This is a genomic window from Streptomyces sp. NPDC012794 (assembly GCF_042901085.1).
In the GTDB taxonomy this organism is placed as follows: domain Bacteria; phylum Actinomycetota; class Actinomycetes; order Streptomycetales; family Streptomycetaceae; genus Streptomyces.
The window spans coordinates 97,690-150,660 of sequence record NZ_JBIBCI010000012.1; the positions used below are offsets into that span (position 1 = coordinate 97,690).

Below are 52,971 nucleotides of genomic sequence, written 5' to 3' on the forward strand. Positions count from 1 at the left end.
CCTCCCGGCGGGGGCGCCCCCGCTGTCGCCCCCACCCCCCCCCCCCCCCGACCACCCCCCGGGGGGGGGGGGGCGGGGGGGGGCGGGGGCCCCCCCGGGGGGGGGCCCCCCCCCCCGACTCACGGAACGCGGGTCAGCCTGCCGACCGGGCACGGGAACGGGCGGCCCGCCGCTTCGCGGCCCGGCGTTCGTCCTCGCTCATGCCGCCGCACACACCGACGTCCTGGCCTGCTTCGAGGGCCCACTGGAGGCACTCCTCCATGACGGGGCAACGGCGGCACACCGCTTTGGCCTCCTCGATCTGGAGTAGGGCAGGACCGCTGGACCCCACGGGGAAGAACAGCTCGGGGTCTTCCCAACGGCAGGCAGCCTCGTCGCGCCAGTTCATCGTGCTTCCTCCATCCTCTCGACCCAATCCCTATCCCCACGCACCTGGCCGGTATCGGCCCGTCCATGCGGGGCCGGGGCGAGTACTTGCCGCTTCGGCATGGCCGCGCCGCCTGATGCGCCGGGACCGAGGGGTTCGAAACCCGATACCGGGGCATTCCCCAACAGGACCCGCCTTTTCCGGCTGATGGGAGCAGCAGTGACCACTTACGTCATCACCGTGCCCGGCACGTTCCTGAAGGACGTCGACGATGCGGCCCGCTCGGCGCTGGCGAGGAGCCTGGCCTCCCACCACACCGACTTGAGCGAGACCGAAGACGTGGAGCTGCTGACGGTCCACGAGGACGGGACCTTCTCCGTCCGCCTCGAAATCGAGGCCCCGGACCGGGCGGCGGCCGAGGAAGGGGCCGTCCGCCTGGCCGGCGGCGCCCTCCGGGAACTGGGCTACTCGGAGAAGGACGCCCCCCTGGGGCCGCCGGCCGTGACCGGCATCGAGGGTGAGCTCTGAGACGACCCGGTCATTCCGCTCCGGTCGTTCCGCTCTTGGGCCGGGCCGGCGCTACCGATCGTCGGGGGCGCCGCCCGGCTCTTCCGGCTCGACGACGTGGACGGCGGCTTCCTCGGCGCTCGCCGCGCCACCGTCGATGCCCACGTCCTCGGCGGTGAGCTCCGCGACGGTGTCAGGATGGGCGCCGTCGTCCGGCGCCACCATCCGGCCGGCGCGCCCGGTGCCGACCTCGCGGTCGAGCGCTTCGCCCTCACCGCCCGGCAGGTCGCCGATCCCGTCGCCTTCGGCCTCCCCCACGTCGGGCACCTCCTGGGCGAGCCTCTGATCGAGGCTTTCACCCTCCCGCTGCTCCGCGGCCGTGATGCCCGGCTTGGTGACCCCCAGCGGCCGTTCCGGGGGCGAGTAGCCCTCGTCCAGCATCGCGTCGTACGTGCGCTCGTCCACGGCGTTCTGGAGGTCCAGCGGCGCCGCGTCCTCCTGCTCCTCGTTGGTGCCGGTCGGCTGGTAGACGTCGTCGGCCTGCGGTGTCTCACTCATCGGGACCTCCTCGCGTCGACATGGCCTCTCTACGCGCTGCTGTCCCTCCTACCCCACCTAAAACATGCCATGCCGGGATGGATCCGACAAGGAGGACCAGCGCCACGGGCCTGGCCGCCGCGGGCGCCGCTAGGCTCGCCCCGTGGGTGACATCGTGGTGGTGCGCGACGGCTCCGGGCCGGAGGTCCTGACGGTGCACGGCGGAGCCGGCCCGCGGACGACGTGGGGCGCTCTGGCCGCGCTGGCGGACCGGTGGACGCTGGCGCATGTCCACCGCCGCGGATATCCGCCGAGTCCGCCACCGCGGGGGCGTCAGGACTTCGAGACGGACGCGCTGGACCTGGCGCCGCTGCTCGCCGGCCGCCCGCACGTCGTCGCCCACTCCTACGGCGTCCTCGGGACGTTGCTCGCGGCCGCTGCCGCGCCGGGCGGCGTGCGCTCGCTCACCCTGATCGAGCCGCCGCTCACCTACCTCGTCGCCGACGACCCCGACGTGGCGCGGCTCGGGCGCATCGGCGACGCGGTCCTCGACCACGGTATGGACGCGGACCCGGCCGAGCTGCGGGAGTTCCTGCGTCTCGCGGGCGCGTCCGTCGGCGACGGCCCGCTCCCCGCGGGCGTGGTCGCCGGCGTCCGGCGGGCGCACGGCAGCCGGCCGACGAGCGAGGCGCGGCCACGGCTCGACGTGGTCCGGGACGCGGGTATCCCGGTGCTCGTCGCGTCCGGAGCGCACGCGGCCGCGCACGAGCGGATCTGCGACGCCCTCGCGGATGCGCTCGGCGGCGAGCGCAGCGTCCATCCGGGCGCCGGTCACTTCGTCGCCGCGGCGCCGGGCTTCACCGAACGGCTCGAGGCCTTCCTGCGCGAGAACGGCACGTGACGAGCTCACCGCAGCGGTGTGGGCGATCCCGACGGCGAGACCTCCCTGGCGCCGCTCGCCGGCCTGTCGGGAGGCTTCGCCGTCCTGCTGGGCCTTTCGCTCCTGGTACGCCATCTGATGACCCGGGCCGGGCGGCGCGGCGCGGCGCGGAGGCGGGAACGGGCCGGAGCTCACCGGGTGCGTGACAGGCCGATCGCGAGGAGGCCCACGGCGGTGGCGCTGCCGAGGAGGGCGGTGGCGAGCACGCGGCGGCGCAGGGCGTGGTAGCGGCGGGCGTATTCGTCCCTCAGTTCCTGGCTGCGGCTGGTGACCTCGTGCAGGACCTGGCGCGTGCGGGCGAGGTGACGGGCGGCGTAGAGGCGGATGACGTCCTCCCGTTCCGCGCCTCCGAGCCAGGGCAGGCAGTCGGCGAAGGCTTCCGCTTCGCGGGCGGCACGGTGGTGGGCCGCGCGGCTCATCAGGTACCCCTCCAGCTCGGCCAGGCCGGCGCTCACGTCGTCCCCGTGCATGTCGCTCACCCCTTCAGCCCGTGGAAGGGCCTTGGCCCGTTCCCGGGGACTCGCGGTTCCGGGGGTCGTCGAGGACGTCGCGCTGGGCGCGGTCGTTGGCCTCGTCGAGGGCGGCGATCTCGGGATGGTTCAGGTCGAAGGCGGGGGATTCCGACCGGATGCGGGGCAGGGTCACGAAGTTGTGGCGCGGGGGCGGGCAGGAGGTGGCCCATTCCAGGGAGCGGGCGAAGCCCCAGGGGTCGTCGACGGTGACGCGGGGGGCGTAGTGGGCGGTCTTCCACACGTTGTAGAGGAACGGCAGGGTGGAGAGGCCGAGGAGGAAGGCGCCGATGGAGGAGAGGGTGTTGAGCCCGGTGAAGCCGTCGGCGGCGAGGTAATCGGCGTACCTGCGGGGCATGCCCTCGGCGCCCAGCCAGTGCTGGACGAGGAAGGTGGTGTGGAAGCCGATGAACAACGTCCAGAAGTGGATCTTGCCGAGGCGTTCGTCGAGCATCGTGCCGGTCATCTTCGGCCACCAGAAGTAGAAGCCGGCGAACATGGCGAAGACGACCGTGCCGAAGACCACGTAGTGGAAGTGGGCGACGACGAAGTAGGTGTCGGTGACGTGGAAATCCATCGGAGGCGAGGCCAGGATGACGCCGGTGAGGCCTCCGAACACGAAGGTGACGAGGAAGCCGATCGACCACAGCATCGGTGTCTCGAAGGAGAGGGAACCCTTCCACATGGTGCCGATCCAGTTGAAGAACTTCACCCCGGTCGGCACCGCGATCAGGAACGTCAGGAAGGAGAAGAACGGCAGCAGGACGGCTCCGGTGGCGAACATGTGGTGGGCCCACACCGTGAGGGAGAGTCCTGAGATGGCGATCGTCGCGCCGATCAGGCCCAGGTAGCCGAAGAGGGGCTTGCGGGAGAAGACGGGGACGATCTCTGTGACGATCCCGAAGAACGGCAGCGCGATGATGTAGACCTCGGGGTGCCCGAAGAACCAGAACAGGTGCTGCCACAGCAGCGCGCCGCCGTTGGCCGGGTCGAAGACGTGCGCGTTGAAGCGCCGGTCCGCCTCCAGCGCCAGCAGCGCGGCCGCCAGCACGGGGAACGCGAACAGTACGAGGACCGACGTGAGGAGGATGTTCCAGGTGAAGACCGGCATCCGGAACATCGTCATCCCCGGCGCGCGCAGGCAGATGATCGTGGTCGCGAAGTTGACGGACCCCAGGATGGTGCCGAAACCGGACAGGGCCAGCCCCATGATCCACATGTCGCCCCCGATGTAGGGGGTGCGTTCGCCGCCGCTGAGCGGCGTGTAGGCGGTCCAGCCGAAGTCCGCGGTCCCCTGGGGGGTGAACAGGCCGGCCACGACGATGATGCCGCCGAACAGGAACAGCCAGAAGGACAGCATGTTCAGCCGCGGGAACGCGACGTCCGGGGCGCCGATCTGCAGGGGCATGATGGCGTTGGCGAACCCGGCGAAGGTCGGCGTCGCGAAGAACAGCAGCATGATCGTGCCGTGCAGGGTGAAGGTCTGGTTGTACTGCTCGCTCGAGATGATCTGCATCCCGGGCCGGGCCAGCTCGGCGCGCAGGAGCAGGGCCAGGAGGCCGCCGATCAGGAAGAACCCGAAGGACGCGATCAGGTAGAGGTGCCCGATCTTCTTGTGATCGGTCGTCGTCAGCCACGACACGATCACCTGGCCCGGTGTCCGGCCGGGCGTGGGAACGGGAGCGATCGGCTCGGTCATCGTCACCATGACAAGCCCTTACGGCAGAGGGGTTCGGCGAGCGCGCCGGGGCCCTTCCGGCGTCCGGCACCCCACGCGCTCCCGATCTGTCTACCGTGAACCGTGGATCCCGCGGCACTGCCACGCGGGCGCGTCCAGGTGATGGGAAGGGCCCTTCCCCTTGCCGGCACCGCATGGGCAGGTCAGTGACCTCGACGGCCGCCGCCCCCCACGGCTCGGCCGGCCCTGCGCAGCAGGCCGCGCAAGCGCCGGAGAGGATGCGGCGACGGGCTTCGCCAGGCCGGGGGCTTCTCCGGGAGCAGCGGTACGCGCGGCATGAGGTAGCGCACCCCGTCGAGCTCCATCTCGCACAGGTACGCGCCGCCCGTCTCCGCCAGCGTGACGCTCAGCGGGCGCGGCGGGGGTCCGGGGAGTTCGGCGCGCCACACGGTGCGGTCCTCCCGGGGTGCGGGGCCCTGGGCGACGACCTTCCCGTCGACCAGCACCTCGACCGGGCGGGAAGCTCCGGCCATCTGCACGGTGACCGAGTGGCCGTCCCGGTCCAGGTGGAAGCGGGGGTGATCAGCCATACCTCCAGCGTACGGCCGCGCTGTCGGCGCCACAGGCCCACGCCGTGCGCCGGGGCCGTCGCGGGCCGTCGCGTCGGCGCGGTATTCGACTGCGCCGGTGAGAACCGGGAAGGATGTGCCCATGCCGTGGTTCCCCTCGACTCCGCCGAGACCCGCAGGGGCATATCCGCCGCATGGATGTTCGGTTAGGCTTGCCTTGCCTGGTGTGCGTACCCGGGCGGACAGTTCGGGTTCCGGGCCGCGGGTGAACCGCGGGGCGGAACGGGCAGGAGCGGGGTGCAGGTGAGAGACGGTGATCGGGTGCGTGTGCGTCCGGCGCCCGCTCGGGCGGGACGCCGATGCAGGTGACCGCGGGCGCGGCCGCCGGCCCGGTGCCGGGGACGGGGCGTCGTGAATAAGATCGCGCTGACGGCCGGAGTCCTGTACCTCATCGTGCTGCTCCGCGCCGGAGGGACGTTCGCCCTCGGGTGGCTCGCCGGCGCCGGTGCCCGGCGCAGCAGGTTCGGCGAGCGGATCACCTCGGCGAAGTTCCAGCGCGCCGAGCGGGCGATCCAGCGGTGGGGGGCGCCGGTGGTGGCCGTGTCGTTCCTGACCGTCGGGTTCCAGACCGCCGTCAACTTCCTCGCGGGCAGCATGCGCATGCCGCTCACCCGCTATCTCCCCGCCCTGTTCGTGGGCGGAGCGGTCTGGGCGCTGATCTACGCGACCGCGGGGCTCGGCGTGCTCGAAGTGCTGGGGAGGCTCTTCGCCGAGCAGACGGCCCTCGGGGTGTCCGCCGTGGCCGTCCTCCTCCTCGTGGTGTGCGCGGTGGTGGTGTACCGCAGGAGGAGGCCGGCTCCGTCCGGCCGTGACGCCACGACCGACGGATCGTGAGCCCGTCACGGCGGCGTGGTCACGCGGCGCCCGCCGCCGCCAGGAACGCGACCGGCAGGAGCAGGATCCACTGCGGCAGGCGGAGCAGTGGTCCGGGCCAGCCGACGGACAGTGTGACGACCAGGAAGGCTGCCGCGTACGCGACGAAGTGCGCGGCCACGAACCACGCCACCAGGCCGGTACCGGGCGTACCGTTCGCCACGGCGAGGTAGAGCAGGCCGAGGCCTGACAGCAGCAGGTCGACGCTCACCATGTGCCACACGGCGTGCAGCACACGCTTGGGTTCGTCCGCGAGTCCGCAGGACAGCAGCGGGCTCACCACGTCGCGGTGCCCGGCGACGACGTGCACCGCGGCCACGGCGAGAGCGGTGATCCCCGCCGCGAGGAGCCAGCCGTTCACCGGACCTCGATTCCCTGGGCCACGACAGCGGCCAATCGTGCGGGCAGTTGGGGATCGGGGTGTTCCCCGACCAGCCCGATGTGGAAGAACACGGCTCCTGCCAGCGTGTCCAGCACCAGGTCCACGGGTGTCTCGGGGGCGATCTCGCCGCGCAGCGCGGCGCGTTCGAAGACGACCAGCAGCCGCTGCTTCGCCGGGGCCAGGAAGTCGCCGCGGATGCGCGCCTTCAGCTCCGGGTCGGCGGCGAAGTCGGCCAGCAGTCCCGGGAGGGCCGCAGCGGCCGCGGGTGCGCGGAACTCGTCGACCAGGCCCTGCACCAGCAGGGTCAGGTCCCCGGCCAGCGTTCCGGTGTCCGGGGGCGGAGCATCGTCCGTGGTCGCGAAGACTGCTTCGAAGACCAACTCCGGTTTGCCGGGCCACCGCCGGTAGATCGTGTCCTTGCCCACGCCGGCCCGCGCGGCCACCGCGCCGATCGACGTCGCGGCGTAGCCGGCCTCGGCCACCAGCTCTGCCGTCGCGCCGATGATCGCCGTGTGCGATCGGGGATCCCTGGGGCGCCCCCGGGAGGGCGGAGAGGAGTTCATGAGGTTTACCTTACGGGTCGACCCGTAAGATAAACAAGGGGTCGGCCGACCGGTACGCCGGTCAGAGCGAGAGAAGGTCGGGGTCCGTGCCGGTCAAGCAGCGTCCCGCCGTCGTAGGCGGACGGTCGCCACGGCGGCGTCCCGCACCCGCCCCGGCAGTGCGTGCGTCAGTTCCCCGGCGTCCTTGCGCAGTTGCTCCTCCCATGCGGCGGCCCGCTCCCGCAGCCGGGGCAGGCCGGGCGGGCCGGGGACGGCCAGGCGGCGATTGAGCCGCCCGGCGACCGCCACCACCTCGTCGCCGTCCTCGACCTCCGCCAGGGTCGACGGCTGGACCCGCTCCAGCAGCATCGCGAACCGCTCGTCGTCGCGCTCGTGCAGCAAGACTGCGCCGCGCCCGCCCCACGCGACGAACGCGTCCGGCTCATGGACGTTGCCCGGGTGCGGGAAGGACACCTTCAGCACGGCGCTCTCCTCGCCCCGCCGCCGTACCGGAACGATGATGCCGACGCCACCGTGCATGACCTCGCCGTCCGGCACGCACTCCCAGCGCCCCAGCAATTCCTCCACGACGCCCGGCAGATCGGCGAGCCAGGCCGTCCCGGCCTCCCCCTCGCGGTCGACGGTGCTCTGCGCGAACTCTTCCGGCAGCAGGATCATCCCGGCACCCTACGCGCCGGCCCGGTCCGGGGCCGTGTGATGATGCGCCCGCTCAGCGGCACCAGTACGAGGGCCGCGGCCGCGAGGGCTCCGTACCCCGTGGGGATCTGGTCCTGAGCCACCGTGAGGACCCGTAGCAGATAGGTTCCGGTCCCCCGGTCACCCGCGTCCGCGGACGCCGAGAAGGTGAGTGCCACGTCGGTGGGGTGGATCACGTAGGACAGGCCCAGCCCGAATCCGAGCGGTACGAGGGCGCAGCACATCACGGTGGCCACGAGGAGTTCCCGGACTCTGCCCGCCGAGGTGAGGGGAGCCCAGGCCCGCGCCGTGTACCCGAGCCACTGCACGAAGGCGTAGCTGCCGACGGCGAGGAGGAGGAGCCAGGCGGCCAGTTCGCCCGGGTGGGCGGAGGGTCCCATCCGCGGCGTGCCGAGGTTGGTCGGCCTGAGAGCCGTGCCGGTCAGGAAGCCCAGTCCTGTGGCGACGGCCGCACGGTGGACGCTGCTCACCGCCCGCCCGAAGTGGAGGGCCGCCAGCTCCGTACGCCAGAGTGCGTACGCCGTCCCGCCGGCCAGGGGCAGGGCAGCGGGCAGCGCCGCCAGCGGGTGACTCGGAGGGAGTCCGAACAGTCCACTGGTGAAGGCGGTGACCGGCCCCTGGGCGAGGGCGCAGACCAGGCCCAGGGCGAAGCCTTCCCAGGCGACGAAGGTGAAGAGCGGAGCGGGATCACGCAGTGCGTCCAGCCGACGGGCCGCCAGAGGGTGCGGACGCAGGAACTCCACGGGCGGGACCTCTGCTTCGGCGTCGATCCGGCGTTGCGCGGCGAGTACGGCCGCCAGTCCGGTACCGCCGTTCTCCCAGGCGGCGGCGCGGGCATCCGCGTGGAACTCGCGGCTGCGCAGTACCGCGTTACGGGTCAGCGACACCGTCAGCCCGACGAGGAGCGTTCCCGCGGCGGTACCGAGGTAGAAGGACGCCGGACCCGCGGACGGATCGAGGACGCCGAGCGGAAAGGCGATGGTGACGGGGATCGCCACCAGGCGGGTGAAGAGCCGGGAGGAGATCAGGGTGAGGTACGCGATGTCGACGTCGCGGTTGTGCAGGTGTGCCAGCTCGTGCAGCACGATCGCCCGGAACCGTCCGGGATCGGTGTCGTGCAGGGCGATCAGGCCGCGGCTGAGCAGGACGTACCGTGTGCCGGCCCTTCCGAAGGCGAGGGCGTTCACCCTGCCGTCGAGGAGGTCCACCAGCGGGTTGATCCGCCGCCGGTCCGCGCCGACCGACCGCATCAGCCCGTCGAGCTCTTCGTGGACGGCCGGAAAGGAACGTGCGGCGAGGGGGACGTATCCCCTCCGGCGTATGCGCCGGCCGGGGAGGAACCAGTACACGGCGGCGACCAGCACCCAGAAGCAGCCCAGGACGGCGAGCTGGATCCACAGGAGGTGGCGGTCGGACAGGTCACCGCACAGGGCGAGTTGACGTACGGCGTCCGCGGCGCCCGAGGCGGCGCCCGGGGCGTACTTCTCGACGCACGCTCGGGTCGCCTCCAGGCCGGGCGCGCGGTCCCCGAGGAACGGCCGGACCCAGAAGAGGCCAACGGAGAAGACCGTTCCGGAGACGGCGACGATGAGCAGAGCGAAACGGAACGTCGTGCCGGAGGGGAGCGAGAACGCGGAGAGGGGAGCCGGCGCCGGCCGTGCGCCGGCCGCCGCGGGACTCATTCTCCCGTACCGGGATCCGCGGCCCCTCCGGGCAGGGCGCCGCGCCCGTCAGCGCGTTCCGCAGCACTTTCCTGGGCGTTTCGCGCCAGTCCGCCGACCAGGGCGTCCGCGAGCAGTTCCGCGCGGTCCGGGGTGAGCCCCAGCTCGACGCCTCGTTTCCGGGCGAGCTCGCGCAGCCGGCCCACGTGGGCGTCGGACAGCGGTTCCGGGTCCGGAGCGGACGGGGCCGCTTGCCGCCTCCTGCCGAACCGGAACCTGTTCCTGGTCCGGTCCGCCGCTTGTACGGCAACGTGCTGGAGAACGGAGGTGGTCACTGCCAGCGCTACGCCCGACAACACGCCGACCACCGTTTCCAGCCCCATACCGATGGGATCCCGAGCCGTCGCCGCACGGTGGGGAACCGGTTGGGCGAAGAAGGCCCGGGCCGTCTGGTCGAAGAGCTCCAGTTCCTCCGGCGCGATCTCGGCCACCGCCGAACGGGCGAGCCGGGCGGTTTCCTCACGGTCGTGATGATGGCGCAACACCGACACCTCCGCTCCGGGCGGGGCGCCGTCCGCGCCGGCTGCCCTGGGACTCCATCTGGCGCCCCGACAGCGGTAGTTGTCAATGCACTAGGTCGTCTCTTTCGGATCTTGCCGTCAAGCCCGCGGCGTCTGGTGCGGTGCCTCGCAAGGCGGAGGCACAGCGCGCGTACTGGACGTACTCGGCTGTGCCGACAGCGCGGCGAGGTGCCGTACCAGGCGTCGCGGGTCTGGGGGCACCTCCCAGCGGTAGCTGGGGGAGCAAGATCCGGAAGAGACGGCCTAGGTGTGACGTGGTCTCCCTGCGTTCCCGCGCCGTATCCGTCGTCGCGCGGCGCGCGGCGGGTCAGGAGGGGGCGAGGACGGAGTCGTCGAAGGTGTCGGCGCCCGGCAGATGGTGACGGGCGGCTATCAGGGCGGCGTGGATGTCGGTCGTCCCCGTCGCCACGCACAGTGCCTGCGCGACGTCCTCCATCTCGGTCCGCACGTGCGACGCCGCGCCGTCACCTTCCGCCAGAACGGCCAAGGCCCAGTAGCGGTCGACGAGACCGGGGAGCACCGCCGGGTGAGCCATCAGCATGGACGCGTCCTCTCCTCAATGATCATTTCCTGGCTGCCCTCACGTACCCGGTCACCGGCCGTCCATGCGCTCCGTTCGCCGGCAGGGCGGGAGGCGGCAGCACGGGCCTGGCTTGATCCGGCGCCTGTGGCCGGGGGCGGCGGAGCGGGGCTGACAACATCTGCGGATGCTCGGAAAACGAGGTGTTGTCCTCACCGTGGTGGCGGCCGCGTACGGCATGTCCTCCATGGGGGACCAGATGGCGATCGTCTCCCTGACCCTGCGCCTGCACGACCAGGGGCGGTCGGGCGTCGCCATCTCGGTCCTGGTGATCGCGAGCGTGCTGCCGCTGGTCGTGATCGGGCCGCTGGCCGCCCCACTGGTCGACCGGGTCGAGAGCAGTCGGCTGATCGTCGTGGTGACGGTGCTGCAGGCACTGGTCAGCGTGGGTTTGGTCTTCGTGACCGGCCTGGCCGGCACGCTCGTCCTGCTGGTCCTGCTCGGGGCGGGACTGGCCCTGGTGTCCCCGGCCCTGCTGCTGCTGGTCCCCCGGATCGTCGGTCCCGACGACACCGCCCGCGGCTACGCCCGGCTCGACGCCTTCCGGTCCGCCGGAAACGTGGCCGGGCCCGCGCTGGCCGGTGTCCTGATCGCCGTGTTCGACGTTCGGGTCGCTCTGGTGGCGAACGCGGCCAGCTTCGTCGTCATGGCCGTGGTGCTGTCCTGCCTGAAGGTCCGGCGCGAGCCCGAGGCGGGGGCGGGAGGGCGCTGGCTGGTGCAGGTCCGCGAGGGGGTCCGGGTGCTGGGCGGGGACCGCATGCTGCGCACGGCGATCCTCGCGCTGGCGTCGGCGATCGTGTTCACCGCCGTGCTGAGCGTGGCCCGCGTCTTCTTCATTCGGGACGATCTGAACGTGTCGGGCACCGGCTACGGCTTCCTGGTCAGCGGCCATACGGTCGGGATGCTGCTCTCCTCGACGCTGATCGCCCCGCGGGTCCCCTTGACGTGGCAGCCGCGGGTCCTGGTCGGGGCCGGGGTCCTGATGGGGACCGCGCTCGCCGTCGGGGCCGCGGTGCCGGTCTTCGCCGTCACGGCGGTGGCGTTCGTCCTGACCGGCGTCGCCAATTCCCTCCAGGGGCTCGCCATCCGCAACCTCATCCACGCCCGGGTGCCCGCGCAGGTACGGGGCCGGGCCTTCGCCACCTCGGGTGCGACGCTGAACGGGGCCAACCTGGCGGGGACCGCCCTGGGCGGGCCGGCCTCGACGCTGCTCGGCGGCGCCGGGGCCCTGGAGCTGGCGGGTCTGGGGACCCTGGTCGTCACCCTGGCGGGCAGTCCGGTGCTGCTGCGGCACACCGTCGGTGCGGACGATCCGAAGCCGTCCCGGCCTCCGGAGCAGGTGGCCGATCCCACGCAGGAGTAGGTGGCCGATTCCCGCTCCCACGCGTTGACGGGCCGTCGGGCCGTCCCTAGCGTCGAAAGCCGACCGCATACGGTCGAGCGACCGCACGGTCGAGCACATCGTGTCTGATCTCAGAGGGCGCCAGGCAGATCCTGCCGCCCGTCAGAGGGGGAAACCCATGTCCAGCACGATCCTTCCCGGCACCCCCGTAACCCGTGAACTGGTGCTCCTCGGCGACTCCGCGCCCGGACGCCGGGGCGAACGCACCATCGTCGCCCAGTCCCACTGCGAGATCGACCTCGCCTCCGACGAGGCGCTGGAGCGCTGCGTCCAGGCGCTGCGGGCCTCCGACGAGCGTCTCGCCGAGCAGGCGGACGGCCCGTACGACTGGCAGCGGACCTGGGTGGAACGCAACGGCCAGGCCGGCGGCAAGGTCATCTTCGACGTGGCCTGGTACGACGAGGAGTTCTTCCAGGAGAAGAAGGACACCTTCCTCGCTCCCGAACACCTCGCGATGTACGCGCACATCGGCGCCGGGGAGGGAGCGGTGCGGGTCACCCACTGGCAGAAGGTCGACTGACGCGACGCCCGGCACCCCGGGAGGGCCGTCCGCCGCCACCGGCGGGCGGCCGGACCTTCGACTCGGGGGAAGCCGCTCTTTCCGCAGGGGATCGACGTTGAGCAGGGCATGATCCTCTGGCTCTTGGATCACCTGAGTACGTTCTTCCTCGGCGTCGTCATCGTCGGCGGCTTCGTCGCCCTGGCCCTCGGGGGGAGCCTGGCCGCTCGCCGCCGGTTCCCGCACCTCGCGAACGGCGAGCACAACGAGATGGTCGGTGTCACCCTCGGGATGTTCGGCGCGATCTACGGCATCATCCTCGCCTTCGTCGTCGCCCTCTGGACGCAGCTGGAGAACACGCAGAACATCGTCGCCGGCGAAGCCACCGGCCTGGCCCTCGTCGTCCGCAGTGCCGAAGCCTTTCCTCCCGCCGAGCGTGCCCGTGTGGAACGGGCGGTCGGGGACTACGTGCACGCCGTCGTCGAAGTGCAGTGGCCCCTGATGCGCGAGGGGGAAGCCCAGCTTCGAGGCGACCGCCGGGCCGACGCACGCCATGTACACCGCGCTGCAAGCGTACGAGCCGGCCGGCACGCGCAGCGAGACCTTCTACGCGGAGGCCGCCGCCCGCCTCAACGACGTCGCCGGCAGCGCCGGGCGCGGGTCACGATGGCGGAGACCTCACTGCCGGGGCTGCTGCAAGTGCTCGTGTACGGAGGCGCCCTGGTGATCCTCCCGCTCACGTTCCTGTTTGGTCTGCGCGGTCTGAGGATGCAGTTGCTGTTCGTGTCGGCGGTGGCCGGGCTGATCGGCTTCAGCCTGCTGCTGGTGGTGGTGCTGGACCGCCCCTTCGCCGGGGAGCTGAGCGTGAGCCCCGCGCCCTACAACGAGGCGGCCCTGGCCCAGTTCTGGCCGCACCGGTAGCCGGCCCCTAGATCGCGAACGGTGACTGGAAGAGGAACTCCTGCGTGGCCTTGCCCGTCCGGAACATGTTGGGCGTCTGGTAGAAGGGCATCGCCTCGACGACCTGGCGGTGGAGGGTCGCGTACGTTCCCTGGAACGCTCCGTTCCTCCAGGTCTTGAGCAGTGTTTCTGTGAACAGGCCGTTGCTTCCCACGCCGTCGCTGGAGGTCTGGTTGTCCTGGCAGCCGGAGATCAGCAGGACGTCGGCCCCGATGTCCTGCTGGTCCAGCGCGGGCACGGAGCGCTGGATCGCGTCGTACCGCTCCTGGTCGCGCTGGTAGTCGCGGAACTGGACGTCCTGCGGCAGGACACGGATGCGGGCACGGACTGCGGACGGTTCGCTGGTGTCGAAGGTGCGCACCAGTTCCGCGTCGTCGAGGAACAGCGAGACGTCCCGCGCGACGGTGCCGCTGTGACAGCTGTCGGAGAGCAGGAGGACGCGTACGTCTTCGGCGCAGGAGCCGAGGAGGGCGTACAGCTCGTCGTCGATGAACTGCCGGTCGTAGAGCACCCACGTCTCGTCGCGGCGGTCGGGCTCGTCCCCGTTCTTGTCGGGGACCTGGGCTCCGTGGCCGGCGTAGGTGAGCAGCAGGAGGTCGCCGGCGGTGAGCTGGGCGGCGGCCTCCTGCAGTACGGAGGTGACCTTCTCGCTCGTGGCGTCCTTGGTGAGCAGGGTCGCGAGGGGGGTGAAGCCGGTGGCTTCGGCCACGTTCCTCATGGCCAGGGCGTCGTTCTCGCAGTTCTTCAGCTCGCCCTTGGTTCCGTAGCGGGTCTCGTCGATCTCGTTGAGGCCGATGTGGATGGACAGTCCTTTGGGCATGGCCCTTCCTCCGTGACTCTTCGATAGCCCGCTCAGATCAGGGCGTACAGGTGGGTCGTGGATCTCATGCGGGCGTGGCCGCGCGGGACCGGCAGAAGGTACCCGAGCTCCTTGAGGTTACGGAAAGTGACGGGCCGTTGCCATGTCGCCGCGCGAGCGCCACACGAACAGGCGAGCGCGTTCCGGTACGGCGGGAGCGCGCGGTCTGCCCTGCAGCCGTGGCCCTCGGGTCACTCCTGGTGGGGGGCCTGGCGCTTTTGCGACACATCCGCAAGGCGTGTAGGGGGCGCGTCGCGGAGCGTTAGGGAAGTGTTAGTGCGGCTCGTGACCATGGGTCCGCCGGGGCCTTCGGCCGCCGGCGATGCCGGGAACCGGCCGGGTCCACGTCGTGGAACGCGGCATTCGAAAGAGAGAGCGCGATGAAAGCAAGAACCGCCGAAACCGCGATAGCCGTACTGCTCGCCGTCGGTTCCGCTGCTGTGGTCGCCACCGCCTCCGCTTCGGAGCACACCGGCATCGCCGTCTCGGCCGCGAGCGATTCGGAGCAACCGGGCGAGCCCGCCCCCGGGGAAGCCGAGACGTCCCCTTCCGCCCCTCCCCCGGCGCCGGGCGGACCGACGGAACGCCCGACGGAACGCCACGAAGGGACGGCCACGTACTACCGCCCCGCCTACGGCATGGAGGGAGCATGCGGCGAGGCGGTGGGCGACGGCGACTTCGCCGTCGCGCTCGACCCCGGCACGTTCGGTTCGGTACCCGCCGCCGCGCACTGCGGGAGGAAGGTCGTCGTCGCGTACGAGGGAAAGTCCGTGACGGCGACGGTCCTTGACGCGGCCCCCGGCGCGGGCAGGTACGGCCTCGCTCTCACGCGGGCCGCGTTCGCCGCGCTCGCGCCGGTCGGCCAGGGGAGCGTCCACGTCACCTGGTACTTCGCGGAGTAGCCGGGCGGCGGCAGCGCCGCACGGCACGCGCTCCCGCCGGGGAGACGGGAATGCCGGACGTCTCGTCGTCGGTGCTGGACAGCACGGTCCGGCCGGCCACTCCCCCTTACGGCGTCTGCTCGGCGCCGCGTACGAGGGCCAGTTCCCGAGCCGTCAGGGGCGGCCCGGTCAGGGGTGGGCGCAGGGGGCCCCGCAGGGCACCGAGCAGCACTCGCGGTCTGACCAGGCTGGTCAGCGGGGCTTGGAGGGAGGTGACGTCGAAGAAGTCCTTCGTCATCGTGAAGTTGCCGCAGCAGGTGTTCAGCAGGCGGTACGTGTAGCCGGCCACGATCCTGTCCTTGCGGGTCGGGCCGCCTCCCTGGGCTCCCGGGTAGAGCACGTCATGGCCCAGTGCCAGGTCCCAGGCCGCCGCGACGGGTCTGGCCACGGCCCGCTGGACGCGCTTCGCCAGCCGTGGGGCGTCGACGCCGTGGCACGCCACGAGGCGGCGGAGCGTGAGGGCCGCTTGGGCGGCGACCGACATGGCGTGCCCGTAGATGGGGTTGAAGGCCGCCAGGGCGTCTCCCAGCACGACGAACCGCTCCGGCCAGTTCCTGACGTCCTCGAAGTACCTGCGTGTATTGCGCGTGCTGCGGTTGACCGTCACCTCGGTCAGTGGCTCCAGGCCAGAGATGATCTCGCCGATGACGGGGTGGCGCAGGCTGCGGGCGAAGGCCTCGAAGTCCTCGGTCCTCCCTGTGGGCTCGCCCCCTCGGGTGCCGGCCGTCGTGACGATCCACTGGCCGTTCTCGATGGGCAGGATGCTGCCGCTCTTCCCGGGGCGCGCCGTCCGCGGGTCGGACTGCACCACGACGAGGGGGAATCCGGTGGCGCCTTCGGGCGCGCGGAAGACGCGGCTCGCGTACGTCAAGCCGAGGTCCAGAGACCGTTCGGGAGCGGGGACGACCCCCAGCTGCTCCAGGTGGTGGGGAGCCCTGGACCCCCGTCCGCTCGCGTCGACGACGAAGTCGGCCCCGAGGACTTCTTCCCGGCCGTCGGCCCGGCGTACGCGTACGCCGGTGACGCGGGCGGCGCTGCCCGTGAGGGATTCGACCCGGGTGCGCGGCAGGACCCGCACGCTGGTGTCGGAGAGGACGAGGTCGCGGACCACGAAGTCCAGGAGGTCGCGGCTGCACGCGATGAGGAACGACGTCTCCTGGTTCCAGCGCCTGAGCCATCCCTCGGGGGTGAATCCGACCATGCCGGTGGGGATCGGGATGCGGTTGGCCCCGGCCTCCATCCACCGGGCGGTGGCTCCGGGCAGGAGGGCTTCGGCGGCGTTCACCCCGCGTCCCCAGAACATGTGGGCGTGGCTCGCCTGGGGAAGCCCCCGCCGGGGCACCGGGCCGTCCGGCAGTTCGTCGCTGTCGACCACGAGGACTTCCCGCACCAGGCCGCGCAGCGCGGCCGCCGCGAGCATGCCGGCCAGGCCTCCGCCGATGACGATGGCACGCCTGGGTGCCGCTGTGGTCCAGGGGGCGCGGGGCTGGGTCATGTGGCTGCTCTTTCGTGGACCGGGGCAAGTGCGGGGATCGTCAGCGGGACGGAAGCCGGGTGACCGGAGGACCGGCGTGACCGGGCCTCATCGCTCGGCGCGACCGGCGTGCGCCGGGGGGCTGTCGGGGTGCGGTCCGCCGATGACGGCGGTCTGTGGGACGGCCGGCGAACCGGGTGTGTGATCGGACCCGGGGCGGGGAACGGCCAGGACGCGCAGCGCCTCGGAGAGGCGGACGAGCTCGTCGTCGTCACCGGCGAGCATGCTCTCCAGGTGCCCGTCGGCGCCGTCGGGGTGGGTGCCGCTCATGGTCCTCAACGCGGTGGTCACCATCGAGACGTGGCGCGCGGCCTCCGGCCTCACGGCACCCGGACGGGTCGTGTGCCCCTGACTGCCCTGGCGCGCGTCACGGTCGGTACGGGGCGAGAGCAACCGGAGTCCGTCACGGATGTCGCAGGTCCGCCGGAGGTGACGCCTGCCGAGTGAGGACCACCAGGGGATGCGCACCAGTTCGTACGGGGTCACCTCGCGCATCGTCAGCCACAGCGGCCGGAGCCGCCGGTACTGTGACCACCGCCGCCACCAGCCCGTCAGCCCCTGGCCCACGGAGGGCAGGACGAACCCGACGCACTGGCAGAGCGAGGCCACGAAGGACACGTTGGGCGCGAGCGCCGTACTGACGCCGTCCCAGTCGTGGCCGGCCCAGCGGGCGCCGATCGCCAGGAGTTTGCAGGCCACGTATCCCAGACCCAGCACGGCACCGGTCACGATGAGGATCAGGCCGGTGCGCAGCAGCCCCGTGACCTCGCGCGACCAGCGCCAGCACAGGCGGCCCAGCACGCCGATCGCCGCCCCGTAGGCCAGGAGGCTGAGGACGATCATCTCGCGGAGGTAGGGGGTGGTGGCGTAGTAGGTGTCGAAGTCCCTGAGGCGTTCGTCCGGTGCGTCACCCAGGGCGAACAGGGTGAGCTGTCCGGCGCAGACCACCGCGTACGCGCCGACGCACCAGCGCGTGGCGGCCTGCCGGCGGTCTTCCGGTCCCCCGCGCCAGGTGATGGTCAGGTGGATGAGGGCGGCGCTCGCGACGGTGACGATGCAGTAGACCAGCGGTGCCGAGAAGTTGGCGATGCCGGTCAGCGTGTTGACCTGGGCGATGGTCGGCGGAGCGGCGAAGAAGAACACGGCTGCGCCGAGTGGCAGGAGCAAGGACACCGAACGGACGAGAGGGTCACGCCAGTGCCTGAGGAGTCGGGGCACCCTCAGCGCGAAGGCGACGGACAGGACGCCGACGACGAGGTAGAAGAACACGTTGGTCATGGGGTCTCCCCTTCGGTCCGGACACCGCGCGGGGGCGTCATGCCGGCTTCCTCACGGCTGCGGCACCCGGCACGCCCTGGATCCCGGCGGGGACGCGGAGCAGCGAGTGGGAGATCCGTACGAGGTCGCGCCGCTCCCAGGGCCCGTCCTGCAGGACTCGTGAGGAGGTGATCACGCTGTGCGCGGGGTCGGGGCGAAGCGCCTCCGCCGCGGCGGCCCCGGCGGACTCGGCACCCCTGGCGCGCGCTCGGTGAGGGCGCGGGCCCGCAGGGCCGGGTCGTCGGTCGAAGCAGGGGTTGAGCGTCGATGCCGGAGGCCGAGCACGCCATCAGCAGCGAGTAGACGAGGTGGAAGCCCGGATCGGTCACGTCAGCCCCGTACCGCGTCGTGGCCGGGGGCGGCCTCGATCCGGCCGGAGGTCGTGCTCCGGTCCAGTGGGGGCGCGGGCGCGTCGTCCAGGAGGTGCTGGACGGAGCGGGCCGGTTCGAGCCCGTAGCGTTCGGCGGCCCGCTCCTGCCCGGCGTGCTTCTTGGCGGCGGCGCCGTTGTGCTCCGCCGCCCATGTGCTCTGGCGTCCGGCGACCGCGAGGCCTCCGGCCGACTGCCGTATCTCCCGCTGCTTGAACACGAATCTCTCCTCTGCCCTGCTCTGTCCAGGGGCAAGAACGCGTGCGGCCCCGGCAGGATCCACTCCATCGGCGCGCCCGCACGGCCGGCGCTCGACGGCACGGCAGTTCCGCGGGACGCCGCCCCTTCGGATTCCTCGACTCGTGCCGGGGATCAACCCCGGGCAGGCGCTCTCAGGGCGGGTTCCCGGCCGCGTCCGGCTTCTGCTCGGAGGCGTACTCGTCCATGTAGTTGTCCAGCCACTGGAGCAGCTTCGTACGCCCCTGGTCGGGCAGCAGGGCCGCGCGAAGGGCGATGCCGTCGACGCCGTGCCGGGCGTAGAGGCTCGGGCCGCCGGCGCCGTCGGCGGCTGCCGCGGGAACGTTCCGCTCGCTGTACTCGTGGAGCAGCGTCTTCTCGACGGCGGTCAGGGCGCAGTGGAGTGCGTCGGCGTCCTCGGACTGGAGGAAGCCGGCCGGCCTCTGGAAGAACCTCTCCAGCCGGGCGCAGTGGTCCATGGTCGGCCGGCGGTCGCCGCCGAGCAGCGCCTGCACCTGCTGGCGGGAGATCCCGCTCGCCCGGGCGATCTCGCCGTGCGAGTACTTGCGGCCGTTCTCCTTGAGGTACGTCGAGTGCAGCAGGTCCAGCCGCTGGCGGAAGCGCTCGTGGATGTCCGGCTCCCCCGCTTCCCTCCCGGCGAGGAGCTCCCGGACCACGTCGAGGGGCACCCCGGAGGCGTGGCTCAGCGGCCCGGGGTCCAGGACCTCGTCACGGCCGCGGCCGAGCTTGGCTCCCAGTTCCGCGACCCGCTCGATGACGGAGGCCAGTCGTGCGGCGGCCGTGGGTGGCAGGGCAGTGGGTTCTGTCACCGGTTGGTCTCCCCGAAGTCACGCAGGACGAGTCATCCCGGCGCCACCGGGAGGCAGGGCCACGGCGGTGGCGGCCACGACCCCGAGCCTGCCACAACCGTGGCTGTACGACCACGAGTCTCCGGCCAACCTGCCACAGCCGTGGCAGGAAAGCGACGATGACGGGCGGGCTTCAGCGCAGGCCCTGCCCCGCCACCGGCGAGGGGACCGGTTCCTTCGCCACCCCGGAGAGCACGCCCATGACCCGGACCGCGTCGGAGAGGCGTACGAGCCCGTCGTCGCTGTCGATCAGGGTTTCGACGCCGCCGTCGCCGGGCTCGGTCCGCAGGGAGTCGAACGCCGCGATCACCAGCGCCGCGTGCCGGGCCGCCTCCGGCTTCAGCGCGCCGGGGCTCGCCGCGAGGGCCCGCTCGGCGGCCGGACCCGTGCCGTGCTCGAGGTAGGGGGCCAGCAGCCGCAGGCCGTCGCGGATGTCGCAGGTCCGCCGCAGGTGACGCCTGCTCAGCGACGACCACCGGGGCAGGGGCACCAGTTCGTACGGAATCACCGCGCGCATGGTCTCCCACAGCGGAGCGAGCCGCCTGTACCGCGACCGCCGGTGCCACCACTCCAGCAGGCCCTGGCCGGCGGCGGGCAGGGCGAAGCCGACGCACTGGAGCAGCGAGGCGAGGGCGGCCAGGGAGGGAGCCGCCGTCGTACTGGCGGCGTCCCAGTCGTGGCCCGCCCACCGGGCACCGACGGCGAGGAGCTTGAACGCGGCGTAGCCGAGGTTCAGCACCCCTCCGGCGACGATGAGGAGCAGCCCGGCGCGCAGCAGGCCGGCCACCTCGCGCGCCCAGCGCAGGCACAGGGCCGACAGGACGACGGTCGCCACCGCGTGCCCCAGCACGTAGAGGAGGATCATCTCCCGGAGGTAGGGGCTGGTGGCGTAGTACGTGTCGAAGTCCCGCGGGCGTTCGTCGGGCGCGTCCCCGAGCGCGAACAGCGCGAGCAGCAGCACGATGACCACGGCGTAGGCCCCGGCGCACCAGCGGGTCGCCGTCAGGCGCCGGTCCTCCGGCCCTCCCCGCCAGGTCAGCATCAGGTTGATGATGCTGGCGCTCCCGGCGGTGACGACGGCGTGGACGAGCGGGGCCGAGAAGTTGGCGACGCCGGTGAGCCGGTTCACCTCGGAGACCGTCGGCGGAGCGGCTAACAGGAAGACGACGGCGCCCAGGGCGAGTACCGCGGCCACGGAACGGACCAGGGGCTCGCGCCAGTTCCGAACGAGTCCCGGCACCCTCATCGCGAAGGAGACGAGGAAGAGGAGGGCGGGTATGTAGTAGTACATGCTGCTCATCGGGCGTCCCCGTGGGCGTCGAGCGACCGGAGCGGGTCGGCGCGCCCCTGATCGGGCAGCGGGGCCGCGCGGAACGCGATGCCGTCGACGCCGTGGCGCTCGTACGGACTGGGCCGGGCGGCACTCCCGGCCGAGGCCGCCGGCGGTACGGAGGATGCTTCTGTCACGGGTCGGTCTCCCGAGATCACACAGGACGGATGATCCCGGCGCCACCGGGATGCAGGCCACAGCAGCGGCAGCTGCGACCGTCATCCTGCCACAGTCGTGGCAGCGCATCCACGCCCTCCGGCTCAACTGCCACAGTCGTGGCAGCGAGTTGGCGGCGCTCCAGCGGTCACCGGACGCGTACGGATCACCGGACGGGGCCGGATGCCGCCCCGGCGATGACCTTCCGCTCGTCGTGCGTGAGGGGCGGGCCCTGTATGTGCGGCTTCTTGGGGCCGAGGAACATCGGTACCAGCATGTCGCGGGAGAACAGGCGCGTCGCGGGCCTCTCGAGGCTGATGACGTCCAGGAGCGCGCCGAGGGCCCGGGGGCTGCGCGCGCCGGTCTCGACGGCCCGGTCGACGAAACGCGCGAGGAACTTCTCGACGGCCTTGGGCGGCGTGTCGGTGGCGCCGGGATAGAAGGCGTCCTGGCCGACGGCCAGGTCCCAGGCACCGGAAACGGGCCGGGCCGCGGCGCGCTGGATCCGGCGGGCCGTACCGGAGGCGGTGAGCCCGGCGGAGCGCAGGACGCCCCTCAGGGCGAGGGCGCACTGGGCGGCCACCGTGAGGCCGTGCCCGTACACGGGGTTGTAGCCGGCGATGGCGTCGCCGAGGACGGCGAATCCGTCGGGCCAGTGCTTCATCTTCTCGTAGTAGCGGCGCTGGTTGGCGGTGCTGCGGCTGGTCACGACCTCCCCCAGGGGTTCGGCCGCTTCGAGGAGCCGCCCTATGACCGGGTCGCCCAGCCCCAGGGCGAAGCCGGCGAAGGCACTGGGGTCCTTCGCCGGCTCGCCGCCCCGCGTACCGCAGAGGGTGACGATCCACCGGCCGTCCTCGACGGGCAGGATGATGCCGCCCTGGCCGGGCGTCCTGGCCGGGTTGGCCTGGACGTTGACGAGCGGAAAGCCGTCGGCGGCCGCGGCCGGGGCCCGGTAGGAGCGGGTGGCGTAGGCGACGCCGGCGTCGACCCGCCGCTCGGCGACGCGGGGCAGGCCGAGGGCCTCCAGCCACGCGGGGGCGCGCGACCCGCGCCCCGAAGCGTCGATGACGAGGGCGGCGTGGAGGGTCCGGGCGCCGGTGCCGGTCCGCACGCGGATACCGGTGACCCGGCCGGGTCCGCCTTCGAGGCACTCGACGGTGGAGTCCTCGTGGAGGGTGATGCGCGGGTCGCGCAGGACGCGCTCGCGCAGGACGTGGTCGAGGAGGTCGCGCGAGCACACCAGGTTGCGGTGGCGGCCGCCCTCGAAGCGGCGGAACCAGACCTCGTTCGGGGCCCGGGAGACCATGTCGCCCATGATGCGGACCAGTCGGCCGCCCTGTTCGACGACGCTGTCGGTGAACCCCGGGAGGAGCTCGTCGAAGGCCTGCACTCCGCCGCTCCAGACGAGATGGGCGTGGCGGGCCTGCGGAACTCCCTTGCGGCTCTCCGGACCGTCGGGAAGCCTGTCGCGTTCGACGACCACCACATCGGCGAACTCGGCGAGGACGGAGGCGGCGAAGAGTCCGGTGGCACTGGCGCCGATCACCAGTGCGGTGGGCCGGCCCGAGTCGGCTGTCTGCGGCATGTGGCGCTTTCCGTTCTGGTCATGCGGTGGCGGATCCGCGCGGCGGCCCGGGTGCGGCGGACCGCCCGCGCGATCGCGTCGGTGCGGTCGCTGACGTCGGTGCCGATCGGGGCGGGCCTGGCGCTCGACCGGCCGCCCCCGACCGCAAGTTACGTGTAAGTAGCATATTGTCGACCGGTCAAAGGCCCGTGGTCAACGGGTGTTGATGCGCGAAACGATCACCAGACAACGGGGCGCCTCGGCGAGCCTCCGGCGGCGGAACTGGGCGGCGAGATACGTACCGCCCAGGATCAGCGCCGTCACGTACGCGATGCTGATGGCCTCTTCCTCACTCGGGCGGCTCGCACCGAAGCCCATCCTCTACCCAGCGCGCCGTGGAGGTCCCGGCGATTTCGGCTCGCGGACTCCGGCCGGCCGGTGCCCGGGGGCCGGCGTCCGCGCGACGCGGCCTCGGGCGGCTCGGACGTACCCGCGTCGGCCGCCACCGCGGACCGCGCTCGTCCGGCAGCCGCCGGTCAGCCGGTGTACTTCGTGCCCTCGAAGGAGTACGGCAGGTTGGACTCCGCCGCTACGGACACCTCGCCCGCGGCGCCCGCCGACACCTTCAGCACGGTCAGGGCCATGATCCGCTGGGTGAACGAGGCCCAGGGGATGCCCGTCGTGCCGGCCCAGCCGCTGCTGCTGAAGGTCGTCGACCGCCCCGGGCCCAGCTCCGTGAAGACCTTGCTGACGGCGGTGCAGGCCACGAGCGCCCCGCCGTCCGTCGTGCGCCAGACGGGGCCGTGCGGGGTGCGGTTGACGTCGATGCCGAAGTCGGCCTTGGCGCCCTTGCCGAGCGACTTGCGCATGCCCTCCAGCCCTTCGGCGGAGGCCGTCTTCCGCTCGGTGACGTCCTGGCTCCACTTCACGCCACCCGTACCGGCGTCGGTGTGGAGGTAGTCGCCGTACTGCCCGCAGACCTTCGAGGGGTCGGCGCCGAGCCCCGTCGTGTCCCCGCCGGTGACCGCCCGGCCATCGGGCCCGACGGCTATCGGCGGAAGGGCCGTCGGCTCGGGAGCGCGGGCGACGAACGCCGCGAGCCAGGGCGCGCCGGCCCGTTGCTGGTGGAACAGCGACCAGCGCAGCACTGCCTTCTTCCCGGCGTCGCCGACGGTGCGGCCCTGGACCTCGTGGGCGCCCAGGATCCACCGGTCGCCGCCGTCGTCCTTGCCGGTGGTCCACGTGTGCACCGCCGGGTCCGTCTTCGGCTCGTCGGCGGGTTCCGGCTCCCGGTCGGTGCCGTACTTCTTGCCGGTCTCCACGACGGCGAGCTGCTGCTCGAGCAGCGGGCCCTCGGTGACGCCCTTCCAGTACTCGGCGTCGAAGTTGTCGGCCTCGACCTTCGGGGTGAGGTCCTTGACCACGCCCCGTGCCTCCTCCGCCGAGAGCGGGGGCACCTTGACGGGGGCCGGCGGGCTGCTCGTCGCGGGGCCCGCGGCGGGCTTCGCCGGCGCTTCGGCACTCGCCTTCACGGTCTGCGCGCCGCAGCCGGCCGTGGCGGCGAGTGCGAGCAGGGCGGCCAGGGCAGCGGGTACGGGTGCGGAGCGTCTCATCGGAATCCCCCTCGGGAACGGTGCAAAGGCCCCTGATCATGCACGATGCCTCCGACAGCCGCCGCACCGCCCGCCCGTGAGGTCGTCGCCGGCCCCCGGGGGGCCGGCGGCGGTCTGCCTGGACCGCCGCCGGCCCGAACGGCTCACCGCTGACGGTGCTCCGGCGTCGAGGTCATCCGGTAGCGGGCCGGCCCACTGCCGTCCTCGGCACGCCCGGTCTCGTACCGTTCGAAGCCGGCCTTCTCCAGGACGCGGACGGAGGCCGGGTTCGACGGTTCCACGGCGGCAGCCGCCGTGTGGACGCCGGGCGCGGCCAGGGCGTGCGCGGCGAGCGCCCTGGTGGCCTCGGTGGCGTAGCCCCGGCCCCGGCGGGAGGGGACCACGCCGTACCCGAGCTCCAGGACGCCCTCGTCCGGCGGCCAGAACAGGCCGATCGAGCCCACCACGAGGCCGCTGTCCCGTTCGGCGATCAGCCGGTGGCCGTACGTGCCGAGCCAGTCGGGGTGGTCGCCCAGGAGTCCCGCGATGACGCGGTCGCCGTCGGCGGGGAAGTCCTCGGCCCAGTCGGCCGGCCGCGAGCCGGCTTGAGCCTCCGCGCCGGCGGCGGCGGTGAGGACGGCGGTGACGGTCTCGGGCGTCCAGCGGCGGAGCACCAGCCGCTCGGTGGTCAGATCGGTGAGGTCGTTCGAAGGTGCGTGACGCACGGTTGTCTCCAGGTCGTTCGGAACGACCGGACCGCGTCGCGTCAGCGCACGGTCCGGAAGAGGGCATGCCGAGAAAGGCCGTCGACGGCCATATTCATCAACCTCCCTGTTCCCGGTCCGTGGTGGCGCGCGTCCCGCGTGCCGGGGAGACCGTAGCAGTCTCCCGTGCCGGCGCCCCGTGCGCGGCGCTCACGAGCCCGTGTGCGGGCGGGCTCCCGCGGCGAGGAGTGCGTCGACGGTCTCCTGGTACGGTCCCGTCAGCGCCCAGCCGAGTGGGGTACGGCCCGTGCCGTGGTCCTCCCGGAGGTTGGGGTCCGCGCCCTGGGCGAGCAGTTCGCGCACCGTGTCGGTGTGGCCCCAGCACGCGGCCGCGCACAAGGGAGTCCCCTCGGCGCCGCGTCCGCTTTCGGTGTTCGGGGAGGCGCCGGCCGCCAGGAGGTGGCGGACCGTGTCAAGAGAACCGTGAACGGACGCCGCGTACAAAGGAGTAGTGCCCTCCGCGTTGGCCGTCTCCGGGTCGGCGCCGGCCCGCAGGAGTGCCCTGACACGGTCGGTCCGCCCGAACGTCGAAGCTTCGACGAGTCGCCTTGACAGTTTCTTCTGCCGTCTTCGGTTCACAGTGGCCCAGGTTAGTCCGCCCTGCCGGGCTCCGGAGTGGCGCTGCCCGGATCGGGGCGGGCCGCCCTGGTGCCGGCCGTGCGGTGGGCGGGCGCGGTGCTGCCGAGGGCGCGGCGCGGCAGACGTGTCGGGGCGGCGCCGGCGATGAGGGCGGAGGGGCCGGTGGAGGGGAGGAGCCCGTCGGCGAGGTCGAGGAGGAGGCGGGGCTGTTGCTGCCAGTCGTAGGCGAAGAACGCGATTCCGTGGTCGTGGAGGCGGCGGGCGAGCTCCAGGAGGCCGTGCAGGCCCGTGATGTCGAGGAAGTCGAGGCCGCGCATGTCGCAGGCGACGACGGCCGGGGTGTCGTCCTCCAGGCCGGCGACCGTCTCCTGGAGGGCGGGCCAGGTGTCCATGTCGAGCTCGCCCGCCAGGGTCAGGTGCACGGTGGGTCCGTGGCGTCGCACGGTGACCCGGAAGCTGCGGTCCATGGCGCTCACCTCGCCGCCTTCGTGCAGTCGGTGCCGTGTCCGGGAGTACGTGTCCGTCCGCCGCCACCGGGGCCGTACCGGCCGGCCGTTCGTCAGGCCGCCTGGCTGCGCCGGAGTTCGGCTTGGCCGAAGAGGAGGGCCCAGCCCTCCGGCAGGCGATCGGTGAGGCGGTTCAGGAGGGCGGGGCCGGCGAGGCGGGCCACGACGGTCAGGACGGCGCCGGTCTCCCAGCGGGCGACGGCGGGAGTGCGGCCGGTGCGCGTGGCGAGGTCCTTGACGAAGTTCCAGCCCGTGAGCGGGGCGGCCTGCGGGACGTGCGCGCGGAGAGCCAGCGCGGCCTCGAGCGGGAGACACCGCGCGAGGTCGTCGCGTTCCTCCTCGGTGAGCTGCCGGCCGAGGGCGGTCATGACCCGCTGTACCGCTTCCGCGGCGCGTTCCGTGGTGGGGTAGGCGCCGTCGTATCGGACCTGCTCCAGCATCTGCTCGTAGGTCGTGCCGAGCGTCTGTGAGGAGAGTACGGGCTGGTCGAGCACTGTCACGCCTTTCTCGTGTGAGGGTCGGGGTGGGCTGGTGGCCGCGCGGCCCGCGCTCAGGCGGGCTGCGGGCGGCCGAAGAGGGTGTCGTACCCGGCCGGGAGCTGGAACAGGATGCGCCGGGTGAGTTCCTCGCCCGCGGCGTCGGCGACGACGCTGAGGACGGCGGAGACGTCCCAGGTCGCGGTGGCCTGGGAGGCGCCCTCGATCCATGCCGCGGTGGCACGGACGAAGCGTTCCGGGCTGAGGGGCTCCGCCGCGGGGAGCGGGTTGAGCAGGATCAGGGCGTAGGACTCGGGCAGGCGCGCCGCGAGTTCGCTCCGTTCCGCTCCGAGGAGGTGGGCGCCGAGCAGGGCCAGTACGACGCGGGCCGCTCGGTCCGCCTCCTGGCGGGTGTTGTATTCACCGCGTTCCTGGACGTGGTCGAGGAACGCGTCCCATCGCAGGGTCATCGCCTGAGACCTCCACGGAAACGGTCTGCGGGTCCGGGGGTGGAGGGGCGAAGGACGGGTGCCGAGGGGGAGGGAAGAGCGGTCCCGTCCTTCGCCGGCTCCGCGGGGCGGCCGGCTGCCTGCCGGGGGGGCAGGGAGCGTCCCGGGGCGTCAGCCGCTGATCTGCTTGCGGCCGCCGTCCGCCTTGATGCTGATCTTGCGGGGCTTGGCGCGCTCGGCGATCGGGATGCGCAGGGTCAGGACACCCGCGTCGTAGTCGGCGGCGATGTGCTCGGTGTCGAGGGTGTCGGCGAGCACGATCTGCCGGGAGAAGACGCCCAGGGGCCGCTCGGACAGCTCCATCTGCACGTCGTCCGACTTCACGGCGGGCCGGCGCTCGGCCTTCACTGTCAGCATGTTCCGCTCGACGTCGATGTCGATCGCGTCGGGGCTCACGCCGGGGAGGTCGAAGGCGATGACGTACTCCTCGCCTTCGCGGTAGGCGTCCATCGGCATCACGGACGGCTTCGACCACGTCCCGGACGTACCCGACAGCTGCTGGATGATCCGGTCCATCTCGCGGAACGGGTCAGTGCGCATCAACATCGCGAAACACCTCCAGTCGGTTCAGGCAGGAACTGCCAATGCGCTTCCATCTCCCTCTGTTGTAGCATGTCATCGGAACGATGACAACAATGATGTCATCCGATGGACGACAACAGGCTGGAGTGCTCCATGTCCCCTTCTGGTGAAGACGCCCAGGCCAGCCCGCCCGCCTCCCGAAGGCCGGCTCCGGCCTCCTTCTGGGCCGCCGCGAGCGCTCTGGAAGCCATCCGGACGGCGATCCACGAGGTGCACGCCGCCGAGGCCGACGGCGCCCTCGATCCGGCGGACGGCCCCGGGCGCGCCCTGGACTCCCTCCGGCTCCTGCGCGAGACGCGCGAGGAGCTCGCCGGATGGGAAAGCGCGCTGATCGAGACCGCCCGGGCGGCCGGTGCCAGCTGGGCCGACCTCGCCGGCCCGCTGGGCGTGGCCAGCAGGCAGGCGGCCGAACGCCGCTACCTGCGGCTTCGCCCCGGGGCCGCCGACACCACCGGGGACCAGCGCGTCCAAGCCGTCCGCGACCGGCGCGCCGCCGACCGCACCGTCACCACCTGGGCGCGGGAGAACGCGAGCACGCTGCGGCAGCTGGCCGGACAGATCATCGGGCTGACCGACCTTCCCGCCGGCTCGCACGGCAGGATCGACGAGCTCAACAAGGCCCTCGCCCACCATGACGCGGCCCGCCTGGTGGAACCGCTGTCCGCCACCCAGGACGATCTGCACGGCACCCACGGCGATCTCGCCCGGCGCGTCGAAGCCGTCAAGGACCACACCCGCCGGCTGCGCAGCCACAGCGACAGGCAGCGCGGCGCCTGAGCCCCTGACGGCCGGCAGGGCCGGTCGGCCCGTCGGGAAGGGCCGCGGACACGGCCGCCCCACGGACGACGCCAGGCCCCCCGCGCCGTGACGGCCGGGCGCCGCGGCGGCGCCGCACCGGCAGGCGACTGCCCGGGTGACGTCGATGCCGTCGGCGGCCCTGTCCGCGCACTCCCGGTGGGCGTCGGGGCGAGGATGCACGGGCGCACTCCCCCTCACTTCGCCGCTGGAGACTCCCGTGCTCGAACGCAAGCAGGTCAAGGGCCGCACCCAGGTCACCTTCGTCCTCCCCGCCCACACTCCCGACGGGCCGGTCAGCGTGGTCGGCGACTTCAACCACTGGAACCCCGCCGCCCACCCCCTCCAGCCCCGTGGCGACGGCACCCGCGCCGCCACCGTCGCGCTCCCCCGCCACAGCACCCATTCCTTCCGCTACCTCGCCGCCGGCGACTACTGGTTCAACGACGAGACGGCCGACAGCCAGGACGGCCCGAACAGCCGCCTCCACACCTGAATCCCCCCGGCACACCGACGGCCGCGCCGCCCGCGGTGGCCGTGCCCGCGACGGCCGCGCGTGATCTCCCGAACGGCCGTGCGGCGCTCCGGGCGGGCCGCACGGTCCGGAAGGCCCATGGGCAGGCCCAAGGGCCCGTACGCAAGGGCCCCGACCAGCCGGGGGGTGGGCTGGCCGGGGCGGGCCCCGGCCGGCGGGGGGGGATGCCGACCGGGGGCACAGGGGGCAGAGGCCACAAGAGCGGCCGCTTCGCGGCGACCACGTGACCCCAGCTCCTCGATCCTCGCAGGAAACCACCCGCCAGGCCCGCCGGACACGCACGGCCGCCGGCACCGCACCGGCGAACCGCGGCGCCGCGGCGGGCCTCCCGGCCGAGTCCCCCGCCGCGGGCGGTTGGGCGGCGGCGGGCGGGGCAGGCGTCGGCCATGAGCCGTGACCTGCGAGGGCCGGGGCCAGGACCGGGGCCGGAGGCCCTCGCGGCACTGGCGGAATGGGTCGCCGTCGAGTCGGTCTCCTCGGACCCCGACCGCGCGGCCCAGGTAGGCCGTTCCGCCCGCTGGCTGGTGGACGCGCTGCACGGGGCGGGCTGGCCCCGGGCGGAGGTGTGGGAGACCGACGGGTTGCCGGCGGTGTACGGCTGCCGGCCGGCGGCGGATCCCGGCGCCCCGGTGCTGCTGGTGTACAGCCACCATGACGTTCACCCCGCCGATCCGTCCGAGTGGCGGGTGACCGCGCCGTTCACCCCCCGGCTCCGTGCGGGCCGGCTGTACGGGCGCGGCGCCTCCGACGCCAAGGGCCAGATCATGTGCCACCTGTGGGCCCTGCGCGCCCACCTGGCGCAACGGGAGGCGCCTGCCGTGACCGTGAAGTACCTGGTCGAAGGGGAGGAGGAGATCGGCTCCGGGCACCTGGCCCAGCTGCTGTCCGAGCACGCCGGCGAGCTCGCCGCCGACGTGGTCATGGTCTCCGACACCATGCTCTGGTCGCTCGACGAGCCGGCCGTCTGCACCCTGGTCCGCGGCTCCGTCACCGCCACCCTCACCGTCAGGGGCGCCCGGCGGGACCTCCACAGCGGTGCCTTCTCCGGCGCGGCCGCGAACCCGGTCTTCGAACTGTGCAGGCTGCTGGGCCTGCTCCGCGACGGCAGCGGCCGCGTCGGGCTGCCCCGGTTCTACGACGCCGTGTCGGATCCCGGACCGGCCCTGCGCGCCTCCCTGGACACCCTGCCCTTCCGCCTGTCCGACTGGCTCGCCGAGACGGGCACGTTCCGGGCCGACGGCGAAGCCGGATTCGGGGTGCCGCAACGCCTGTGGACGCGGCCCTCGGTGGAGGTCGCCCGCCTCACGGCCGGCGGGGGCGGTGCCCCCTCGCTGGGGCTGATCCCGGCGGAGGCCGCTGCCGACATCCTGCTCCGGCTGGTCCCCGGCCAGCGGGCCGACGAGGTGGCGGGGCAGCTGCGTACCTGGCTGGACGGGAACCGGCAGCCGGACTTCCACTACGGTCTCGACGTCTCCCCGACCATCTCCGACCCCTACGCGACACCTGAGGACCACCCCGCGCTCGGGGCGCTCCTGCGGGCGGTGGGCGGGGCGTACGGCGCTCCGGCGCGGCGGATCGGCAACGGCGGCGCCGCCCCCGCCGCGCAGTTGTCTCGGGCCTGTGACGCTCCGGTGCTCTTCTTCGGGACGGGGCTGCCCGGGGACCACTGGCACGGCCCGGACGAGCGGGCCGAGGTACGGGCGCTGGAGCTGGGGGTCCGGGCGCTGGCCGGGTTCTTCGACGGGCTCGCGGCCTTGCCCCGGCCGTGGTGACGGGCTCCCGGGCCCTGTGGTGACGGGCTCTCCGGCGGGATGTCACCATGCCGCGTGCAGGGCCTCCTCGTACCGGGCCAGCCGGCCGTGGCCTTCGGCGATCACCGCGTACCGCCAGCGGAGGCCGTCCTTCGGCGCGCCCGCGTAGAGCACGACTCCCCCGGCGTGCTCCGGGTCGTAGGCGAGACGGTTGGATCGGAGCCGGTCCAGGGCCTCGGTGAAGCCGTACGGGCGGCTCGCGCGGACGGTGCCCGTCGCCCAGGCCGGTGCTCCGGTCCCGGCCAGGCGGGCGAGGCGGGTCACCATGACGTGCGGGGTGGTGGTGGCGGTACGGCGGACGTTGCTCTCCCCGGCGAAGAGCTCACCGTCGGCGGACACCATGGCGTCCAGGCTGAAGGGGCCCGCGTATCCGTGCCGCGCGAGACGGTCGCCGAGCGCCCGGCCCCATGCCTCCAGCGCGGGCCGTACCGCGGCGGGGACGGAGGCGGGCAGCGGCGAGACGTAGCCCGTGAACGAACCGGCCGCCGTGCGCATCTCGCCACTGAACACCGGGCGTGCCCCGTGCGGGCCCGTCTCCATCTGGATGCTCACCGACCGCGCGACGTCGATCCGCTCCTCGACCACCCACAGCCCCCGCTCGCCGCCGACCGCGGCGAGGTCGGCGGCCGTCCAGGTCCCGGCGGGGGGCGGGAGGAAGAGCAGGCCGTGGCCTCCGGCGGACCGGTCCGGTTTGACGACGACCCGCCCGTGCGTGCGCAGCAGCCCGGCCACGGCCGCGGCCACGCCGTCCCGGCGGCACACCCGGCCGTCCGGCAGCCGCATGCCGAGGTCCTGGGCCGCCCGGCGGAAACCGGCCTTCGTGTTGAGCAGGGCCGTCACCTCCAGCGCGGCCTCGGCCGCCTCGATGCCGGCGTACGGGGCGACGGGCACCCCCAGGGCACGCGCGAGGGTCACCGCCGAGCCGTCCAGCGCGGTGGGAACGACCGCCTCCACCGGCCGCCGGGCGCCGGCCGCCGCGCGCACCGCGGCGGCGTCCTCCGGCCGCGTCCGGGCCTCGGTGAGCACCGTCACCGACCGGCGGGGCACGCCCGTCAGGTCACAGGCGTACCGGAGGAACTCCTCCGCGACCGGTACGGGGGACAGCAGTACGTCACCCTCGCGCAGGGTCCACACCTCGCGCGGCGCCTGCTCCGCCCAGGCGCGCAGCACGTCCCGTTCGGCCGGGTCGACGGCCAGGTCCGACACGAGGTTCGCGTACACGACCAGCGGGCCGGATCCGGTCGTGGCCGCGCCGGCACCGGCGACGTGCGCGCGTTCGGTCATCGTCCCTCCCGGGGCGGTTCGACGGGGACGGCGACGGGGCGCCCCCGTACGCCGGCTGCGCCCCGCCTACCCCCTGTGCGGGGACGCACCCTTGGCGCGGATGGCGGGACCACCGGGGCGGGCCGTCCCGGAGCGGTCCCGCCCGGTCGAACATACGATGGGCTGGAACCGGCGCGTACGGCGGCTCGCCGTGCCGCTTCCCGGAGCACTCGGGGTGGAGACCGTATGGCGCAGCCCGTCGAGACCGCGCGGACCGTCATCCTGACCGTGGACGACGACCCGGGCGTCTCCCGTGCCATCGCGCGTGACCTGCGCCGCCGCTACGGCTCCGGGTACCGGATCGTGCGCGCGGAGTCCGGCGAGTCGGCTCTGGAGGCGCTGCGCGAGCTCAAGCTGCGGGGCGATCCGGTGGCGGTGATCCTCGCCGACTACCGCATGCCCCGTATGAGCGGCATCGAGTTCCTCGAACAGGCGCTGCACGTGTACCCGGGCGCGCGACGCGTGCTGCTGACCGCGTACGCCGACACGAACGCCGCCATCGACGCGATCAACGTGGTCGACCTCGACCACTACCTCCTCAAGCCCTGGGACCCGCCGGAGGAGAAGCTGTACCCGGTCCTGGACGATCTGCTCACGGCCTGGCGCTCCAGCGACTACCGCCCGGTCCCCGCCACCAAGGTGGTCGGGCACCGCTGGTCGGCGCGCTCCTCGCGGGTGCGGGAGTTCCTGGCCCGCAACCAGGTGCCGTACCGCTGGTACGCGTCCGACGAGCCGGAGGGGCTGCGGCTGCTGGCGGCGGCGGGCGCCGACGGGCGGCGGCTCCCCCTGGTGGTCACGCCGGAGGGCACCGCGCTGATCGAACCGGAGGCCGCCGAGCTGGCCGCCCACGTGGGGCTGGCGACGACGCCGGCCGCCGAGTTCTACGACCTCGTGGTCATCGGCGGCGGCCCGGCCGGGCTGGGCGCGGCGGTGTACGGGGCTTCCGAGGGGCTGCGCACCGTGCTGGTCGAGCGGTCGGCGACCGGTGGGCAGGCCGGGCAGAGTTCCCGCATCGAGAACTACCTGGGCTTCCCGGACGGTGTGTCGGGTGCGCAGCTCACGGAACGCGCCCGCCGCCAGGCCGCCCGCTTCGGCGCCGAGCTCCTCACGGCGCGCGAGGTCACGGGCCTGGAGGTCAGCGGTCCGGCGCGGGTGGTCCGCTTCTCCGACGGCTCGGCGGTCGCCGCGCACAGCGTCATCCTGGCGACCGGTGTCACCTACCGGCAGCTGGGCGCGCCGGGCTGCGAGGGCCTGACCGGCTGCGGGGTGTACTACGGGTCCTCGCTGACGGAGGCGTCCTCCTGCCTGGGGCAGGACGTGTACGTGGTCGGCGGTGCCAACTCGGCGGGGCAGGCGGCGGTGTACCTGGCGCGCGGCGCGAAGTCGGTGACCCTGCTGGTACGCGGGGAGTCGCTGACGGCGTCCATGTCGTACTACCTCGTCCAGCAGATCGAGGACACGCCGAACATCACGGTGCGGACCCGGACCGTCGTCGAGGAGGCGCACGGCGACGGGCACCTGGAGCAGCTGACGCTGCGGGACGTGGACAGCGGAGCGAGCGAACGCGTGGACTGTCCGTGGCTGTTCGTCTTCATCGGCGCGGCCCCGCTGACCGACTGGCTGGAGGGGACGGTGCTGCGTGACGAGCACGGCTTCATCCTGGCCGGGCCTGACCTCACACCGGACGGCCGGCCGCCGGCCGAGTGGGCGCTGGACCGCCCGCCCTACCACCTGGAGACCAACGTTCCCGGTGTGTTCGTGGCCGGTGACGCGCGCGCCCGGTCGGCGAAGCGCGTCGCGTCCGCCGTCGGAGAGGGTGCCATGGCCGTGATGCTGGTGCACCGGTATCTGGAGCAGTCGTGAACGGGCAGGGCGGCGGGCTGGTGATGCCCTGCGCGCCGCACGAGATCGCGTCCCTGTTCCTGTTCGAGGAGCTGTCCCCGGAGCAGCTCGGCCGGCTGTGCCGCGAGGGGCGGGTGGAACGGTTCGAAGCCGGCCCGGTGTACACCGAGGGCGAGCCCGCCGCCTGCTTCTACGTGATGATCGAGGGCACCGTCGTCCTGTCGCGGCGGGTCGGCGGTGACGACGTCGAGGTGAGCCGCACCTCGCAGCGCGGGGTGTACGCGGGAGCGATGCAGGCCTATCTGGGTGACCGGGTGCCCCAGACGTACGTCAACTCCATGCGGGTGACGGAGCCGACGCGGTTCTTCGTACTGCCGGCCCAGTCGTTCGCGGACATCATGCGGGAGTGGTTCCCGATGGCGGCGCACCTGCTGGAGGGGCTGTTCTTCGGTTCGAGGAACACCCAGCGGGCCATCGGGCAGCGTGAACGGCTGCTGGCACTCGGTTCGTTGTCCGCCGGGCTCACCCACGAGCTGAACAACCCCGCCGCGGCGGCCGTGCGGGCCACCGCGGCGCTGCGGGAGCGGGTCGGCAAGATGCGGCACAAGCTGGCCCACATCTCCCAGGGGCAGTACGCGCGGGAGGCGATCGCCGACCTCATCGAGATACAGGAGCGGACCGTCGAACGCGTCGCGAAGGCACCGGCGCTGAGCCCGATGGAGGCCTCCGACCGGGAGGAGGAGCTGGCCGACTGGCTGGAGGACCACGGCTTCCCGGACGGGTGGCGGGTGGCACCGGCCTTCGTACAGGCCGGGCTGGACACCGACTGGCTGGAGCAGGTCGCGGCGGCCGTGGCCGGGGAGCTGCTGCCGGCGGCGATCGGCTGGCTCAACTACACGGTCGAGACCGAGCTGCTGATGGACGAGATCGACGACTCCGTGACCCGCATCTCCCACCTCGTGGACGCGGCCAAGCAGTACGCGCAGCTCGACCGGGCCCCGCACCGGGTGGTCGACGTCCACGAACTCCTCGACAGCACCCTGCTGATGCTGTCCGGCAAGATCGGGCCCGGGGTGCGGGTGGTCAAGGACTACGACCGCTCCGTGCCGGACGTGCCCGCCTACCCGGCGGAGCTCAACCAGGTATGGACCAACCTCATCGACAACGCCGTGTCCGCGATCGCGGACACCGGCGGCGACGGCACCCTGACGGTCCGTACCGCGAGGGAGGGCGACCGGCTGCTGGTGGAGTTCCGCGACACCGGCCCGGGAATCCCCCCGGAGATCCGCAGCCGCATCTACGACCCCTTCTTCACCACCAAACCGGTCGGCGAGGGCACCGGGCTCGGCCTGGACATCTCCTGGCGGATCGTGGTCAACAAGCACCACGGCAGCCTCCAGGTGGAATCCGTCCCCGGTGACACCCGTTTCCAGGTGCTGCTGCCGCTGACCGCACCCGACACCCCCGAGGAGACCGTATGACCGGGATCGACGGAATCGACCCTGCCGTCCCGCCCTCCGGCACCGGCTGCGTCGAATGCCAGGCGGTGGACGGCTGGTGGTTCCATCTGCGCCGCTGTGCCCAGTGCGGGCACATCGGCTGCTGCGACTCCTCACCGGCGCAGCACGCCACCGCCCACTGGAAGGCCACCGGCCATCCCCTGGTGCAGAGCTTCGAACCGGGCGAGGACTGGTTCTGGAACTTCGAAACGAACTCCCTGTACGAGGGCGGGCCCGCGCTGGCCCCGCCGACGGAACACCCGCCGACCCAGCCGGTCCCCGGCCCGGCCGACCGTCTCCCCCAGGACTGGACGACACGGCTCCACCGCTGACGGGCCCCCGGGGGAGGCGGGGTGAGGGACGGTCGTCGTCCCGCCGACGGGCCCGGGAACCGCTGGGGGGCCAGTGGGCGCCGGGGGCTTGGGGCCGGGCCGGGTCCGCGGGGAGGCATGGACGCGGCCGCGGGCCGTGCCTGCGGCGGGACGACGGAGCGGTGCCGTCTCGGCGGCCCGCAGGCCGCGGCCCCGGGAAGGGGGGCCGCCTGCGGTCGCCAGCCGCGGTGGTGGCCGGTCTGGCGAGACGTGCCGCCGTCATGGACGCGTGTGTCCCCGATTCCCGGGCCCAAACCCCTCCCCTTGGCGAGGAGTTCGGCCAGGCGCCGGGAAACTGCCCGGGCGGCTCCCTCCTCACCCCGCCGCACCCGCCCCAGCGCCCGAGTAGCCGAAGCGGTCGGTGCCCGGCGTCAGGAGCACCAGCAGCTGCGCCCCTGCTCCGGGGCGGCGCCGAAGGCGTGCACGGTGCCCGGCGGGGCCGCCACGAGGCCGCCTTTCGGCACCGTCTCGGCGCGTTCCCCGCCGGCGCCGTACAGCAGGGAGCGTGCGGCGCCGCCCATGACGAAGAACGCCTCCCTCGAGCGGCGTGGTGATGGGGGCCGGCGCCCACGGTTCCGGCGGGCAGGGGGAGCCGGTTGACGCCCAGGGCGCCCCCCGGTGTCGGAGGCATCGGCGAGCGGCCGGAAGCCGCCCCGCCGGGCAGTGCGATGTGCTCGGCGTCCTCGGGCCGTACGACGAACGGCTCCAACGGCCCGCGCGGGGGCCCCGCTTCACCACCCTGCCCGAGACCCTTGTTTCCATCGCCTCGGCCGCCGAGCCCTCGTGGACGGTGTTCTACGAGGTGACCGGCCTGCCCGACTTCCCCGGGGTCACGGCGCGGCCCCTCGCCGGGCCCGGGCTGACCACCTGGCCGGCGGTCCCGGACGGCCCGCCCGGGCCGGCGCTGCGCGGACTGCTCGCGGCGCCGGCCGGGCAGGCCCCGCCCCCCGGCAGGGCCGGTGTCAACCGCGGTCGTCACGCCGGCCGGGGTGCGGCGCGGGACCGGGGGCCGGGGCGGGGGCGGCCCGGCGGCGGGTCAGGCGGTGCCACCAGTGGTGGCGGCGCGGGTGCACGGCCCGGCCCATCCGGCGGCCCAGGAGGAGATAGCCCAGCAGCGCGCCGGCGGTGTTGAGGAGGAGGTCGTCCACGTCGAAGGCGCGGCCGGTGACCAGGGCGCCCTGGATGAGTTCCACGAGGGTCATCACGACGGCCGTCACCGCCGCCACCCTCAGCAGCCCGCGCGCCTGGGGAAGCAGGACCGGGAGCAGCACCCCGAAGGGAACGCCCAGCAGGACGTTCCCGCCGAGCTGCTCGGCGGCCTCCCTGAAGGACGCGCCGTCGAGGTACGGGCCGATCGAGGCGCCCGGGCGGGTGTTGCTGTGCGCGATCCCGGCCGAGGCGGCCGAGGGCTCCAGGGTGATGCGCGCCAGGGCCAGGCTGAACAGGACGGTCCCGGCGAAGGCGGCCAGCATCGCGAGGGCCCGTAACACCGGGCGGGCGGGGGGCCGGAGCGGGAGGACGGACTCCCGCGCCCCCGCCGCCCGTTCAGCCCGCGCGGCCCGCTCCGCCCGTTCCGCCCGTTCTGCCCGCTTCTCCCCGCGCCCCGCCCGTTCCGGCCGCTGCCTCCGCTTCGGCCGGCGCAACGCGGCTAGCCTTCCGCGTACGTCCATGGACCGCTCCCTCCTCCGTGACCCGCTCCTGCCGTGCAGGCCCGTGTACCCCGGTGCGGGGTGCCGACGCGTTCCGCGCCGGCGGACGGCGGTACTGTGAATCGGTCGTCTCCGTCAAGAGATGGACCGCCGGGAGGCCGCGGACTCATCGCCGCACCGGGACCCGGCCCACCCGGCCGGGCGTCAGCCGCGGGGCCGGAGCGCCGGTCCGGCCGGACGGCGTACCCGTGGTCGTGGCACCGGACGGACATCCGCCCGCCGGGGGTGGCGTTCACGCCCTTGATGATCACGCTGGTGCCGGTGTCCGCCTCCCGGGGGACCGGCCCCCGGGTTCGCCGTTCCGCTCATGTTGGCCGAAACCCGGGCTCCCTGGCGCCTGCCGCCCTGACCTAGCCTGCGGACCGGACCGGGACCGATATCGGGGGGGACGCACGTGACGCAGGAGCCGCAGGCGCACGGGCAGGACGGGGCGGACGCCGGCCTCGACACGGTGGTCTGGGGTCGTTGCCGCGCGGGGACCGGCTGGTTCTGGATGGCCCGCCACACCGCGTGGGACGGCTCCGTACGGCGCGCCGCGCACGGGTGGAGCGGGAATCAGGACGACGCGATGCGCGCGGGGGCGGCCGCGGCCCGGGACCTGGCGGCCGGCACCCGCGCGCAGGTGTTCCTGCGGCACCGGGCCGCCGAGTGCGCGTTGCAGGTGCTGCTGGAGGACGGCAGCGCCCCGGCCGGCCGGGAACCGGCGTGCGCACGGCTCGACGCGTCGCCCGCCGCCGCCCGGTGTCCCGTCAGGTGCCGGCCGGGGCCGCCGCCCGGGAGATGACCACGTCGAGCAGGGCCAGCAGCGAGTCGCGGGCCTCCCTGCGGGACCGGGCGTCCAGCAGGAGGACGGGGGTGGCGGGGTCCCTCAGGTGCAGTGCGGCGGCGATCTCCGCGGGGGTGTACGGCTGTTCGCCGTGGAAGCAGTTCGCGCCGACGACGAACGGCAGTCCCCGGCTCTCGAAGAAGTCGATCGCCGGGAAGCCCCGGTCCAGGCGCCGGGTGTCGACGAGCACGAGTGCCCCCAGGGCCCCGTGGAGCAGGTCGTCCCACATGAACCAGAACCGCTCCTGGCCGGGGGTGCCGAACAGGTAGAGGACGACTCCGGCGTCGGCGAGGGTGATCCGGCCGAAGTCCATCGCGACGGTGGTCAGTGTCTTGGACTCGATGCCGTCGAGGTCGTCCACGCCGATTCCCGCGCTCGTGAGGCGTTCCTCCGTACGCAGCGGCTCGATCTCGGAGACCGATTCGACCAGGGTCGTCTTGCCGACTCCGAATCCGCCGGCGATGAGGATCTTGACGGGGGACGCTCCTGGGGTGGCGAAAGCGTCGGGAGTGTCATATCCGGGCAAGGTTGTCCCTGATTTTCATGAGCAGGTGGACGTTAGTGGTCTCGGCGCCCTCCAGGGGCGGCCGGTGGTGGACCAGCCCGCGGTCCACGAGCTCGCCCAGGAGGAGCGTCATCGGTGTGAGGCGCATGTGCATGCGAGCGGCGACCTCGGCGACCGCCAGTCCGCCCGGCCGCGCGCACATGGTGAGGACGGCCCGCCATTCGGTGGCCAGTCCGGTGTGGGCGTCGTCCGCGGCGACCGCCGCCACGATGGTGGTGTCCATGGTGAGGGCGGTCTGCGGGGCGGCGGCCGTACGGCCGTCGGTCAGCGCGTACAGCCGTGTCCGGCGGGGGCTTCGGCGCTGCGGCTCCTCGGGCATTACGCGGTCGGCGGGGACGTGCGCTCGGGGGTTCCCAGCCACTCGCCGAGTGCCTGCGCGGTCCGTACGGCCTCACCGCCCAGTTCTCCGAGCCGTGCCTTGCGGGAGGTCACCACGATGAGCGTGCTGCCTTCTCCGCATCCGACGACGCAGAGGTACCGGTCGTCCATCTCCACCAGCTGCCGGATGACCCGGCCGCCGTCGATCTCCCTGGATATCGCCTTCATGGTGGCGGCTATGCCGGAGGACGCGGCCGCGATGCGCTCGGCCCGGTCCCGGTCCAGCAGGTAGGCGCTCAGCTTGATCCCGTCGTTGGAGAGGAGCACGGCTCCTTCGATGCCGGCGATCCTGCTCAGGTTGTTGTCCAGGATGCCGTAGATCATCTCACTGGCTGTCGTCGTCATGGCTGATCCGCTCCGAGCTCTGCTTCCACTTTCCTGGTCCCCTCTTCGTAGTCCGCCCAGGCGTCGGCCACCTCTTCCGGTGTCGCCGCGTCCCGGCCGGTGTCGGGCTCCGGGGCTCGGGGCCCTCGGAGCTGCCGGGTGAGATGGGTCTGCGGGACGCGCTCGGGCAGGGCGGGCCGGGCGTCGGCCGGCCCTGCCGAACCGGCGGGCCGCGGCCGTCCGGGCCGCGGGGGTACGGGCACCGGGGCCGACGGGGCGCCGGCGTCCGGTGCGGGCTCGCGTACCGGCAGGCGTACGGGGGCGGGCACGGCGGCCGGCGCCTGGTGCCGCTCGGGCAGCGGTTCGGGCTCCCCCGGCGCGGGGGCGTGCCCGTGCCGCTCGTCCCCCGGGGTGGCGGGCGCCAGCAGAGCGCTCGGCAGGATCACCACGGCCGCGGTCCCCCCGTACACGGAGCGCCGCAGCGTGACCCGGGCCTCGAGCTGGTCGGCGAGGTGGCCCACGACGAAGAGGCCGAGCCGGTGCGCGTTCTCGGCGAGGACGGAGTACGGCGGTGCCGAGTGCAGGCGCTCGTTCATGGCCTCGTACCCGGCCGGCGAGACGCGCGGTCCGCGGTCCTCGATCTCGACGGAGAGTCCGTCGGCCACGAGTTCGGCGCGGACCACCACCTTCGACCGCGGCGGCGAGAACCTGGTCGCGTTGTCCAGGAGCTCCGCCAGCAGGTGGCTGATCTGGCTGATCGCGTGCGGCCGCACGCTCGCCTCGTCCAGCGCCTGGCGTTCGATCCGGCGGAAGTCCTCGACCTCCGCGGCGGCCTCGCGCAGCAGGTCGGCGACGCGCATGGGCTCGGTGTGCGGGTCGGGGACCTCGCCGCCGGCGAGGATGAGCAGGTTCTCGATCTGGCGCCGCATCCCCACCGTCAGCTGGTCGGATCGCATCAACTGGGCCAGGAGCGCCTCGTCGTGGCCGAAGGTGTCCTGGATGTCCTCGGTCAGGCTCAGCTGCCTGCTGACCAGGTTCCCGGCGCGCGCGGCGATGCCGGAGGCGAACAGGCCGAAGCCGTGGCGTTCGGCGGCGAGCTGCCGGTGCCCGTCGACGGACACGGCGACCACCCGGGCGAAGGCGTCGGCGATCTGCCCGACCTCGTCCTCGCGCCCGCGCACCGCCGGCAGCGCCTGCGTGCCGACTGCTTCTCCGCGCTGGAGCCGGGCCACCACATCGGGCAGCGTCTCCTCGGCGATGGCGACGGTACGGGTGTGCAGGCGGCCGAGCCGCCGCAGGACGGACCGCGTGGTGAGGACGACGACCGCGGTGACCAGCAGCAGGGTGGCGCCGCTGGCGCCGACCAGCCAGTAGACCTCGGTCTCCAGCGCGGTGGCCTTGGCGTCGGCGCGGGCGAGTACGCTCCGGGCCCGGTCGGTGTTGAGTTCGGCCAGCCGCGGTGCGAACGCGTGGTGTGCGGCGGGCCAGTCGGCGACGTCGGCCGGGAGCTTGGCGCCGGTCGCGGTGTCCTTGTGGTTGGCGACGACCGCGTTCTCGACGCGGAGCTTGGTCTGCCAGGCCTCGGAGGCGGTGAGCTTGTTGAACGAGTCGAGTTCGGCGGGCGGGAGGTACGGCACGATCCAGGTGTCGTACAGGTACCGGTGGGTGCCGACGGCGTTGAGGAAGTCGGAGAAGCCGGTGGCCGCCAGCTCACGGGAGGGGCCGGCCAGGGCGAGGGCGGTGTCCTCGCGCGCGACCATCTCGGTGGCGGAGAACAGGGCGACGGCGGGCCTGCTCTCCTGGGCGAGTTCGGCGTCCTCGGCGTGGCTGAATTCCTCCTGGTAGGCGCGGATGATGTCGTCGATCACACCGGTGTAGTAGCCGACCGCCTGTTCGGCACTGCCGTTGTGGGCGTCGACGCGTTTGCGGTACGAGGCCAGGAGGTCGAGCCGCCCGGTCACGGTGGCGAGGTGTCCCCCGCCCGGCCCGGACCGCTGCGTCGCGTCCTCGCCGGCGCCGCCCGAGAGCCGTCGGAGCTCCGCCGCGGCGCGGTCCGTCGCGGCCCGCCTCTCGCGCAGGGCGTCATCGGCCACGGACGAGCCCGACCAGCGCGCGGCCGTCACCGCGCGCTCGGCCTGCAGCTCGGTCATCAGCCTGACCAGCGGCATTCCGGTCCGCTGGCCGGCCTTCACATCGGCTCGCAGGTGCTCCGACTGGGCCAGCAGCCGCTGGGCGGTCACCGTGACCTGGGCACCCATCGCCACGGTCGGTACGACGGCCATGCAGACCAGCAGCGTGCGCAGGCGTACGGTGCGGCGGCGCCGGACGGGCGGCGGGCTCGGTGGTCCATCGGGTGCCATCGCAGACATCGGTCCTCGGGAGCGGCGGAGAGGGGGACGGGCCTGAACGAGGGCGTGCGGGAACGGCCTGCACGGCCCTGCGGGGTGAGGATGCCGATCATATCCAGCCAGTCCGAATAATCGGAGACCTTACTTCCAAGCCTTTGCGTGGTAGAAGCGCGGCAGCGGCGATCGTGGCGTCCGCGGTCGTGGCATGGGGGACGGCCCGGGGGGAAGGCTGGTCGCGATCGGTACGGGTCGTCTCCGAAGGAGCGTGGTGGCATGCGCGGTTTGACGTTTGTCGTGGGTACGGGCCGCAGTGGGTCGACCGCACTGTCGGGCATCGTCAACACGCATCCGGATGTGCTCAGCCTGAACGAGCTGCTGTCGTCCGTGCAGAGCCGGGGCTTCCCCGAAGGCGTCCTCGCCGGTGGCGAGTTCTGGCGGCTGCTGGCCGACCCGAATCCGGTCTTCGAGCGGATGATCCGCAGCGGGGTGCCGATGCCGGAGTTCCTCTACACGCGCCGTCCCGGACGCTTCGCGACCGCGACCACCGGTATCCCCGCCCTGTCGCTGATGGTGCTCCCGCACCTGACCGACGACCCGGACGGCCTGTTCGACGAGCTGGAGAAGGAGGTGCGCGGCTGGCCGGCCCGCACCGCCGCCGGCCATTACGAGGCACTGTTCGGCCTGCTGTGCGCCCGGACCGGGGCCACGGCCGTGGTGGAGCGGTCGGGCTATTCGTCGGACCGGGTTCCGCTGTTGCGCCGGGTCTTCCCGCGGGCCCGCTTCGTCCACCTGTTCAGGGACGGGCCCGACTGCGCGCTGTCCATGAGCAGGCACACGGGCTACCGGCTGATCTTCCTGCTGCGGGACGTCCTCGCCCGGACGGGAGCCGCGCGCGTGGAGGACCTGACGGAGGAGCAGGTCCGCTCCCTGCCGCCCGAGCTGTCGCAGCTGCTAGCCGAGCGTTTCGACTCCGCGTTGGTGCTGGGCCGCGAGCTGCCGTCGGCGGGGTTCGCGGCGCTGTGGTCCGAGATCGTCGTACGGGGCGTGGCGCACCTCGGCGAGGTGCCCGCGCCCCTGCGGACCACGCTCTCCTACGAGGACCTCCTCGACCGGCCCCGCGAGGAGCTCACGCGGCTGGCCCGCTTCATCGGCGTCGAGCCGCTCCCCCAGTGGCTCGACGCGGGCGCGGCCCGGCTGGACGCCGGCCGGCGGGGCGCCTCGCTGCGCCTGCCTCCGGCTGAACTCGCCGCCCTGCGGGAGGGTTGCGCTCCGGGCACGCGCGCGCTGGAGGGCAGCCGGGGGTAGCGGATGCGGGCGTGGCCGGCCCGCCGTGTCAGGGCCGGGCGGGCAGGCGGTGGAGGACGACGTCGCGCAGCGTCCCGTCCTCGGCGGTGAGGGTCAGGAAGGTGTGGTGCGGCTGGCGCCGGCGGTCGGTCGGCGAGCCGGGATTGAGCAGGCGGAGCCCGCCCGGGGCCGTGGAGTCCCATGGGATGTGGCTGTGTCCGAACACCAGGACGTCGGCGTCGGGGAAGCGGGCGGCGCAGCGCCGCTCGCGTCCGGCCGCCGGACCGGTCTCGTGGACGACCGCGAAGCGCAGGCCGCCGAGCTCCGCGCGGGCGATCTCGGGGAGCCTGGCGCGCAGCGCGGGGCCGTCGTTGTTGCCGTGGACGGCGATCAGGCGGCGCGACCTCGACTCCAGCAGGTCGAGGGTGGCTTCGTCGGTCCAGTCCCCGGCGTGGATCACCACGTCGGCGTCGTCGACGGCTGTCAGCAGGGCTTCGGGCAGGCGTCTGGCCCGCGCCGGTACGTGCGTGTCCGAGGTCAGCAGGAGCCTCACGCGCCCACGGTACGCGCCGCACCGCCCGGCGCCCGGTCGTCGGCGCGGCCGTGCGGGTGGTTCCGGCCGGTCCGGTGCCGCGCCGCGACGCCCTGACCGCCGTGCCGTGAGCGCGTACGGGAACCCCCTGGCGCCGGCCGGTGGCGCCCGGGGGCCTGCGTGCCCGCGGGGCGGTCAGGGCCGCGGCGCCGGCGGTGTCCAGCCCGGGTCGCGTCCGCTCAGGCCGACCGTCCGGTCCAGCAGCGGCGCGTCGTCCGGTACGGCGACGACCGGGCCGAAGATGCCGTCGCCGCGGTCGTCCTCCTGGGCGGCCTCGAGCAGGAAGGCGTGCGAGGCCCGCAGCGCGGACGGGTCGGGGGCGTACTCCTGGCCGGTGGCCCGGGCCAGGTCCCAGCCGTGGACGACCAGTTCGTCGACCGTCACGGCGGCCGCGACGGCGCCGGGCAGGTCCACGCCGCCCGCGCGGGTCATCCCGGTCCACGCGGCGGGATCCCGCCAGGCCCGCGCCAGTTCGTCCAGATCCCCCGGCAGCCGCTCGCGCCAGTCGGCGGGCAGCCCGGGCGCGGAGGCGTCCGGGGGCGTGTCGGTCGTGGGACCGAGGTCCTTGCGGGCGGCGTCGCGGAAGGCCACGGTCAGGCCCGCGAGGTGGCCCAGCAGGTCCCTGACCGCGTACCCGGGGCACGGGGTGGGGCCGGTGAGCCGGGCCTCGGGGACGCCGGTGACGAGACGGGCCACGACGGCCGCCTGCGGTCCGAGATCGAGCATCTCCGTGCCGGTCATCCTGCGCTCCCTCCGGGGCGATCACCTGCGAAGGGTAGACCCGCGCCCGGGCCCCGGCTCATCGGACATGCCCGCGGACGGCCGGCTTCCGCGCGGACGGGCGGTCGCGCGGGGCGACCGCGTCCACGCGGATCACGGACCGCCGGGTACGTCACCCGGGGCGCCGGCGTCCGGGGCGGGGGCCGGGCCCGTACGGCGGAAGGCGGCCCGGTAGGTGCTCGGGCGGTGGCCGGTGTGGCGGGCGAAGAGGGCGGCGAAGGTACCGGCGTCCCGGTAGCCGACGGCGGCGGCCACGGCGGCGACGGTGTGGTCGGTGGTCTCCAGCAGGCGGCGGGCGCGGCGGACCCGGGAGGCCTGCAGATGGGCCAGCGGGGTGCGTCCGGTTTCGGCGGCGAAGCGGCGCAGCAGGGTGCGGGTGCTGACGCGGAAGGCGTCCGCGAGCGCGGTGAGGTCATAGGGCCGGGCCAGGTTCTGGTCGAGCCGGCGCATCACCCGCTGGGAGAACTCCCGGCCCGGCTGCGGCAGGAGGTCCGGGTCGACGTACGGCGTCTGGGAGGTCCGCGTGTCGCCGAGGAGCGCCACCCGGGCGGTGGTGCGGGCCACCCGGGGGCCGTCGTGCCGGCGGATCAGGTCCAGCGCGAAGTCGTACATGGCGCTGAAGGCGGCCGTGGTCGTCACGCCCGCGTCGGTGACGACCAGCAGCTCGGGCCGCACGTCGGCGGCCGGGCAGCGGCTGGCCAGTTCGCCTGCGTGCAGCCAGGAGGTGGTGGCCCGGCGCCGGTCGAGGAGCCCGGCCTCGGCGAGCAGGAACGCGCCGACGCAGAGGGAGACGACTGCGGTGCCGGCGGCGGCCCGCGTCCGGATCGCCGCGACCTCGGGGGCGAGCCCGCCGAGCCGCGCGTCGAGGTCCGCGCCCGGGGGCAGTTCGAAGCCGGGCACCACGAGGACATCGACCTCGCGCAGGGGCTGCACGTCCAGGTTCGCGCCGCCCGAGGCGGTGACCCGGCGGCGGGGCGAGACGACCGACACCCGGTAGCCGGGTGCGTCCGGTCCGGCGACGTGCCCGGCCATCGTCAGCAGGTCGGGGACGCCGAACACCTCGGACGCGAAGCAGCCCGGGTACGCCAGGACCCCGACCCGCAGCGCGACGCCCGGTCCCCCGCCGTCCCGCTGCTGCCGCGGCGCGTCCGGCGCCGCTCGGTCCCGCTGCTGCCGCACCGTCTGCGCCATCGTTCCCGTCCCTCCCCGTGTACGCGGCCCCGCGCCGGCGTCCGCGTACCGGTCTCCTCCCCCACGCGTGGCGAGATTACCCGCGGTCCCGGCGATCCCGCCCCTCCCCCGGCGGCCGGTCCGGGGGCGAGTCTGGCCCCATGAGCGACGACGATCCGATCACCGACTTCACCCGCCTTAGCGTGGCCGTGGAGGGGGTGGAGAAGACGGTGTACGTGGCCGGGGCGGGGCCCAGCGTCGTGGTGCTGCCCGAGATGCCGGGGATCAGCCCCGACGTCCTGCGGCTGGCGCGCTGGGTGCGGGACGCGGGCTTCACCGTCCACGTGCCCTCCCTGTTCGGCAAGGACGGTGCCTTCCCCACCGTCGAGGGCGGCCGGGAGGTCGTCCGCCGCGCCTGTGTCAGTGCGGAGTTCCGTGCCTTCGCCGGCGGCGGCACCAGCCCGGTGACGCTCTGGCTGCGCGGCCTGGCGCGCCGGGTGCACGCCGCGTGCGGCGGGCCGGGGGTGGGTGCCATCGGGCTGTGCTTCACCGGCAACTTCGCCCTCACCATGGCCCTGGAGCCGGCGGTGATCGCCCCGGTGGTCAACCACCCGTCGCTGCCGCTCGACGACCCCGGCGGCCTCGAACTCGACGCGGCGGACGCGCTCGCGGTGCGCGACCGGCTCGACCGCGACGGGCTCACGGTCCTCGCGTACCGCTTCGCGGGCGACCGCTGGTGCACGGGGCAGCGCTTCGCCGCCTACCGTGCGCTGCTCGGCGACTCCTTCGACGGGCGCGTCCTTGCGGACACCGCCGCCAACCCCGCCCCGCCGCCCTTCTTCGCCGACCTGGTCGGCACCCCGCACAGCGTCGTCACCGCCCATCTCGTCGACGAGGCCGGCCACCCCACGGTCCGGGCCCGCGACGAGATCCTGGCGTTCCTCACCGACCGCCTCTACCCGCAGGACGGAACGCTCCCGCCGCCCTCCGGCCGGCCCGGGCCGGAAAACCGGTAGGAGGGTCGCCGCCCGTTGACTAGGGTGGGGCGCACCGTGACAGGACGTGAGGAGGTGACACCCATGAAGGCTGTATCGACGTGGGTGCTCCCACCTTCCGTCACGGTGGACGACTGACTCAGGTGTCGTCGGGAGCGCCTCTGCAACCAGGCACTCCTGAAAGGCGACACCTATGAACTCAGTGATGGTCGACCGGGTGACCGAGTCCCAGTGGCGGGCGGTGGCCGACGGCCGGACCGTGGGCCACGGCGATGTCTCGCGGCGGCCCGACGGGCGGCTCTTCGTCAGCATCGACGTATGGCAGGACGCCGCCTTCGGCCGGCTCGCCGCCGCGATGTTGGAGGACCTGCCTGCCCCTCTCCACACGCTGGTCGGCGAGGCCGACCCCGGCCTGCGTTCCCGGTGGGAGCGGGCGGGCTTCACCGCCGCACGCCGCGAGGGGGAGTACGTCCTGTCCACCGATCCGCGCGAAACGGGGCTCGACACCCTGCGGGCACCTGACGGTGTGACGATCCTGCCGGGTGAGGAAGCGGACGAAGGCCTGCTGGTGGCGCTGGACCTCGCGATCCGCGAGGAGGTCGAGGCCGGCGCCGGATGGCGGACCATGCCGGCCGAGGTACTGCCCCTCTCGGCCGGGCCGGTGCCGCTGGACCCGTCGCGGTACACGGTGGCGGTTTGCGACGGCGCGTACGTGGGGCTGGTACGGGTCGCCCCGGTTCCCCGCCGGGCGCGGATTGGACTGGTCGCGGTGCGGGCCGGTCAGCGCCGCCGGGGCGTCGGCCGGGCCCTGCTGGCGCAGGCGCTGGGCTCGTTGCACCGCTCCGGGACCGGCTCGGCCTGGGCGGAGGCCGACGAATCCAACACCGCCGCGCTCGCGCTGCTCGAGCACCTCGGCGCCCGGCGGACCAGCGGCATCGTGGAGCTGGTGCGCACCTGACGTCATGCCGGAGCCCACCGGCCCCCCATCCACATCCACGTCCACATCCAGATTCACATCCCGATCCGAGGAAAGAGGGACATTGACTCGAACGTCCAAAGGCCTGGAAGTCGAGGGCACCGTCATGGAATGCCTGCGCAACGCCACCTTCAAGGTGGAGCTGCAGAACGGGCACCAGGTGCTCGCGCACATCAGCGGGAAGATCCGCAAGAATTACATCAGGATCCTCCCCTTCGACCGGGTGCTCGTCGAAGTCAGCACGTATGACCTGACCCGCGGCAGGATCCTGTACCGGTACCGGACCTGAGCGGCGTGAGGCGTGCGCCCGGGCCCGCCCCGGGCGCACGCCTCGGCCGGCGCCGCGCGAGCCGGTTCCGACCCAACTCGCCCTGGATTGAGCCGTGTTGCGATGCGGTGGCACCGTGAAGAGCCGGGGCCGCGGCTCTTGTCGTGCCGTCCGCGTTCCCCAATGATGCTTCCGGCGCACCCGCCGGCCCGGCCGGGATCCGCGCTCCGTCGAACCCCGACCCGCCGGAGGCCCGCTGTGCGGACGAGTCATCACGTCCGGAGATCGTTCGTCACCGTCGGCGCCGCTCTCGCGCTGGTGGTCGCCGTGCCTCAGGTGGCCTTCGCGGCTCCGCCCCCGGCGCTGCCCGCCAACGCCGAGGCCATGGAGTCGGCCTTCCAGCCGGCGTACGACTACGACACGGACGGCTGCTACCCGACGCCCGCCATCGGGCCGACCGGGGTGCTGAACGGCGGCCTCAGCCCCACGGGGGCACTCAACGGCAACTGTCACGACGCCTCGGACCTCGCCAACACCAACGGCTACTCCCGCTCGGCGTGCAACAACGGCTGGTGCGTCGTGGTGTACGCGCTGTACTTCGAGAAGGACCAGGCCATTCCCGGCATCAGCCTCGGCGGCCACCGCCACGACTGGGAACACGTCGCGGTGTGGATCCAGGACGGCGAGGCGAAGTACGTCGCCACTTCCGCCCACGGGGACTTCAACATCCACACGCGCGACCAGATCCGCTGGGACGGCACCCACCCCAAGATCGTGTACCACAAGGACGGCGCCGGTACGCACTGCTTCCGCCCGGCGAACTCCAACGACGAGCCGCCCGAGAACCACTTGCGCGCCTGGCAGTTCCCCGCCCTGGTCGGGTGGTCGGGCTACCCCGCGACGCTCCGCGACAAGCTCAGCCAGGCGGACTTCGGCAGTGCCCACTTCGGCCTGAAGGACGGTTCCTTCTCCGCCCACCTCGCGGAGGCCAAACCGGCGGGCATCCCCTTCGACCCCAACCAGTGGGCGGGCAGCAGGGGATGACGGCGCCGCCGTGCGTTCAACGGGGAGGGAAGCCGTCCCGGGCGAGGGCGTAGACGGTGCAGGGCCGGCCGAGGACCGTGTCCTCGCGGAGACGGGTGAATCCGAGGCGCCGGGCGACGGTGGTGGAGGCGGTGTTGCCGTGATGGATCATGGCGGTGATCTGCTGGAGGCGCAGGGTCCCGAAGCCCCATTCCAGAACCGCCCGGGCCGCTTCCGTGGCGTAGCCGTGCCCCCAGTGCGCCCGGGCGAGGGTCCAGCCGACCTCGGTCTCGCCGAACTCCTCCCACCAGTTCAGACCGCATCGTCCGATCGCCTCGCCGGTGCCGCGCAGTTCGACGGCGCACAGTCCGTGGCCGCGCTGTTCCCACTGCCGCTGTATCGCGGCCAGGCGCGCCGCCGCTTGCTCCGGGGTGTAGCTTCCGACGAACCGGCTGACCTCCTCGTCGGCGTGGAGGTTCACCCACCATGCGGTGTCGGCGTCGGTGAGGGGGCGCAGCCGGAGGCGTTCCGTGGTGATCACTGTCGTTCGGTCCTCAAGATCGTTGGGTCGCCTTGACGTAACAGAGTGAGTTACGACAAGGGGAGAGGGAGGCCGGTCCCGCGGGACCGGCCCGGAGGTCGTACGGCCGCTCAGGTTCGGGCGATCGTCGCCCTCGCCACGTCGGCGACGGTGACGGCGGCCAGTTCGGCCCTCATCGACTCCTCCGCGCGGTCGTACACCTCTCGCAGCACGGACGGGACGGCCCGCCCGACGGGGCACTCCTGGTTGGGCGGCGAGGAGTGCAGGGCGATGAGGGGCTCCGGCTCGACGGCGAGGTAGACGTCCCTCAGGGTGATCGATTCCGGAGCGCGGGCCAGCCGCCAGCCCGCGCCCTGCCCGCGCTGCGACTCCACCAGTCCGGCGTCACGCAGGCTCCCGAGGGCGCGGCGGATGACGACGGGATTGGTGTTGACGCTGGTGGCGATCTGCTCGGACGTCACGATCCCGCCGGAGCGCCCGGGGCAGAACCGCGCCATCCAGGCCAGCGCGTGCGTGGCCACGGTCATGCGGCTGCTCGTCCCCATGAGACCTCCCGTGCCCGGAGCCGTCGGCGCCTGTGTCGCAACCAATTCTGTTACGACACAGGTTCCGTGTCCAGCCCCACCGGAGGCGCCACGACCGGCTCGCAGCGGCCGGCAGGGACGACGGAGGTCAGCCGGCGCCCTGCTCGTCGACGATGTCGCAGTCGGTGTAGGCGGTCGGCCGGGTCATCAGCGCCGAGAGCGCCTGGGCCAGCTCGCTGGTCTCGGGGGCGTTGCTGTTCGCCGTGGCCGCCTCATGGGATTCGAAGTGGACCACCGCGAGGTAGCGGTTGGGGTTGGCGCGGTCCTTGAGCAGGGTACGGGCGACGGGCGCGTTACCGCGCCCCTGCGTGCGGGCCCGCTCCTCGTAGGCGCGCAGCAGGTCGCGCACCTCGTCGATGCGTTCCGTCTCGAAGTCGATGATCTGCGCGAACTTCATGTCTGCGGTTCCTCCCGGGGCAGAGGGGCCTCTCAGGTGGCCTCCTGCTCCCAGCAAACACCGTCCCGCGCGGGGCACCCGGTTCACACGCTCGACGCCGCGGGCGAATGCACGAGATCGGCGGGGTCCGGGGCACTCCCGGGATGCCGGATGACCGGATACCGGATGACCGGGCGCGGATGCGGGTGCGCATGCCGAAACGACGCGGAACCGCTGCGTTTTGCGCCCCGGCGGCGCCCGGGCCACCCTCGGAAGGGTGTGGCGCCGCCGCGCGCCGCCGCCCGAGGGAGGAGCCACCCCATGGCAGGTGACGAGCGGGAACGCGGGACGCGCCGGGCGGCCCGCCGCGTCGCGAGGGTGACGAGCCATGACGGGTGGTGACCTGTGCCTGGTCACCGGTGCGACCGGCTACATCGGCGGCCGCCTGGTGCCCGAGCTCCTCGACGCCGGATACCGGGTCCGGGCGCTGGCCCGCTCACCCGAACGGCTGCGCGACCATCCCTGGGCCGACCGCGCCCAGGTGGTGCGCGGCGATGTCACCGATCCGGACTCGCTGGACGCCGCCCTGCGCGGGGTGGACGTCGCCTACTACCTGGTGCACGCCCTCAGCGCCGGCCCCGGTTTCGAGGAGCGCGACCGGGCCGCGGCCCGTCTCTTCGCCGAGCGGGCCCGGCTGGCCGGCGTACGGCGCATCGTCTACCTCGGCGGCCTCATCCCCGGTGGGGCGTCCCCCGAACGGCTCTCGCCGCACCTGCGCTCCCGCGCCGAGGTGGGCCGGATCCTGCTGGACTCCGGCGTCCCGTGCACCGTGCTGCGGGCCGCCGTGGTCATCGGCTCGGGGTCGGCCTCCTTCGAGATGCTGCGGTACCTGACGGAACGGCTGCCGGTCATGGTCACGCCGAGCTGGGTGGGCACCCGGGTGCAGCCCATCGCCATCCGTGACGTGCTCCGCTACCTCGTCGGGAGCGCCGGCATGCCGCCCGAGGTCAGCCGGATCTTCGACATCGGTGGCCCGGACGTCCTCACGTACGAGGAGATGATGCAGCGCTACGCCGCCGTCGCCGAGCTCCCGCGGCGGCGGATCCTGCGCGTGCCCATGCTGAGCCCGGGGCTCTCCAGCCTCTGGATCGGCCTGGTGACGCCGGTCCCCCGGGCTCTGGCCCGTCCGCTGGCGGAGTCCCTGCGCCACGAGGTGGTGTGCGGGGAGCACGACATCGCCCGCTGGGTACCGGACCCGCCCGGCGCTCCGCTGGCCTTCGACCGGGCGTTGGCCTTCGCCCTCCAGCGGGTCCGGGAGGCGCAGGTGAGCACCCGGTGGTCCTCCGCCTCCCTGCCCGGCGCCCCCAGCGATCCGCTGCCCACCGACCCCGGCTGGGCCGGCGGCAGCCTGTACACCGACCAGCGCGGGGTCGAGGTGGCGGCCCCGCCCGCCGCGCTGTGGCAGGTGGTGGAGGGCATCGGCGGTGAGCACGGCTGGTACTCCTTCCCACTGGCCTGGGCCGTCCGCGGCTGGCTGGACCGGCTGGCCGGCGGTGCCGGGATCCGCCGCGGCCGCCGCGACGCCGCCCGGCTCCGGGTGGGCGACGCGCTCGACTTCTGGCGGGTCGAGGAGATCGAGCCGGGCCGGCTGCTCCGGCTGCGCGCCGAGATGCGGGTGCCCGGCCTGGCCTGGCTGGAGATGTACGCGGAACCCGACCCGGTGCACGAGGGCCGGTCCCGCTACCGGCAGCGCGCCCTCTTCCACCCGCACGGCCTGCTGGGCCACCTGTACTGGTGGGCCGTGAGTCCCTTCCACGCGGCGGTGTTCGGCGGCATGGCCCGCAACATCGCCCGCGCGGCCGAACAGTCCGGCGCCCTTCCCGGGACGCCCGCCCGGCCGCTCCGCGGGTAGCCGGGTCATCGCCGGGTCCGGCCGGCCGCGGCAGGGTGGTCCCGTCGGGGACGACCGCCGTCACCTGCCGCCCAGGAAGGAGCGGGCCGGGACGAAGACCTCGTGCCCGGTCGGGAAGCGGACCCGTACCCCGGACTCCGTCCAGGTCGTGGATTCGACGCCCTTGGCGCCCAGGGCTGTGTCGACGTCCAGCCAGTGCCCGTAGGACACGCCGGGAGACCTGCCGATCACCATCCTGTAGGACTCCCGTCCGGACAGGCTGTGCTGGTGCACCAGCGTCAGGAAGTGGGGCGACCCGTCGGAGTAGGCGATGGCGGAGGGGGCGGTACTGCGGTACGTCACCTCGGTCCGGGGCCACCACAGGACCGTCAGGACGACGGCCGTCAGCACGACGCCCGCCGCACCGCCCAGGAGCAGCCTGCCGAGGGCGGGCGTGCGGCGGGCCGGCGTGGTCGGGCCGGGTCGGTCGGGGATGGACGTGGTGATGGCGCTCTCCAGGTTCGACGCTGCTCCGCACCGGTCGGCCGGAGATGGTTCCGCCGGGAGGACGCAGAACCGGGGGCGGTCGGTTGTGGGCGGGCCGGGGGGATGCCGGGA

59 protein-coding genes and 1 pseudogene are annotated in these 52,971 nt (G+C 73.4%); 20 read left to right on the forward strand and 40 right to left on the reverse strand.

Annotated elements, in window-relative coordinates; translation table 11 throughout:
- Positions 1-133 precede the first annotated feature (133 nt).
- A complete protein-coding gene (locus tag ACFY7H_RS22420; protein ID WP_388940511.1) occupies positions 134-388 on the reverse strand; it encodes a WhiB family transcriptional regulator in 255 nt (84 codons plus the stop codon).
- 198 nt (positions 389-586) lie between these two features.
- On the opposite strand from ACFY7H_RS22420, the gene ACFY7H_RS22425 reads away from it, so the two are divergent.
- Positions 587-895 carry a hypothetical protein gene (locus ACFY7H_RS22425; protein ID WP_388940513.1) on the forward strand — a complete coding sequence of 103 codons (309 nt, stop codon included), beginning with the start codon at positions 587-589 and terminating at the stop codon, positions 893-895.
- 51 nt (positions 896-946) lie between these two features.
- Here the strand turns inward: ACFY7H_RS22425 and ACFY7H_RS22430 are convergent, their stop codons facing one another.
- On the reverse strand, positions 947-1,432 hold the full coding sequence (locus tag ACFY7H_RS22430) for a DUF5709 domain-containing protein (protein WP_388940515.1): 486 nt from the start codon (positions 1,430-1,432) through the stop codon (positions 947-949).
- A gap of 142 nt (positions 1,433-1,574) precedes the next feature.
- Here ACFY7H_RS22430 and ACFY7H_RS22435 point away from each other — a divergent pair, with 142 nt between their 5' ends.
- Positions 1,575-2,312, forward strand: a complete 738-nt coding sequence (locus tag ACFY7H_RS22435; RefSeq protein ID WP_388940517.1) for an alpha/beta fold hydrolase — start codon at positions 1,575-1,577, stop codon at positions 2,310-2,312.
- Between the two features lie 170 nt (positions 2,313-2,482).
- Here the strand turns inward: ACFY7H_RS22435 and ACFY7H_RS22440 are convergent, their stop codons facing one another.
- The 3 genes from ACFY7H_RS22440 to ACFY7H_RS22450 form a co-directional block, all read right to left on the reverse strand.
- Entirely contained in the window at positions 2,483-2,821 is a 339-nt protein-coding gene (locus ACFY7H_RS22440; protein WP_388940519.1) for a hypothetical protein, read from the reverse strand.
- A 13-nt stretch (positions 2,822-2,834) separates the two neighbouring features.
- Positions 2,835-4,568, reverse strand: a complete 1,734-nt coding sequence (gene ctaD, locus ACFY7H_RS22445; RefSeq protein WP_388940521.1) for a cytochrome c oxidase subunit I — start codon at positions 4,566-4,568, stop codon at positions 2,835-2,837.
- A gap of 173 nt (positions 4,569-4,741) precedes the next feature.
- A complete protein-coding gene (locus ACFY7H_RS22450; protein ID WP_388940523.1) occupies positions 4,742-5,128 on the reverse strand; it encodes a hypothetical protein in 387 nt (128 codons plus the stop codon).
- 390 nt (positions 5,129-5,518) lie between these two features.
- Here ACFY7H_RS22450 and ACFY7H_RS22455 point away from each other — a divergent pair, with 390 nt between their 5' ends.
- Positions 5,519-6,001: a DedA family protein gene (locus tag ACFY7H_RS22455; RefSeq protein WP_388940525.1), complete on the forward strand. Its 483-nt coding sequence runs from the start codon at positions 5,519-5,521 to the stop codon at positions 5,999-6,001.
- A gap of 19 nt (positions 6,002-6,020) precedes the next feature.
- On the opposite strand, the gene ACFY7H_RS22460 is transcribed toward ACFY7H_RS22455, so the two are convergent.
- From ACFY7H_RS22460 to ACFY7H_RS22485, 6 genes and pseudogenes are all read right to left on the reverse strand, one after another.
- Positions 6,021-6,401 (reverse strand): hypothetical protein, encoded by a 381-nt coding sequence (locus tag ACFY7H_RS22460; RefSeq protein WP_388940527.1) that lies wholly within the window; start codon positions 6,399-6,401, stop codon positions 6,021-6,023.
- Entirely contained in the window at positions 6,398-6,985 is a 588-nt protein-coding gene (locus ACFY7H_RS22465) for a TetR/AcrR family transcriptional regulator (RefSeq protein ID WP_388940529.1), read from the reverse strand. Before ACFY7H_RS22465 ends, ACFY7H_RS22460 begins: the two co-directional genes overlap by 4 nt.
- 117 nt (positions 6,986-7,102) lie before the next feature.
- A pseudogene (locus ACFY7H_RS22470) lies at positions 7,103-7,642 on the reverse strand (aminoglycoside phosphotransferase family protein); the annotation flags it as partial.
- A complete protein-coding gene (locus ACFY7H_RS22475; protein WP_388940531.1) occupies positions 7,639-9,363 on the reverse strand; it encodes a M48 family metalloprotease in 1,725 nt (574 codons plus the stop codon). The gene ACFY7H_RS22475 and the pseudogene ACFY7H_RS22470, both read right to left, overlap by 4 nt.
- On the reverse strand, positions 9,360-9,893 hold the full coding sequence (locus ACFY7H_RS22480; RefSeq protein WP_388940533.1) for a hypothetical protein: 534 nt from the start codon (positions 9,891-9,893) through the stop codon (positions 9,360-9,362). Before ACFY7H_RS22480 ends, ACFY7H_RS22475 begins: the two co-directional genes overlap by 4 nt.
- A 337-nt stretch (positions 9,894-10,230) precedes the next feature.
- Positions 10,231-10,464, reverse strand: a complete 234-nt coding sequence (locus ACFY7H_RS22485; protein WP_388940535.1) for a DUF5133 domain-containing protein — start codon at positions 10,462-10,464, stop codon at positions 10,231-10,233.
- A 166-nt stretch (positions 10,465-10,630) separates the two neighbouring features.
- On the opposite strand from ACFY7H_RS22485, the gene ACFY7H_RS22490 reads away from it, so the two are divergent.
- From ACFY7H_RS22490 to ACFY7H_RS22500, 3 genes are all read left to right on the forward strand, one after another.
- On the forward strand, positions 10,631-11,866 hold the full coding sequence (locus ACFY7H_RS22490) for an MFS transporter (RefSeq protein ID WP_388940537.1): 1,236 nt from the start codon (positions 10,631-10,633) through the stop codon (positions 11,864-11,866).
- A gap of 157 nt (positions 11,867-12,023) precedes the next feature.
- The gene (locus tag ACFY7H_RS22495) at positions 12,024-12,425 is read left to right on the forward strand and encodes a hypothetical protein (protein ID WP_388940539.1); all 402 of its coding nucleotides are present in this window, start codon (positions 12,024-12,026) and stop codon (positions 12,423-12,425) included.
- 123 nt (positions 12,426-12,548) lie between these two features.
- Positions 12,549-13,325, forward strand: a complete 777-nt coding sequence (locus ACFY7H_RS22500) for a hypothetical protein (protein ID WP_388940541.1) — start codon at positions 12,549-12,551, stop codon at positions 13,323-13,325.
- 7 nt (positions 13,326-13,332) lie between these two features.
- Here ACFY7H_RS22500 and ACFY7H_RS22505 read toward each other — a convergent pair whose 3' ends face one another.
- Positions 13,333-14,184 carry a caspase domain-containing protein gene (locus ACFY7H_RS22505; RefSeq protein ID WP_388940543.1) on the reverse strand — a complete coding sequence of 284 codons (852 nt, stop codon included), beginning with the start codon at positions 14,182-14,184 and terminating at the stop codon, positions 13,333-13,335.
- A 419-nt stretch (positions 14,185-14,603) separates the two neighbouring features.
- Between ACFY7H_RS22505 and ACFY7H_RS22510 the strand changes: the two genes are divergently transcribed.
- Complete coding sequence (locus ACFY7H_RS22510; protein WP_388940544.1) at positions 14,604-15,125, forward strand: RlpA-like double-psi beta-barrel domain-containing protein; 522 nt, start codon at positions 14,604-14,606, stop codon at positions 15,123-15,125.
- 106 nt (positions 15,126-15,231) lie between these two features.
- Here ACFY7H_RS22510 and ACFY7H_RS22515 read toward each other — a convergent pair whose 3' ends face one another.
- The 14 genes from ACFY7H_RS22515 to ACFY7H_RS22580 all read right to left on the reverse strand — a co-directional run bounded on the left by ACFY7H_RS22515 (position 15,232) and on the right by ACFY7H_RS22580 (position 27,511).
- Positions 15,232-16,659 (reverse strand): NAD(P)/FAD-dependent oxidoreductase, encoded by a 1,428-nt coding sequence (locus ACFY7H_RS22515; protein ID WP_388940546.1) that lies wholly within the window; start codon positions 16,657-16,659, stop codon positions 15,232-15,234.
- Positions 16,660-16,746: 87 nt separating this feature from the next.
- The gene (locus ACFY7H_RS22520; protein ID WP_388940548.1) at positions 16,747-17,976 is read right to left on the reverse strand and encodes an MAB_1171c family putative transporter; all 1,230 of its coding nucleotides are present in this window, start codon (positions 17,974-17,976) and stop codon (positions 16,747-16,749) included.
- Positions 17,977-18,345: 369 nt separating this feature from the next.
- A complete protein-coding gene (locus tag ACFY7H_RS22525; protein WP_388940550.1) occupies positions 18,346-18,603 on the reverse strand; it encodes a hypothetical protein in 258 nt (85 codons plus the stop codon).
- 172 nt (positions 18,604-18,775) lie between these two features.
- Positions 18,776-19,450, reverse strand: coding sequence for a transcriptional regulator (locus ACFY7H_RS22530; protein ID WP_388940552.1), 675 nt, complete (start codon positions 19,448-19,450; stop codon positions 18,776-18,778).
- Between the two features lie 172 nt (positions 19,451-19,622).
- Positions 19,623-20,789 carry an MAB_1171c family putative transporter gene (locus tag ACFY7H_RS22535; RefSeq protein ID WP_388940553.1) on the reverse strand — a complete coding sequence of 389 codons (1,167 nt, stop codon included), beginning with the start codon at positions 20,787-20,789 and terminating at the stop codon, positions 19,623-19,625.
- Positions 20,786-20,956 carry a hypothetical protein gene (locus ACFY7H_RS22540; RefSeq protein ID WP_388940555.1) on the reverse strand — a complete coding sequence of 57 codons (171 nt, stop codon included), beginning with the start codon at positions 20,954-20,956 and terminating at the stop codon, positions 20,786-20,788. Before ACFY7H_RS22540 ends, ACFY7H_RS22535 begins: the two co-directional genes overlap by 4 nt.
- A 185-nt stretch (positions 20,957-21,141) precedes the next feature.
- Complete coding sequence (locus tag ACFY7H_RS22545; protein WP_388940557.1) at positions 21,142-22,560, reverse strand: FAD-dependent oxidoreductase; 1,419 nt, start codon at positions 22,558-22,560, stop codon at positions 21,142-21,144.
- 515 nt (positions 22,561-23,075) lie between these two features.
- Entirely contained in the window at positions 23,076-24,152 is a 1,077-nt protein-coding gene (locus ACFY7H_RS22550) for a hypothetical protein (RefSeq protein WP_388940559.1), read from the reverse strand.
- Between the two features lie 143 nt (positions 24,153-24,295).
- Complete coding sequence (locus tag ACFY7H_RS22555; RefSeq protein WP_388940561.1) at positions 24,296-24,856, reverse strand: GNAT family N-acetyltransferase; 561 nt, start codon at positions 24,854-24,856, stop codon at positions 24,296-24,298.
- A 189-nt stretch (positions 24,857-25,045) separates the two neighbouring features.
- The gene (locus tag ACFY7H_RS22560) at positions 25,046-25,474 is read right to left on the reverse strand and encodes an ankyrin repeat domain-containing protein (RefSeq protein WP_388940563.1); all 429 of its coding nucleotides are present in this window, start codon (positions 25,472-25,474) and stop codon (positions 25,046-25,048) included.
- Positions 25,475-25,485: 11 nt separating this feature from the next.
- Positions 25,486-25,941: an STAS domain-containing protein gene (locus tag ACFY7H_RS22565; RefSeq protein WP_388940565.1), complete on the reverse strand. Its 456-nt coding sequence runs from the start codon at positions 25,939-25,941 to the stop codon at positions 25,486-25,488.
- Between the two features lie 92 nt (positions 25,942-26,033).
- Complete coding sequence (locus tag ACFY7H_RS22570; protein ID WP_388940732.1) at positions 26,034-26,474, reverse strand: DUF2267 domain-containing protein; 441 nt, start codon at positions 26,472-26,474, stop codon at positions 26,034-26,036.
- Between the two features lie 56 nt (positions 26,475-26,530).
- Entirely contained in the window at positions 26,531-26,926 is a 396-nt protein-coding gene (locus ACFY7H_RS22575; RefSeq protein WP_388940567.1) for a DUF2267 domain-containing protein, read from the reverse strand.
- A gap of 150 nt (positions 26,927-27,076) precedes the next feature.
- Entirely contained in the window at positions 27,077-27,511 is a 435-nt protein-coding gene (locus tag ACFY7H_RS22580; RefSeq protein ID WP_388940568.1) for an Hsp20/alpha crystallin family protein, read from the reverse strand.
- Positions 27,512-27,613: 102 nt separating this feature from the next.
- Between ACFY7H_RS22580 and ACFY7H_RS22585 the strand changes: the two genes are divergently transcribed.
- The 3 genes from ACFY7H_RS22585 (at position 27,614) to ACFY7H_RS22595 (ending at position 30,649) form a co-directional block, all read left to right on the forward strand.
- Positions 27,614-28,324, forward strand: coding sequence for a type III effector protein (locus ACFY7H_RS22585; protein WP_388940569.1), 711 nt, complete (start codon positions 27,614-27,616; stop codon positions 28,322-28,324).
- A gap of 238 nt (positions 28,325-28,562) precedes the next feature.
- Positions 28,563-28,838: an isoamylase early set domain-containing protein gene (locus tag ACFY7H_RS22590; protein ID WP_388940571.1), complete on the forward strand. Its 276-nt coding sequence runs from the start codon at positions 28,563-28,565 to the stop codon at positions 28,836-28,838.
- Between the two features lie 425 nt (positions 28,839-29,263).
- Positions 29,264-30,649, forward strand: coding sequence for a M20/M25/M40 family metallo-hydrolase (locus ACFY7H_RS22595; RefSeq protein WP_388940573.1), 1,386 nt, complete (start codon positions 29,264-29,266; stop codon positions 30,647-30,649).
- Positions 30,650-30,691: 42 nt separating this feature from the next.
- Here the strand turns inward: ACFY7H_RS22595 and ACFY7H_RS22600 are convergent, their stop codons facing one another.
- Complete coding sequence (locus tag ACFY7H_RS22600) at positions 30,692-31,972, reverse strand: peptide ligase PGM1-related protein (RefSeq protein ID WP_388940575.1); 1,281 nt, start codon at positions 31,970-31,972, stop codon at positions 30,692-30,694.
- Positions 31,973-32,197: 225 nt separating this feature from the next.
- Between ACFY7H_RS22600 and ACFY7H_RS22605 the strand changes: the two genes are divergently transcribed.
- The 3 genes from ACFY7H_RS22605 to ACFY7H_RS22615 are packed head-to-tail and all read left to right on the forward strand — an operon-like array spanning position 32,198 to position 35,684.
- The gene (locus ACFY7H_RS22605) at positions 32,198-33,874 is read left to right on the forward strand and encodes an FAD-dependent oxidoreductase (protein WP_388940576.1); all 1,677 of its coding nucleotides are present in this window, start codon (positions 32,198-32,200) and stop codon (positions 33,872-33,874) included.
- 23 nt (positions 33,875-33,897) lie between these two features.
- Positions 33,898-35,334 carry an ATP-binding protein gene (locus ACFY7H_RS22610; protein WP_388940735.1) on the forward strand — a complete coding sequence of 479 codons (1,437 nt, stop codon included), beginning with the start codon at positions 33,898-33,900 and terminating at the stop codon, positions 35,332-35,334.
- Positions 35,331-35,684 carry a UBP-type zinc finger domain-containing protein gene (locus ACFY7H_RS22615; RefSeq protein WP_388940577.1) on the forward strand — a complete coding sequence of 118 codons (354 nt, stop codon included), beginning with the start codon at positions 35,331-35,333 and terminating at the stop codon, positions 35,682-35,684. Before ACFY7H_RS22610 ends, ACFY7H_RS22615 begins: the two co-directional genes overlap by 4 nt.
- Positions 35,685-36,094: 410 nt before the next feature.
- Here ACFY7H_RS22615 and ACFY7H_RS22620 read toward each other — a convergent pair whose 3' ends face one another.
- Positions 36,095-36,244: a hypothetical protein gene (locus tag ACFY7H_RS22620; protein WP_388940578.1), complete on the reverse strand. Its 150-nt coding sequence runs from the start codon at positions 36,242-36,244 to the stop codon at positions 36,095-36,097.
- Between the two features lie 441 nt (positions 36,245-36,685).
- Positions 36,686-37,393: a VanZ family protein gene (locus tag ACFY7H_RS22625; RefSeq protein WP_388940580.1), complete on the reverse strand. Its 708-nt coding sequence runs from the start codon at positions 37,391-37,393 to the stop codon at positions 36,686-36,688.
- A 433-nt stretch (positions 37,394-37,826) separates the two neighbouring features.
- Between ACFY7H_RS22625 and ACFY7H_RS22630 the strand changes: the two genes are divergently transcribed.
- Positions 37,827-38,216 carry a hypothetical protein gene (locus tag ACFY7H_RS22630; RefSeq protein WP_388940582.1) on the forward strand — a complete coding sequence of 130 codons (390 nt, stop codon included), beginning with the start codon at positions 37,827-37,829 and terminating at the stop codon, positions 38,214-38,216.
- On the opposite strand, the gene ACFY7H_RS22635 is transcribed toward ACFY7H_RS22630, so the two are convergent.
- Genes ACFY7H_RS22635 through ACFY7H_RS22650 form a run of 4 tightly spaced genes read right to left on the reverse strand, consistent with a single transcriptional unit; the run spans position 38,182 to position 41,885 of the window.
- Complete coding sequence (locus ACFY7H_RS22635) at positions 38,182-38,784, reverse strand: ATP/GTP-binding protein (RefSeq protein ID WP_388940584.1); 603 nt, start codon at positions 38,782-38,784, stop codon at positions 38,182-38,184. The two genes, ACFY7H_RS22630 and ACFY7H_RS22635, sit on opposite strands and share 35 nt — an antisense overlap.
- Entirely contained in the window at positions 38,771-39,142 is a 372-nt protein-coding gene (locus tag ACFY7H_RS22640) for a DUF742 domain-containing protein (RefSeq protein WP_388940585.1), read from the reverse strand. Before ACFY7H_RS22640 ends, ACFY7H_RS22635 begins: the two co-directional genes overlap by 14 nt.
- On the reverse strand, positions 39,142-39,546 hold the full coding sequence (locus tag ACFY7H_RS22645; RefSeq protein ID WP_388940587.1) for a roadblock/LC7 domain-containing protein: 405 nt from the start codon (positions 39,544-39,546) through the stop codon (positions 39,142-39,144). The genes ACFY7H_RS22640 and ACFY7H_RS22645 overlap by 1 nt, the downstream gene beginning before the upstream one ends.
- On the reverse strand, positions 39,543-41,885 hold the full coding sequence (locus ACFY7H_RS22650; RefSeq protein WP_388940588.1) for a nitrate- and nitrite sensing domain-containing protein: 2,343 nt from the start codon (positions 41,883-41,885) through the stop codon (positions 39,543-39,545). Before ACFY7H_RS22650 ends, ACFY7H_RS22645 begins: the two co-directional genes overlap by 4 nt.
- A gap of 261 nt (positions 41,886-42,146) precedes the next feature.
- Between ACFY7H_RS22650 and ACFY7H_RS22655 the strand changes: the two genes are divergently transcribed.
- A complete protein-coding gene (locus tag ACFY7H_RS22655; protein ID WP_388940589.1) occupies positions 42,147-43,178 on the forward strand; it encodes a sulfotransferase in 1,032 nt (343 codons plus the stop codon).
- Between the two features lie 28 nt (positions 43,179-43,206).
- Here ACFY7H_RS22655 and ACFY7H_RS22660 read toward each other — a convergent pair whose 3' ends face one another.
- From ACFY7H_RS22660 to ACFY7H_RS22670, 3 genes are all read right to left on the reverse strand, one after another.
- Positions 43,207-43,710, reverse strand: a complete 504-nt coding sequence (locus tag ACFY7H_RS22660) for a metallophosphoesterase family protein (protein WP_388940590.1) — start codon at positions 43,708-43,710, stop codon at positions 43,207-43,209.
- A gap of 174 nt (positions 43,711-43,884) precedes the next feature.
- On the reverse strand, positions 43,885-44,490 hold the full coding sequence (locus ACFY7H_RS22665; protein WP_388940591.1) for a TIGR03086 family metal-binding protein: 606 nt from the start codon (positions 44,488-44,490) through the stop codon (positions 43,885-43,887).
- A 132-nt stretch (positions 44,491-44,622) separates the two neighbouring features.
- Positions 44,623-45,720 (reverse strand): GlxA family transcriptional regulator, encoded by a 1,098-nt coding sequence (locus tag ACFY7H_RS22670; protein ID WP_388940593.1) that lies wholly within the window; start codon positions 45,718-45,720, stop codon positions 44,623-44,625.
- A gap of 140 nt (positions 45,721-45,860) precedes the next feature.
- On the opposite strand from ACFY7H_RS22670, the gene ACFY7H_RS22675 reads away from it, so the two are divergent.
- From ACFY7H_RS22675 to ACFY7H_RS22690, 4 genes are all read left to right on the forward strand, one after another.
- Positions 45,861-46,715 (forward strand): dienelactone hydrolase family protein, encoded by an 855-nt coding sequence (locus ACFY7H_RS22675; protein ID WP_388940594.1) that lies wholly within the window; start codon positions 45,861-45,863, stop codon positions 46,713-46,715.
- A gap of 172 nt (positions 46,716-46,887) precedes the next feature.
- Positions 46,888-47,652: a GNAT family N-acetyltransferase gene (locus ACFY7H_RS22680; protein WP_388940596.1), complete on the forward strand. Its 765-nt coding sequence runs from the start codon at positions 46,888-46,890 to the stop codon at positions 47,650-47,652.
- An 82-nt stretch (positions 47,653-47,734) separates the two neighbouring features.
- Complete coding sequence (gene infA, locus ACFY7H_RS22685) at positions 47,735-47,959, forward strand: translation initiation factor IF-1 (RefSeq protein WP_388940598.1); 225 nt, start codon at positions 47,735-47,737, stop codon at positions 47,957-47,959.
- Positions 47,960-48,196: 237 nt separating this feature from the next.
- Positions 48,197-48,982 carry an NPP1 family protein gene (locus tag ACFY7H_RS22690; protein ID WP_388940599.1) on the forward strand — a complete coding sequence of 262 codons (786 nt, stop codon included), beginning with the start codon at positions 48,197-48,199 and terminating at the stop codon, positions 48,980-48,982.
- Between the two features lie 16 nt (positions 48,983-48,998).
- Here the strand turns inward: ACFY7H_RS22690 and ACFY7H_RS22695 are convergent, their stop codons facing one another.
- From ACFY7H_RS22695 to ACFY7H_RS22705, 3 genes are all read right to left on the reverse strand, one after another.
- A complete protein-coding gene (locus tag ACFY7H_RS22695; protein ID WP_388940601.1) occupies positions 48,999-49,502 on the reverse strand; it encodes a GNAT family N-acetyltransferase in 504 nt (167 codons plus the stop codon).
- Positions 49,503-49,612: 110 nt separating this feature from the next.
- Complete coding sequence (locus tag ACFY7H_RS22700; protein ID WP_388940602.1) at positions 49,613-50,047, reverse strand: Rrf2 family transcriptional regulator; 435 nt, start codon at positions 50,045-50,047, stop codon at positions 49,613-49,615.
- Positions 50,048-50,174: 127 nt separating this feature from the next.
- A complete protein-coding gene (locus tag ACFY7H_RS22705) occupies positions 50,175-50,483 on the reverse strand; it encodes a hypothetical protein (RefSeq protein ID WP_388940604.1) in 309 nt (102 codons plus the stop codon).
- 367 nt (positions 50,484-50,850) lie between these two features.
- Here ACFY7H_RS22705 and ACFY7H_RS22710 point away from each other — a divergent pair, with 367 nt between their 5' ends.
- A complete protein-coding gene (locus ACFY7H_RS22710; RefSeq protein WP_388940605.1) occupies positions 50,851-52,374 on the forward strand; it encodes an SDR family oxidoreductase in 1,524 nt (507 codons plus the stop codon).
- A gap of 60 nt (positions 52,375-52,434) precedes the next feature.
- On the opposite strand, the gene ACFY7H_RS22715 is transcribed toward ACFY7H_RS22710, so the two are convergent.
- The gene (locus tag ACFY7H_RS22715; RefSeq protein ID WP_388940607.1) at positions 52,435-52,764 is read right to left on the reverse strand and encodes a hypothetical protein; all 330 of its coding nucleotides are present in this window, start codon (positions 52,762-52,764) and stop codon (positions 52,435-52,437) included.
- Positions 52,765-52,971: the final 207 nt, after the last annotated feature.

What these genes read in the sequence shown, in the direction of transcription:
- ACFY7H_RS22420 (WP_388940511.1), bottom strand. Translation starts at nt 388, where the DNA reads ATGAACTGGCGCGACGAGGCTGCCTGCCGTTGGGAAGACCCCGAGCTG.
- ACFY7H_RS22430 (WP_388940515.1), bottom strand. Translation starts at nt 1,432, where the DNA reads ATGAGTGAGACACCGCAGGCCGACGACGTCTACCAGCCGACCGGCACC.
- ACFY7H_RS22440 (WP_388940519.1), bottom strand. Translation starts at nt 2,821, where the DNA reads ATGCACGGGGACGACGTGAGCGCCGGCCTGGCCGAGCTGGAGGGGTAC.
- ctaD (WP_388940521.1), bottom strand. Translation starts at nt 4,568, where the DNA reads ATGGTGACGATGACCGAGCCGATCGCTCCCGTTCCCACGCCCGGCCGG.
- ACFY7H_RS22450 (WP_388940523.1), bottom strand. Translation starts at nt 5,128, where the DNA reads ATGGCTGATCACCCCCGCTTCCACCTGGACCGGGACGGCCACTCGGTC.
- ACFY7H_RS22465 (WP_388940529.1), bottom strand. Translation starts at nt 6,985, where the DNA reads ATGAACTCCTCTCCGCCCTCCCGGGGGCGCCCCAGGGATCCCCGATCG.
- ACFY7H_RS22475 (WP_388940531.1), bottom strand. Translation starts at nt 9,363, where the DNA reads ATGAGTCCCGCGGCGGCCGGCGCACGGCCGGCGCCGGCTCCCCTCTCC.
- ACFY7H_RS22485 (WP_388940535.1), bottom strand. Translation starts at nt 10,464, where the DNA reads ATGCTGATGGCTCACCCGGCGGTGCTCCCCGGTCTCGTCGACCGCTAC.
- ACFY7H_RS22490 (WP_388940537.1), top strand. Translation starts at nt 10,631, where the DNA reads ATGCTCGGAAAACGAGGTGTTGTCCTCACCGTGGTGGCGGCCGCGTAC.
- ACFY7H_RS22495 (WP_388940539.1), top strand. Translation starts at nt 12,024, where the DNA reads ATGTCCAGCACGATCCTTCCCGGCACCCCCGTAACCCGTGAACTGGTG.
- ACFY7H_RS22505 (WP_388940543.1), bottom strand. Translation starts at nt 14,184, where the DNA reads ATGCCCAAAGGACTGTCCATCCACATCGGCCTCAACGAGATCGACGAG.
- ACFY7H_RS22510 (WP_388940544.1), top strand. Translation starts at nt 14,604, where the DNA reads ATGAAAGCAAGAACCGCCGAAACCGCGATAGCCGTACTGCTCGCCGTC.
- ACFY7H_RS22515 (WP_388940546.1), bottom strand. Translation starts at nt 16,659, where the DNA reads ATGACCCAGCCCCGCGCCCCCTGGACCACAGCGGCACCCAGGCGTGCC.
- ACFY7H_RS22520 (WP_388940548.1), bottom strand. Translation starts at nt 17,976, where the DNA reads ATGACCAACGTGTTCTTCTACCTCGTCGTCGGCGTCCTGTCCGTCGCC.
- ACFY7H_RS22535 (WP_388940553.1), bottom strand. Translation starts at nt 20,789, where the DNA reads ATGAGCAGCATGTACTACTACATACCCGCCCTCCTCTTCCTCGTCTCC.
- ACFY7H_RS22545 (WP_388940557.1), bottom strand. Translation starts at nt 22,560, where the DNA reads ATGCCGCAGACAGCCGACTCGGGCCGGCCCACCGCACTGGTGATCGGC.
- ACFY7H_RS22550 (WP_388940559.1), bottom strand. Translation starts at nt 24,152, where the DNA reads ATGAGACGCTCCGCACCCGTACCCGCTGCCCTGGCCGCCCTGCTCGCA.
- ACFY7H_RS22565 (WP_388940565.1), bottom strand. Translation starts at nt 25,941, where the DNA reads ATGGACCGCAGCTTCCGGGTCACCGTGCGACGCCACGGACCCACCGTG.
- ACFY7H_RS22575 (WP_388940567.1), bottom strand. Translation starts at nt 26,926, where the DNA reads ATGACCCTGCGATGGGACGCGTTCCTCGACCACGTCCAGGAACGCGGT.
- ACFY7H_RS22580 (WP_388940568.1), bottom strand. Translation starts at nt 27,511, where the DNA reads ATGTTGATGCGCACTGACCCGTTCCGCGAGATGGACCGGATCATCCAG.
- ACFY7H_RS22585 (WP_388940569.1), top strand. Translation starts at nt 27,614, where the DNA reads ATGGACGACAACAGGCTGGAGTGCTCCATGTCCCCTTCTGGTGAAGAC.
- ACFY7H_RS22595 (WP_388940573.1), top strand. Translation starts at nt 29,264, where the DNA reads ATGAGCCGTGACCTGCGAGGGCCGGGGCCAGGACCGGGGCCGGAGGCC.
- ACFY7H_RS22600 (WP_388940575.1), bottom strand. Translation starts at nt 31,972, where the DNA reads ATGACCGAACGCGCGCACGTCGCCGGTGCCGGCGCGGCCACGACCGGA.
- ACFY7H_RS22605 (WP_388940576.1), top strand. Translation starts at nt 32,198, where the DNA reads ATGGCGCAGCCCGTCGAGACCGCGCGGACCGTCATCCTGACCGTGGAC.
- ACFY7H_RS22610 (WP_388940735.1), top strand. Translation starts at nt 33,898, where the DNA reads ATGCCCTGCGCGCCGCACGAGATCGCGTCCCTGTTCCTGTTCGAGGAG.
- ACFY7H_RS22615 (WP_388940577.1), top strand. Translation starts at nt 35,331, where the DNA reads ATGACCGGGATCGACGGAATCGACCCTGCCGTCCCGCCCTCCGGCACC.
- ACFY7H_RS22620 (WP_388940578.1), bottom strand. Translation starts at nt 36,244, where the DNA reads ATGGGCGGCGCCGCACGCTCCCTGCTGTACGGCGCCGGCGGGGAACGC.
- ACFY7H_RS22625 (WP_388940580.1), bottom strand. Translation starts at nt 37,393, where the DNA reads ATGGACGTACGCGGAAGGCTAGCCGCGTTGCGCCGGCCGAAGCGGAGG.
- ACFY7H_RS22640 (WP_388940585.1), bottom strand. Translation starts at nt 39,142, where the DNA reads ATGCCCGAGGAGCCGCAGCGCCGAAGCCCCCGCCGGACACGGCTGTAC.
- ACFY7H_RS22645 (WP_388940587.1), bottom strand. Translation starts at nt 39,546, where the DNA reads ATGACGACGACAGCCAGTGAGATGATCTACGGCATCCTGGACAACAAC.
- ACFY7H_RS22650 (WP_388940588.1), bottom strand. Translation starts at nt 41,885, where the DNA reads ATGGCACCCGATGGACCACCGAGCCCGCCGCCCGTCCGGCGCCGCCGC.
- ACFY7H_RS22655 (WP_388940589.1), top strand. Translation starts at nt 42,147, where the DNA reads ATGCGCGGTTTGACGTTTGTCGTGGGTACGGGCCGCAGTGGGTCGACC.
- ACFY7H_RS22665 (WP_388940591.1), bottom strand. Translation starts at nt 44,490, where the DNA reads ATGACCGGCACGGAGATGCTCGATCTCGGACCGCAGGCGGCCGTCGTG.
- ACFY7H_RS22670 (WP_388940593.1), bottom strand. Translation starts at nt 45,720, where the DNA reads ATGGCGCAGACGGTGCGGCAGCAGCGGGACCGAGCGGCGCCGGACGCG.
- ACFY7H_RS22675 (WP_388940594.1), top strand. Translation starts at nt 45,861, where the DNA reads ATGAGCGACGACGATCCGATCACCGACTTCACCCGCCTTAGCGTGGCC.
- ACFY7H_RS22680 (WP_388940596.1), top strand. Translation starts at nt 46,888, where the DNA reads ATGAACTCAGTGATGGTCGACCGGGTGACCGAGTCCCAGTGGCGGGCG.
- ACFY7H_RS22700 (WP_388940602.1), bottom strand. Translation starts at nt 50,047, where the DNA reads ATGGGGACGAGCAGCCGCATGACCGTGGCCACGCACGCGCTGGCCTGG.
- ACFY7H_RS22705 (WP_388940604.1), bottom strand. Translation starts at nt 50,483, where the DNA reads ATGAAGTTCGCGCAGATCATCGACTTCGAGACGGAACGCATCGACGAG.
- ACFY7H_RS22710 (WP_388940605.1), top strand. Translation starts at nt 50,851, where the DNA reads ATGACGGGTGGTGACCTGTGCCTGGTCACCGGTGCGACCGGCTACATC.